Origin of the sequence: Pseudonocardia alaniniphila, assembly GCF_022524485.1 — a bacterium.
Lineage (GTDB): Bacteria > Actinomycetota > Actinomycetes > Mycobacteriales > Pseudonocardiaceae > Pseudonocardia > Pseudonocardia alaniniphila.
Genome location: NZ_JAKXMK010000019.1, coordinates 1 through 55,995, shown reverse-complemented (window position 1 = coordinate 55,995; position 55,995 = coordinate 1). Strand labels below are relative to the sequence as shown.

The window sequence follows — 55,995 nt, the reverse complement described above, 5'->3', positions numbered from 1 at the left end:
GCGCCCACCCGGTGCGTCCGGGCGGGGGTCCGGCCCTCAGTAGGGTGGCAGCGAACCATCTGCAACGGCAGCTGCGCGAACGTGGCCGGCGAGCGTCAGCGGGGTGGGTACGTGAGCGAGCTTGCGAGTGAACCGTCGGGCGCGGCAGCTCTGCGGACGTGGCCGGCGAGCGTCAGCGAGGAGGTTGGGTGAGCGAGCTTGCGAGTGAACCGTCGGGCGCAGCAGCTCTGCGAACGCGGCCGATGAGCCTCAGCGAGGAGGTTGCGTGATCGAGACCGTACGGATCGAGGTGGCCGGCGAGCGGCCGTATCCGGTGCTCGTGGGCAGGGGTGTGCGGGCCGAGCTGGCGGGCACCGTGGCGGGTCACGGCGCCACCGTCGCGGCGCTCGTCCACCAGCCGGCGCTCGCCGAGCTCGCCGAGCAGTTGCGCGGTGAGCTCGCCGCCGCCGGTGTCGACGCGCACCGCGTGGAGGTGCCCGACGCCGAGGACGGCAAGGCGCTCGCGGTGGCCGGGTTCTGTTGGGAGGTCTGTGCCCGCATCGGTCTCACGCGCGCCGACATGGTCGTGTCCCTCGGCGGTGGGGCGGCCACCGACCTCGCCGGCTTCGTGGCCGCCACCTGGATGCGCGGGGTGCGGGTGATCCACGTGCCCACCACCCTCCTCGCCATGGTCGACGCGGCGGTGGGCGGCAAGACCGGTATCAACACCCCGGCCGGGAAGAACCTCGTCGGCGCGTTCCACGAGCCGTCCGCGGTGCTCGTGGACCTGGCCGTGCTCGACACGCTGCCTCCCTCCGAGCTGGCCGCGGGGAGCGCGGAGATCGTGAAGACCGGGTTCATCGCCGACCCGGTGATCCTGGATCTGTTCGAGGAGGATCCCGTCGCCGCGCTGGACCCTTCCGGAGACGTGCTCCCGCAGCTCGTGCGTCGCTCGATCCAGGTGAAGGCCGACGTCGTGGCTGCGGACCTGCGCGAGTCGCACCTGCGGGAGATCCTCAACTACGGCCACACGCTGGCCCACGCGATCGAGCGGCGCGAGGACTACCGCTGGCGCCACGGGGCGGCGGTGAGCGTCGGGATGGTGTTCGCCGCGGAGCTCTCGCACGCGGCCGGCAGGCTCGACGACGCCACGGTGGCCCGCCACCGCGCGATCCTGGAGTCGATCGGCCTGCCGGTCGCCTACGTCCCCGGAGTGCTGCCCGAGCTGGTGCAGACGATGCGTGGGGACAAGAAGACGCGTGGGGGGAAGCTGCGTTTCGTCGTGCTGGACGGGGTCGCGGCACCCGGCCGCCTGGAGGGGCCGGCACCCGAGCTGCTGGAGAAGGCGTACGCGGCGGTGTCCCAGTGAGCGATGTCCCGGCGAGCGAGCTGCGGTCCGTGCTCGTGCTGAACGGGCCGAACATCGGCCGGCTCGGTACCCGGGAACCCGCCCTGTACGGCGCAACGACGTACGCCGACCTCGTGGCCCTGTGCAAGCGCACGGGCGGCGAGGTCGGCCTGGCCGTCGAGGTCCGGCAGACCGACCACGAGGGAGAGCTGCTCGGCTGGCTGCACGAGGCCGCCGACGCCGCCACCCCCGTGGTGCTCAACGCCGCGGCGTGGACCCACACCTCCGTGGCCGTGCGCGATGCGTGCGCCCAGCTCACGGCCCCGCTGGTGGAGGTGCACATCACCAACGTGCACGCCCGTGAGGAGTTCCGTCACCACTCCTACATCTCGGCGGTGGCGAGCGGAGTGATCGTCGGGCTCGGTGTCGACGGCTATGCACTTGCGCTGCGCTGGATCGCCGGGGCCGAGCAGGCCTGACGGCCCGGCTACCGCACGGGCGCGCCGGGCCCGAGCGGGATACCGATCCACCACCAGGCCAGGAACAGCAGGGTCCACACCACGGTCATCGCGACGGCCAGCGGGAGCGTGTAGGACGCGAGCGTCCCGATACCGGCGTTCTTGCGGTAGCGCTGCAGGAAACCGAGCGCCATGAGGAAGTAGGGGCTCATCGGCGTGATCGCGGTGGATCCCGAGTCGGCGATCCGGAACAGCGCCTGGGTGGTCTCCGGCGGGACGGCCACGAGCATCAACATCGGGACGATCACCGGAGCCGACACGGCCCACATGGCCGAGCCGCTGGTGACCATGATGTTGACCAGCGTCAGAAGGACGAGGATCAGCAGGAACACGACCACGATGGGCGCGCCGCTGGCCTGCAGTGCCTCGGCAGCCTCCACCGCGATGACGTCGCCGATGTGGCTCCAGTCGAAGTAGGCGAGGAACTGGGCGATCGCGAAGAAGAGGACCAGCACCGGGGCCATCTGCTTGATGCCCTGCAGCATCAGGTTCGGGACGTCGCTCGCTTTGGTGATCGAGCCGGATCGCCGGCCGTACACGATGCCGACCAGGCCGAACAGCAACGCCACCACGGCGGCGATCCCGTCGAGCAGCGGGGAGTCCACGATGCTGCCGCCGTCGCCGCGCAGTGGTGAGGAGACAGGCACCATCACGAGCGCCAGCACGATGAGCGCGGCCAGCAGGGCGGCCAGCGCCCGGCGCACGCCGGAACGTTCCGCGGCGCTGAGGCTGAGCGACCCGATGTCCTCCAGGTCGGCGTCGGGGTCGGCGTCGAGGTCCGGCCTGCGGCTGAGCACGAACTTCGTCACCAGCGTGATCACCACGGCGAGCACGAGTGAGGAGGCGATGTTGAAGAACCAGTTGCTGAGCGGGGAGACGTACGCGTCGGGATCGACGATCCGGGCCGCCGCGGTGGTGATGCCGGCGAAGATCGCGTCGTTCGGGGTCGGGACGGGGCTCGCGTCGTACCCGGAGGCGATGGCGGTGTAGGCGACGACGATGCCGAGGATCGGGGAGCGGCCCACGGCACGGAAGGCGAGGCCCCCGAGCGGCACCAGGATGATGTACGCGGCCGCGGAGGCGACGTGGGCCACCGTGCCGGCGAAGGCGACGGCGAAGACCACCCACGACGCCGACACCCGCGAGACGCTCACCCGCATCAGCGCCGCCAGGAAGCCGCTGCGCTCGGCCACCGCCACGCCCATGATCACCACGACGATGGTGGCCATCGGGGGGAACGACGCGAAGTTGTCGACCATCGTGGAGACGGCCATGGCCAGACCGTCACCGCTCAGAAGGTTCCGAACGGTGACGGTCTCCCCGTCGCTCGGCGACACCACCGACACGCCGATACCGGCGAGCACGGCGCTGGCGACCGCGAGGATCCCGGACAGGATCCAGAACAGCCAGAACGGGTGGGGCAGGGCGTTGCCGACCCGCTCGATCCCGCCCATCGCGCGGATGATCAGTGGTAACCGGGGCTCTGCAACCTTCACAAGCGTTGCGGGGGCGCCGGAGTCCTCGGGGACTCGGGTGGTCATGGCGTCTCCTCGATCGATCACCGTCGGCGATGGGCGGGGTCGTGCGAGCGGGGTCAGCTCGCGGGCAGCCGGAACCGGCTGAAGAACTGCCAGATCAGTTCGTGCGCCTCGATGGTCTGGGTCGTGACGCCACCGCCGCTGTGGACGTCAGCGCCCGGCCAGGTGTGCCCGCCACCCTTGACGGCGACGTGGCGGACCTCCGCCCCGCCCTTGCAGCCCGTCCAGCGCGACTCCGTGACATCCGCCCCGAGGGACTTCTCGACGGGCTTGGCGTTGCACCCGTCGCGCTTGGCCCAGGCCGCGACCCAGTCCGTGATCGCCGGAAGGTCCCGGTCGGCGTCGCCGCCGTACGGGATGGTCGCGTCGGCGGTGCCGTGGAACTCGATCACCGGCACCGGGCGGGACGGATGGCAGTAGTTGCCGGTCTGTCCGTAGAAGGCACCCGCGACCGGAGCGATCGCGGCGAACCGGTCGGCCATGCGGCAGGCGAGGATCCCGGTGAACCCGGAACCGTTGGACTTCCCGGTGGCGTAGACCCGCTGCTTGTCGACGCACAGCGTCTTCTCGAGCGAGTCCAGCAGGTCCCCGGTGAACGCCACGTCGTCCACTCCGGCCGCGGCGTAGGGCGCGCCTTCCCACGCCTGACGGTCTCCGCCCCCGGTGCCCACCACGCCGTTGGGGTAGGCGACAACGGCTGGGAGTGTCGAGAGCTTGGAGAACTCCTCGGTGCCCGCACCGGTGTTGCCGCGACCGTGGAACGCGATGATCAGCGGCCACGAACTCTTCGCGCTGTAGTCCTTCGGCAGATGCAGCTGGTAGGTCCGGTCGCGCCCGCCGCTGTGGATCGTGTGCAGGACGCTGGTGCCGGGCTTCTGGTCCGGCGACGACCGGCACCCGGCGGCGTCACTCATCGCTGGTCGGGGTGGCGGCGACGCCATTGCGGGCGGGGCGAGAAAGCTCCCCATGAGGGCGAGCCCCGCCAGGGTGGCCCCCAGCACTCCGACGATACGAGTTGTCCTGCTTCCCATCGTTGCCTCCTTCGATCTCGGTGATCAGCCACTCCTCGACGAAGGCGACGATCCGGCGCACGACGGCGTCGACGATCGCTGCCCCGTCATCGGAGGTGGCCCGCCGCGGATCGCCCAGCACGCCGTTCGCGCTGAGCAGGTCGTAGCGGGCGGTCAGGGTGGGAGCGCCGCCACGCAGCGCCAGGCGGGGGAGCGGACCGAGGCCGGCGCGGGAATGGGCGCCCGCGACGAGTCGGTCCGTGTGCACCAGGTGGGGAGCCAGGAAGAGCATCTGGGCTGTCTCTGCCTCGCCGCTGTGCCCGTGCACCTCGCTGATCTGCATCCCCGCGATGACGTCGGAGGCGAGCGCTGTGATGGGAGTCCAGGCGAACTGCAGGTCGGGATGGGTGGTGAGCAGGTCCTGGGCGACGGTGGTGAGGGTGGCGTTGTTGCCGCCGTGCCCGGTGACCACGAGCACCTTCCGCCAGCCGTGGCGGTACAGGCTGTCGGCGTACTCGCGTACCAGCGCGGCGAATGTCGTGGTGGTGAGGGTGACCGTGCCGGAGAAGCGGGCGTGGTGGGGGGAGACGCCGACGGGAAGCGGTGGCCCGATCACGGCCCGCCCGCCCAGCTCGGCGACCACGTTCTCGACCACCGCCTCGGCCCGGATCTGGTCGGTGGCGAGCGGCATCCCGGGCCCGTGCTGCTCGAAGGCCCCGGCGGGGATGATCACGACAGGGCTCGTGGTCACCGCATCGGCCGCTTCCGCGGTGGTCATGTCGCCCAGCCGCATCGGTCGGCTCACTCGCCCGACCGGGGGAGATCGGTGGCCGCGATGACGTCCCGGATCGCCATCAGGTGCTCGCGCGTGATGCGCTCCGCGGCCTCCTCGTCGCCGCTCCGGACGGCGTCGAGGATCTGGACGTGCTCGGCGTGGTCGCGCTCCCGGTCGTCGTACCGGTGGCGGATCTCGATCTGGTCCAGCGCCCGGACGTGCATCAGCGCTTCGAGCGTCTCGCGCAGCAGCGCGTTGCCGCTCGCGGTGGCGAGCGCGACGTGGAAGTGCACGGCGGGACGCACGTCGCGCACCGGGGGCTGCAGCGCGTTCGTGACAGCCGCCTCCAGCTGCCGCATGCCCTCCTCGGCACGCGTGCGTGCGGCGGCCGCGGCGATAGCGGGCTCCAGCACGAGGCGCGCTTCGACGAGCTCGAGCACGGTCTCCCGGTCGATGCGCGGTCCGTGCGGGTTGGCCAGCAGCCTGCGGTGGATGCCCGGGCCCACGTAGGTGCCCGAGCCGTGCCGGAACTGCACGACGTCGGTGGCTTCGAGCCGGCGCAGCGCCTCGCGGAGCGTCGGCGTGGTGACGTCGAGGCGGCGCGCGAGATCGCGCGAGGGAGCGAGCGCGTCGCCGGGGCCGAGGCGCTCTTCCCGGATGATCTCGACGATGTCGTCGGATAGTTGCTCGGACAGGGTCCGCTCGGCGCGAGGCATTAAGTGACTAAATCACTTAGCCGCTTCATGGTCAAGATGGCGAGCGGATCAGGCCGTGTGACGCCCGTCGGAGCGGGGCCGGTACTCCGACGATCAGTAGCGGTGGTCGTGGACGTGCGGCGGATGCACCTCGTCGCGCGTGATCACCGGGCGGCTCTGCCGGGCGATGAGCAGGCTGGCCACGAGTCCGACCACGCCGACGACGGCGAGGATCCAGCCGATGAGCTGGAGGTCGAGGCCCCCGAGATCGACCCGGACGGCGAGGGCCAGGATCAGTCCGATCGCGATCAGGCCGATGCTCGTTCCGATTCTCATGGTCACCTCGTACCCCGTGATCGCCGCACGGACACATCGGCGGACGAGCGCGGCGGTGGTCGTAAAGTGCGGGGATGTCCTCCTCGTCGCGTCGCGCCGCCCTGCGCGAGCTGCTCCCTGCTGCCGGCGTCGACGCACTGCTCCTGACCGACCTCGTGAACATCCGCTATCTCACCGGTTTCACCGGGTCCAATGCGGCGCTGCTCGTGCACGGGGACGGCGACTCCCACAGCCGCCTGTGCACCGACGGCCGTTACCGGGTGCAGGCCGCGGCGGAGGTACCCGACCTGGAGACCGTGATCGACCGGCCCTGTGCCCTCGCGCTCGTCGCATGGTGTCGTGAGTGGGGCGTGGACCGGCTGGGGTTCGAGTCCGACTCGGTCACCGTCGACGGCCACGCGGCGCTGGTCGAGGCGGGCGGCGGCCTGGAGCTGCACCGAGCGCCCGGGCTCGTGCAGCGTCTGCGCACGGTCAAGGACGACGGGGAGATCGCCACGCTGCGGGCGGCCTGCGCCGCAGCTGACGCAGCCCTGGCCGACCTGATGGCCGCGGGCGGACTGCGGCCGGGCCGCACCGAACGGGAGGTCGCGCTCGACCTGGAGAGTCGCATGCGCGACCACGGAGCCACCGGTCCGGCCTTCGAGACGATCGTGGCGGCGGGCGTCCACTCCGCGGTGCCCCACCACAGCCCCACGGACACGCAGCTGCGAGCCGGCGACCTGGTGACGCTGGACTTCGGGGCGCTCGTCGACGGCTATCACTCGGACATGACCCGCACCGTCGTGCTCGGCCCCGCCGCCGCCTGGCAGCGGGAGATGTACGAACTCGTCGCGGCGGCGCAGGCCGCCGGTCGCGCGGCGCTCGCCCCGGGCACCGCGACGTCCGATGTGGACGAGGCTGCGCGGAGCGTGGTGGACGCGGCGGGGCGGGGTGCCGAGTTCGTGCACGGCCTCGGCCACGGTGTGGGATTGCAGATCCACGAGGCGCCGGCACTGGCGAGGACCGGCACCGGCGCGCTGGCAGCCGGGATGGTGCTGACCGTCGAGCCCGGTGTGTACGTCGAGGGGCGAGGCGGGGTGCGGATCGAGGACACCCTCGTCGTCCGCGACGGAGAGCCGGACCTGCTCACCCGCACCAGCAAGGAACTGTTGGAGCTCTAGCGGTAGGCTTGTCGCGGACGACGGCGCGATCAGGCGCCGCTCACTCAGCACACCCGGCGCGTTTACGGCAGTCCCGCACTGCGGAACCCTCGAGCCGACCGACGCCCCCGTAGAGACGCAGGAGAATCCCGCACGTGGCCACCACGAACGACCTGAAGAACGGCTTGGTGCTCAACCTGGACGGCCAGCTGTGGTCGGTCACGGCGTTCCAGCACGTGAAGCCGGGCAAGGGCGGCGCCTTCGTGCGCACCACCCTGAAGAACGTGCTCACCGGGAAGGTCGTCGACAAGACCTTCAACGCCGGCACGAAGGTGGACACCGCCACCGTCGACCGGCGGGACATGACCTTCCTCTACCGCGACGGCGCCGACTTCGTCTTCATGGACGGCGACACCTTCGACCAGATCCCGATCCCCGAGGGCACCGTGGGCGACGCGGCGAACTACCTGCTGGAGAACCAGTCGGCGATGGTGGCGCTGCACGAGGGCGTCGCGCTGTACGTCGAGCTGCCTGCGTCGGTCGAGCTCGTGATCTCCCACACCGACCCTGGTCTGCAGGGTGACCGCTCCACGGGCGGCACCAAGCCCGCCACCGTGGAGACGGGCGCCGAGATCCAGGTGCCGCTGTTCGTCACCACCGGCGAGAAGGTCAAGGTGGACACCCGCGACGGGCGCTACCTCGGCCGCGTATCAAGCTGATGATCCGGGCGCGGACGAGGGCTCGTAAGCGGGCGCTCGACATCCTCTTCGAGTCGGAGGCGCGCGGCGACGACCCGCTCGCGGTGCTCACCCAGCGGCGGGAGACCGACGACGCGCCCCCCGTCTCCGACTACGCCGCGATGCTCGTGGAGGGCGTCGTGGAGCACCGGGATCGCATCGACCAGTTGCTGGCCGAGCACGCCGAGGGCTGGACGGTGGAGCGGATGCCCGCCGTCGACCGCACGCTGCTGCGCATCGGGGTGTTCGAGCTGCTGTGGGTGGACGAGATCGACGACCCGGTGGCGATCACGGAGGCCGTCGAGCTGGCTCGCACGCTGTCCACCGACGACAGCCCGCGATACCTGAACGGCGTGCTGGGGCGTATCGCCGACATCGCAGAGCACCTGCGCGCCACTCGCTGACCAGCGGCAGCGGACGAGCGCGCGGGGCCTTAACCGGCGCAGCACACAGTTGCGCCGGTGCGCATGCGCCCGGAGCCGCAACGACCGCAGCCCATCGGCGCCCGCGCGCCGATGGGCAGGGGGCGGGTTATGCGGTGGGACGGGCCTCGGGTGGGAGCACGCCCCACTCGATGAGCTGATCGGTGAGCTCGCCCGGCGTCATGTCGTAGATGATCGACAGCGACCGAAGGTCCTCGGCGCGGATCGAGAGCACCTTGCCGTTGTAGTCGCCGCGCTGGCTCTGGATGGCGGCGGCGTAGCGTGCCAGCGGCCCGACCTTGTCGGCAGGCAGCTGCTGCAACCGCTCCAGGTTGATGACGATCTTCGTGGCCGGCTCGGAACCGGAGGGAACACGACCCTCAGGAAGCAGCTCGGCGACGGGCACGCCGTAGAAGTCGGCCAGTTCGGCCAGCTTCTGCACGGTGACCGCGCGGTCACCGCGCTCGTAGGAGCCCACCACGACCGCCTTCCAGCGGCCACCGGACTTCTGCTCGACGCCGTGGAGCGACAACCCCTGCTGCTGCCGGATGGCCCGGAGCTTGCCGCCGAGCGCCTTGGCGTAGTCGCCCATCTGGCGACCTCCTCACTTGCTGGTTCATCGGCCGCGGGACCGAATTCGTACCGGTGGTGCGGGTGTCGTCCGACGCGTCGGTGGTGCGCCGGGTCCCGTCCCGGGGTGGTGCCCCCCGCAACCGCGGCCACCCTGGGAGCAATCAATCAATACGGAGAGTAATCATGCGCTCGCGTGGCCGATCGGTCAAGTTGGCTGCCCCCTCCCGGGGCCGTAGAGCGTGAGGACCACTCGAACGGCTGATCGAGGGTCCCCCGCCAGGCGTTACTCCGCGCTGGCTGCATCGCTGCCTTCTCCCATGGTGACAGTTCACTGCACCGGCGGCGGCCGGTTCAGGGTGATGTCGCCAGTGGCGGATCCCACGCGGTGTGACGCTCATGATGCCGGGATGCGTTGCGGGGGTTCCCGGCGGGGCTCGCTGGTAGCGTTTCGATCGACCGGATTTCCTTTAAGACCCGTCCGGTGAGGCGGGGAAGGAGCGACTCGTGGCGGACGACCGCCGCGGGGACCCGGCTGGCGCGAGCGCTCCCTCCAGGGAGCTGCTGAGCGCTGCCGATGTCACCCGCACGATCGCGCGTATCGCGCATCAGATCATCGAGAAGACCGCGGGTACCGAGGGCGTCGTGCTCATCGGCATCCCCACCCGCGGCACCGTGCTGGCCCGCCGGCTCGCCGACAAGATCGCCGAGTTCGAGGGCAGCGCCCCGCCCGTCGGCTCCGTCGACCCCACGCTCTATCGCGACGATCTGCGCAGGCGCCCGGCGCGTGCGCTGGAGGACACCGCCGTGCCCGACGGCGGCCTGGACGACGCCCTCGTGGTGCTCGTCGACGACGTGCTGATGTCCGGACGCACCGTGCGGGCGGCGCTCGACGCGCTGTCCGACCACGGCCGTCCGCGTGCGGTACAGCTCGCGGTGCTGGTCGACCGGGGTCACCGGGAACTACCGATCCGTGCCGACTATGTGGGGAAGAACGTGCCGACCGCTCGGGATGAGCAGATCCTTGTACTGCTGGACGAGGTCGACGGCAGCGACGGCGTCCGGCTGCGTCGCACGGAGCAGGACGTATGAAGCACCTGCTGTCCGTCACCGATCTGGACGCCGCCGCGGCCACCGGCCTGCTCGACACCGCCGACCGGCTCCGGCAGGCGTTGCTGGGCCGCGAGGTGCGCAAGCTGCCGACGCTGCGCGGGCGCACGGTGATCACGATGTTCTACGAGGACTCCACACGCACCCGCGTCTCGTTCGAGATCGCCGGGAAGTGGATGAGCGCCGACACCGTCAACGTGAGTGCCCGTGGCTCGTCGGTGTCGAAGGGGGAGTCGCTGCGCGACACCTCGCTCACCCTCTCGGCGATGGGCGCCGACTGCGTGATCGTCCGCCATCCCGCATCCGGTGCAGCCCACCGGCTCGCGAGCTGGATCGACCGCGACCGGGAGACCACGGGCACACACACCTCGGTGGTCAACGCCGGTGACGGCACGCACGAGCACCCCACGCAGGCGCTTCTGGACGCGGCCACGCTGCGGGACCGGCTCGGCGGGATCGCCGGGCGCCGGATCGGCATCGTCGGCGACGTGCTCCACAGCCGTGTCGCGCGGTCGAACGTGCAGTTGCTGGCCACGCTGGGCGCCGAGGTGGTGCTCGTGGCCCCGCCCATGCTGCTGCCCACCGGCGTCGGCGAATGGCCGTGCCGCGTCGGCACGGAGCTGGACGCGGAGCTCCCCGCGCTGGACGCGGTGATGATGCTGCGGGTGCAGGCCGAACGGATGCACGGCGCGTTCTTCCCGTCCGCCCGCGAGTACGCGATCGGCTACGGCCTCTCCGCGGAGCGCGCCGCGCTGCTGCCCGAGCACGCCGTGGTGCTGCACCCGGGCCCGATGGTGCGCGGGATGGAGATCGCGCCGAGCGTTGCCGACAGCCCCAGCGCGGCGATCCTCGCGCAGGTGGCCAACGGCGTGCACGTCCGGATGGCCGTGCTGTACCACCTCTTGGCCGGAGCCCCGGAATGACGGCCCGCGGACGGAAGGAACACGTGAGCGACCTGCTGATCACCGGAGCCCGGCCCTACGGCGAGGACGCCGTCGACCTGCTCGTGCGCGACGGTGTGGTCACGGAGATCGGCCGTGACCTCGACGCACCCGACGGCGTCGAGGTTCTCGACGCGGGCGGGAACGTCCTGCTCCCCGGGTTCGTCGACCTGCACACCCACCTGCGGGAACCCGGCGGTGAGGAGTCGGAGGACGTGGCCACCGGTTCGGCCGCCGCCGCACTCGGCGGCTACACCGCCGTCTTCGCGATGCCCAACACCGACCCGGTGGCCGACACGGCCGTGGTGGTCGAGCACGTGCGGCGCCGCGGCGAGGAGGTCGGTCTGGTCGACGTGCACCCGGTCGGCGCGGTCACGGTGGGGCTCGAGGGCGTCAAGATGGCCGAGCTCGGCACGATGGCCCGCTCGCGGGCCAGGGTGAGGATGTTCAGCGACGACGGCCGCTGCGTGCACGACCCGCTGATCATGCGCCGCGCGCTCGAGTACGCCTCCGCGCTCGACGTCGTCATCGCCCAGCATGCCGAGGACCACCGGCTCACGGGGGGCGCGCAAGCGCACGAGGGCGTGGTCGCATCCCGGCTCGGGCTGGCCGGCTGGCCCGCCACCGCCGAGGAGACGATCGTCGCGCGCGACTGTGCGCTGGCCCGCGAGGCGGGCGCCGCGCTGCACGTGTGCCACGTGTCGTCGGCGCGCACGATCGACGTGCTGCGGGCCGCGAAGGCGGCGGGTGTGCGGGTGAGCGCCGAGGTCACCCCGCACCATCTGCTGCTCACCGATGCCACGCTCAGCAGCTACGACCCCGTGAACAAGGTCAACCCGCCGCTGCGCACCGGCGCCGACACCAAGGCGATGCGCGAGGCGCTGGCCGATGGCGCCATCGACGTCGTCGCCACCGACCACGCCCCGCACGCGGCCCAGTACAAGGACACGGAGTGGGCGGCGGCCCGGCCGGGCATGCTCGGGCTGCAGACCGCGCTGTCGGTGGTGGTGCACACGATGCTCGAGCCCGGGTTGCTGGACTGGCGCGGTGTCGCCCGGGTCCTGTCGCAGCGACCCGCGGAGATCGCCGGGCTGCCCGACCAGGGCCGTCCGATCGCCGTGGGCGAGCCCGCGAACTTCGCGCTCGTCGATCCCGACGGAGTCTGGACGGTGCGCGGCGCGAAGCTCGCGAGCCGGGCGTCCAACACGCCGTACGAGGGCATGCGGTTACCGGCCACAGTGGCGGCCACCGTGCTGCGCGGCCGGATCACCACGAGGCAGGGGGAGGTGCAGGCATGACGGCGGTACTCGTGCTGGAGGACGGGCGGATCTTCCGCGGTGAGGCCTACGGGGCCAGCGGACAGGGGCTTGGCGAGGCCGTGTTCGCCACCGGGATGACCGGCTACCAGGAGACGCTGACCGACCCCTCTTACCACCGGCAGATCGTGGTGCAGACGGCTCCGCAGATCGGCAACACCGGCTGGAACGACGAGGACGACGAGTCGGCGCAGATCCAGGTGGCGGGCTATGTCGTGCGCGACCCGAGCCGCACGCCGTCGAGCTGGCGCTCCCGCCGGTCCCTCGGCGATGCGCTCGCGGAGCAGGGGATCGTCGGTGTGGCGGGCATCGACACCCGCGCGCTGGTCAGGCATCTGCGCGAGCGCGGGGCCATGCGCGCCGGGGTGTTCTCCGGCGATGCGCTGGCCCCTGCCGACGAGCTGGTCGGCCGCGTGCTCGCGAGCCCGCCGATGGTCGGCGCCGACCTCTACGGCGCCGTCACCACTCGGGAGCCCTATGTGGTGGCCCCGACCGGCCCGCCCCGCCTGCGGGTGGCCGCGCTCGACGTCGGGATCAAGTCCAACACGCCGCGGATGCTCACCGAGCGCGGCATCGAGGTGCACGTCCTGCCGGCGAACACGTCGATCGAAGCGATCGAGGCGCTGAACCCCGACGGGTTCTTCCTGTCCAACGGGCCGGGCGACCCCGCCACGGCGGACGGGCCGGTAGCACTCACCCAGCAGGTGCTGCAGCGCCGGATCCCGCTCTTCGGGATCTGCTTCGGCAACCAGATCCTCGCCCGCGCGCTCGGCCGCGGCACCTACAAGCTGCGCTACGGCCACCGCGGCATCAACATCCCGGTCGTCGAGCACGCCACCGGCCGCGTGGCGATCACCTCTCAGAACCACGGGTTCGCCGTGGAGGGCGAGGCGGGGGAGCGGTTCGACACCCCGTTCGGGCCTGCCGAGATCACCCACACCTGCCCGAACGACGGCTGCGTCGAGGGCCTGCGGGCTCTCGAGGTGCCCGCGTTCAGCGTGCAGTACCACCCGGAGGCCGCAGCCGGCCCGCACGACGCCGCCGACCTGTTCGACCGGTTCGTGGAGCTGATGGACGCGGGCGCGGCCTCCGGGCGCCACCGGCTGCGCACCGAGACGAGCCCTGCCGACCTTCCACAAGGGGACGACGCCTGATGCCCAAGCGCGACGACATCCGGCACGTGATGGTGATCGGCTCCGGGCCGATCGTCATCGGCCAGGCGTGCGAGTTCGACTACTCCGGCACACAGGCCTGCCGCGTGCTGCAGGCCGAGGGCGTCCGCGTCTCGCTCGTCAACTCCAACCCGGCCACGATCATGACCGACCCCGAGTTCGCCGACGCCACCTACATCGAGCCGATCACGCCGGAGTTCGTGGAGCAGGTCATCGCCGCCGAGCGCCCGGACGCGATCCTGGCCACGCTGGGCGGCCAGACCGCACTGAACACAGCGGTCGCACTCCACGAGCGCGGCGTGCTGGAGCGCTACGACGTCGAGCTGATCGGCGCCGACATCGACGCCATCCAGCGCGGCGAGGACCGGCTGAAGTTCAAGGAGATCGTGCAGTCGGTCGGGGGAGACGTCCCCCGCTCGTCGGTCTGCCACTCGATGGACGAGGTTCGGGCCGCGGCCGCGGAGCTGGGCCTCCCGGTCGTCATCCGGCCGTCGTTCACGATGGGCGGGCTCGGGTCCGGGATGGCGCACACCGCCGAGGACCTGGAGCGGCTCGCCGGCGCGGGGCTCGCGGCGTCTCCGGTGACGGAGGTGCTGATCGAGGAGTCGGTGCTCGGGTGGAAGGAGTACGAGCTCGAACTCATGCGCGACCACCACGACAACGTGGTCGTCGTCTGCTCGATCGAGAACATCGACCCGATGGGCGTGCACACCGGCGACTCGATCACCGTCGCGCCCGCCATGACCCTCACCGACCGTGAGTATCAGCACATGCGGGACGTGGGCATCGCCGTGCTGCGGGCGGTCGGAGTCGACACCGGTGGGTGCAACATCCAGTTCGCGGTCAACCCCGCCACCGGGCGCCTGGTCGTGATCGAGATGAATCCGCGTGTCTCGCGTTCGTCGGCGCTGGCGTCCAAGGCCACCGGTTTCCCGATCGCGAAGATCGCGGCGAAGCTCGCGATCGGCTACACCCTCGACGAGATCCGCAACGACATCACCGGCGAGACCCCCGCCGCGTTCGAGCCGACCCTCGACTACGTGGTGGTGAAGATCCCGCGGTTCGCGTTCGAGAAGTTCCCCGGCGCCGACCCCGAGCTCACCACCACCATGAAGAGCGTCGGCGAGGCGATGGCACTCGGTCGTTCGTTCCCCGAGGCGCTGGGCAAGGCGCTGCGCTCGATGGAGACGTCGGCCGCCGGGTTCTGGACCACGCCAGACCCGGACACCGAGCCTGACGTCCACACCGCGCTCGACGGGCGCATCTACGCCGTCGAGCGGGCCCTGCGCAGCGGGGCGAGCGTGGCCGAGGTGGCGGAGCACTCCGGCATTGATCCCTGGTTCGTCGACCAGATCGCCGCGCTCACCGAGCTACGCGGGGACATCATCGGCGCTCCCGTGCTCGACGAGCCGCTGCTGCGCCGGGCGAAGCGCGCCGGGATCTCGGACCGCCAGCTCGCCGCGCTGCGCCCCGAGTTCGCGGGGGAGGACGGGGTGCGCACGCTGCGCCACAGCCTCGGGATCCGTCCGGTCTACAAGACGGTGGACACCTGCGCGGCCGAGTTCGCCGCGCGCACCCCGTACCACTACAGCGCCTACGAGACCGACCCCGCCGCGGAGTCGGAGATCGCGCCTCAGACCGAGAAGCCGAAGGTGCTGATCCTCGGCTCCGGGCCGAACCGGATCGGCCAGGGCATCGAGTTCGACTACTCCTGCGTGCACGCGGTGATGGCCCTGCGGGAGGCCGGGTTCGAGACCGTGATGGTCAACTGCAACCCGGAGACCGTCTCCACCGACTACGACACGGCCGACCGGCTCTATTTCGAGCCGCTCACGTTCGAGGACGTGCTCGAGGTCGTCCACGCCGAGCAGAACAGCGGCACCGTGGCGGGCGTCCTGGTGCAGCTGGGCGGCCAGACGCCGCTCGGGCTCGCCCAGCGGCTCACGGCGGCGGGCGTGCCCGTCGTCGGCACGTCGGCCGCGGCCATCGACCTGGCGGAGGACCGCGGCGCGTTCGGCGAGGTCTTGCGCAACGCAGGCCTCCCGGCGCCCGCATTCGGCATGGCCACCTCCTTCGAGGAGGCGCGCGAGATCGCCGAGCGGATCGGCTACCCGGTGCTCGTCCGGCCCTCGTACGTGCTGGGCGGACGCGGGATGGAGATCGTCTACGACGACGAGACGCTCGCCGCGTACATCTCCCGGGCCACCGAGATCAGCCCCGAACGTCCGGTCCTCGTCGACCGTTTCCTCGACGACGCGGTCGAGATCGACGTCGACGCGCTGTGCGACGGCACCGAGGTCTTCCTCGGCGGCGTGATGGAGCACATCGAGGAGGCGGGCATCCATTCCGGCGACTCCTCCTGCGCCCTGCCGCCCATCACCCTGGGCCGCTCGGTGCTGGAGCAGGTGCGCCGCTCCACCGAGGCGATCGCGCACGGCGTGGGTGTACGCGGGCTGCTCAACGTCCAGTACGCGCTGCACGGCGAGACCTTGTACGTGCTGGAGGCCAACCCGCGCGCGTCGCGCACCGTGCCGTTCGTGTCCAAGGCGACGGCCGTGCCGCTGGCCAAGGCGGCGGCGCGGATCATGCTCGGCGCGTCGATCGCCCAGCTCCGCGAGGAGGGGCTGCTCCCCGCCGAGGGCGACGGCGGCGAGTTGCCGCCCGATGCCCCGATCGCCGTCAAGGAGGCGGTGCTCCCGTTCCACCGCTTCCGCACCCGCGACGGCGAGGGCGTCGACTCGCTGCTCGGCCCGGAGATGAAGTCGACCGGCGAGGTGATGGGCTTCGACGCCGCCTTCGGCCCGGCGTTCGCCAAGTCGCAGGCCGCGGCCTACGGTTCGTTGCCGACCTCCGGCCGGGTGTTCGTCTCGATCGCCGACCGGGACAAGCGCGCCATGGTGTTCCCGGCGTTGCGGCTCGCGGCCCTCGGGTTCGAGCTGCTGGCCACGGAAGGTACGGCCGACATCCTGCGCCGGAACGGGGTGGCCACCACCGTGGTGCGCAAGCACTTCGAGGGCGGGGAGACGATCATCGACATGGTCCTCGCCGGCGAGGTCGACATGATCATCAACACCCCGTACGGCAACTCCGGCCCGCGGGTGGACGGCTACGAGATCCGCGCGGCCGCCGTGTCGCGCGGCGTCCCGTGCATCACCACCGTGCAGGGTGCAGCGGCCGCGGTGCAGGGGATCGAGGCGATGATCGGCGGCACGATCGGCGTGCGGTCGCTGCAGGATGCACACGCGGCCCTGCGGAAGGCGCGCTCGTGACCGCCGACGTGCTCGTTCCCGCGGAGGCGGAGTCATGACCGTCCAGAACGGCGCCAGATTCGGCGAGCGGCTTGCCAAGGCCGTGTCCCGGTACGGCACGTTGTGCGTCGGGATCGACCCGCACCCGGGGCTCCTGGCCGAGTGGGGCCTCACCGACGACCCGGACGGGCTGGACCGGTTCGCGATGTCGTGCGTGGAGGCGCTCGCGGGGCACGTGGCCGTGGTCAAGCCCCAGTCGGCGTTCTTCGAGCGGCACGGTTCGGCCGGGATCGTGGTCCTGGAACGCGTGCTGATGGCGCTCGCGGAGAGTCCGACCCTCACGCTGCTCGATGCCAAACGCGGGGACATCGGCTCGACGATGGACGGGTACGCGGACGCTTACCTGGCCATCGGTGCCCCACTGGCCGCCGACGCCCTCACGCTCTCGCCCTACCTCGGTTTCGGCTCGCTCGCCCCGGCGCTCGACGCCGCTGTCAACGCTGGGCGGGGCGCGTTCGTGCTGGCCCGGACGTCCAACCCGGAGGGCGAGCAGGTGCAGCTCGCGGAACGGGCCGGTCGCAGCGTCGCGCAGGCCGTGGTGGACGCCGCAGGCGCCCGCAACGCCGAGGTCACGCCGCTCGGCGACGTCGGAGTGGTGATCGGCGCCACGAACGACCACGGCCTCGACCTGTCGCAGCTGAACGGCGCGGTGCTCGCACCCGGGCTCGGCGCGCAGGGGGCCGGTCCGGCGGACATCAGGGCCCGGTTCGCCGCCGTGAGCGGGATCGTGCTGCCCGCGGCGGCCCGATCGGTGTTGTCGGCAGGGCCGGACCCCCTCGACGTACGTGCGGCGGCTGAGCGGTTGCGCGACGATCTGACGTGAGCGAGTGGGTTCCGGACAAAACGGACGCGTTCCGTCGAGATCACTTCACAAGCCACGGGCGTTAGTTGCAGTTGACAGCATCTACGGTATTTCGACACCCGTCAGGGGGACGGTATCCACCGTGCGGTGAACGGGCGGGTCGTATACCCGTTCCCGCCCTTTCACGTGGTATCGGTGAGATGTGTGTCAGCCGAAAGAACCTCCAGGTGGCACCCCCCGTTTCCCCTTCCGTGGTAGGCGTGAGTACGTTCGGTGATAGCCGCGGCACGCCCGCGACGGTGGTGAGGATGCGCCCTGATTCCAGGCCGCACGAGGAAAGACGGAGGAGACCGTGGCCCTTCCCCAGCTGACCGAGGAACAGCGCGCAGCAGCCTTGGAGAAGGCGGCTGCGGCGCGCCGGGCCCGGGCCGAGCTGAAGGACCGGCTCAAGCGCGGGGGAACCACCCTTGGGGAGGTTCTCAAGCAGTCCGACACTGATGAGGTGCTGGGCAAGATGAAGGTCTCGGCGTTGCTCGAGGCCATGCCAGGCGTCGGCAAGGTCCGTGCCGCTCAGATCATGGAGCGGCTCGAGATTGCGCCGTCGCGTCGACTGCGGGGCCTCGGCGACCGGCAGCGTAAAGCGCTGCTGGCCGACTTCGAGTCCTGAGCGAGCTTGCGAGCTCAGGATCAGTAGCCGCACGGGCCCGCACGGGCGGAGGGGCCGGCTGGTAGTTCTGGCCGGTCCCTCCGGCGTCGGCAAGAGCAGCGTGGTCACGAGGCTGCGCGCGCAGCTACCCACGCTGTACTTCAGTGTTTCCGCCACCACCAGAGACCCACGCGCCGGTGAGATCGACGGCGTGCACTACCGCTTCGTCGGGCCGTCGGGCTTCGACGATCTGATCGAGCACGGAGAGCTGCTCGAATGGGCCGAGATCCACGGCGGCCTACAGCGCTCCGGTACCCCTCGCGAGCCCGTCGAGCAGGCGCTCGCCGCCGGACGCCCGGTGCTCGTCGAAGTCGACCTGCAAGGCGCACGGGCCATCAAGGCCGCCCTTCCGGAAGCCATCACGGTCTTCCTGGAGCCGCCCTCGTTCGAGGAATTGGCCCGGCGCCTGCGCGGGCGTGGCACCGAGTCGAAGCAGCAGTTCGAGCGTAGGCTCGAAACCGCGCGCGAGGAGATGGCCGCCCGCCGCGAGTTCGACGTGGTCGTGGTCAACGACGAGTTGAAGGACGTTGCGGCGCAGTTGGTAGAATTGTTGGTCGGCCCGTCTCATGTCGACCCGTCGCTCGCTCGACCCGTCCGTGACCCGGTCCCGACGCCCGACCACACCCAGGAGTCTTCTTCGTGAGCATGCCGCTGACCGCCGCAGTAGCCGGTGCCACCCCCGAGGGCATCACCAACCCGCCCATCGACGACCTGCTCGGCCAGGTCAGCTCGAAGTACGCGCTGGTGATCTACGCAGCCAAGCGCGCCCGTCAGATCAACGACTACTACTCGCAGCTGGGCGAGGGCCTGCTCGAGTACGTCGGTCCGCTCGTGGAGCCGGGCCCGCGCGAGAAGCCCCTCTCGATCGCCATGCGCGAGATCCAGGCCGGGCTGCTCGAGCACACCGAGGGCGAGCAGTAACCCTCGATCTCCTGTCGCGAGGTCGGACATGAACTCCCTGACTCCGCCCCGGGTACTGCTCGGGGTGGCCGGCGGTATCGCGGCCTACAAGAGCGCCGAACTGCTGCGCCGGCTCACCGAGACCGGCCATTCGGTGCGGGTGCTCCCCACCGCCTCGGCCCTGGAGTTCGTCGGCGCCGCCACGTTCGAGGCGCTCTCGGGGCAGCCGGTGCACACGGGCGTGTTCACCGACGTGCCATCGGTGCCGCACGTGAAGCTCGGCCAGGAGGCCGACCTCGTGGTGGTGGCTCCGGCCACGGCCGACCTCATGGCCCGTGCCGCCGCAGGCCGCGCTGACGACCTGCTCACGGCCTCGCTGCTCACTGCCCGGTGTCCGGTGTTGTTCGCCCCGGCCATGCACACCGAGATGTGGGAGCACCCGGCCACACGGGCCAACGTCGAGCTGCTGCGCTCCCGCGGCGTCGTTGTCCTGGAGCCCGCGTCGGGCCGCCTGACCGGGAAGGACTCCGGCGCGGGACGGCTGCCCGATCCTGCCGAGATCGCCGAGTTCGCCCGCCTGCTCCTCGAGCGTGGCGACGCGCTGCCCCGCGATCTGGTCGGGCGTCGCGTCGTCGTGTCCGCAGGGGGCACCCGCGAGGCGCTCGACCCCGTGCGCTTTCTCGGCAACCGATCCTCGGGCCGGCAGGGCTACGCGCTCGCCCGGGTGGCGGCGCAGCGCGGAGCGGCTGTCACGCTCGTCGCGGCACACACCGCGGATCTCGGCGATCCCGCAGGCGTCGATGTCGTCCGCGTCGGATCTGCGCTGGAGCTTCGCGACGCCATGCGCGCGGCGGCCAAGGGCGCCGACGCCGTGGTGATGAACGCGGCGGTGGCCGACTTCCGGCCAAGCGCCCTTGTGGGCCACAAGATCAAGAAGGACGGCAACGAGCCACCGCCCCTCGCGCTCACCCTCAACCCCGACATCCTCATCGAGCTCGTGGGCGCGCGCGAGCCCGGCCAGATCGTGGTCGGCTTCGCCGCCGAGACCGGGGACGCCACCGGGGACGCGTTGCACCACGGCCGGGCCAAGCTCGCCCGTAAGGGCTGTGACCTGCTCGTCGTCAACGCGGTGGGTGACGGCAAGGCCTTCGAGGTGGCCGAGAACTCCGGGTGGCTGCTGGGTGCCGACGGCAGCGAGAGCGAGCTGGCGACGGGCTCCAAGGCGCTGCTGGCCTCCCACCTCTGGGACGCAGTGGCTGCCCGTCTGTGACGACGGGCCGCGGCAGGCGTCAGCCGCGTATCTCGCTCCGCGGCTTCGGGGTCGGCGTGAGGGCGACGTTCTGGTCCGGGGTGTTCGGCACGGGACCGGAAACAGCGGTCTCGGCCGTGGAGACGTACTGCAGCGCGGCCCATCCCCCCAGGTCCGTCAGCTCGACGTACCCACCGCGCGTCGCGCCCAGCCGCGTCTCCGAGCGAGCCCGGCACAGCGCGACGACCGGCGCGGCGGCGTCCGGTTCGGCGCGCACGTTGAGGTTCTCGGCGCACCTGCCGGGCGGGGCCGCTGTGGCCGTTCCCGCGACCAGCCCCATGAGGCCGGCGGCCCCTATCGCCACCACGGCGCCGACCGCCGCCGTCCGGCGCCCAGGCCGGTACTCGAATGTGGCGGGGGCCTTGATCATCGCGTTCCTCCCCAAGGCGGGCATGCGCTGCGGCGGTCGTCCACCGCTCCCAACGACGAGTCGCGGAATCGATCCGGTCAGGGGATCGGATTCACCGGAAAGAGTGATCGCGACGAAATATCGGCGATGCGACCACCCGGTGTCGGAGGGCGAGTCGAGGGCCACACCTCGCAGGTCGCGCGCATCAGTCGACTAGGCTCGACGGTCGGAGATCACCTGAGCAGCGGTCGCGGAAGCGGCGATCGAGCGATAACGGACGGAGTACGGCGTGGCGAACGCAGGCCGGCGGTTGTTCACCAGCGAGTCGGTGACCGAGGGGCACCCGGACAAGATGTGCGACGCCATCAGTGACACGGTGCTCGACGCCCTCCTCGCTCAGGACCCCCGCAGCCGTGTGGCCGTGGAGACGCTCGTCACCACGGGCCAGGTGCACGTGGCCGGAGAGGTCACCACCAGCGCCTACGCCGACATCCCCACGCTGGTGCGGGAGAAGGTCCTCGAGATCGGCTACGACTCGTCGGCGAAGGGCTTCGACGGGGCGTCCTGCGGGGTGAACGTGGCGATCGGCGCGCAGTCGGCCGACATCGCCCAGGGCGTCGACACCGCCTACGAGAGCCGCGTCGAGGCGAGCGAGGACGAGATCGCCCGCCAGGGCGCAGGCGACCAGGGCCTCATGTTCGGCTACGCCAACACCGACACCCCCGAGCTGCTGCCGCTCCCGATCGCGCTCGCCCACCGGCTGGCCCGCCGGCTCACCGACGTCCGCAAGTCCGGCGTGCTGCCCTACCTGCGACCCGACGGCAAGACCCAGGTCACCATCGAGTACGACGGCGACAAGGCCGTCCGCCTCGACACGGTCGTGGTCTCGAGCCAGCACGCCGCCGACATCGACCTCGACGGCATGCTCGCCCCCGACATCCGCGAGTACGTCGTGGACCCGGAGATCCGGGAGCTCGGGCTCGACGTCGCCGACCTGCGCCTGCTGGTCAACCCGACCGGACGGTTCGTCGTCGGCGGCCCGATGGGTGACGCGGGCCTGACCGGCCGCAAGATCATCGTCGACACCTACGGCGGGTTCGCCCGCCACGGCGGCGGCGCGTTCTCCGGCAAGGACCCGTCGAAGGTCGACCGGTCCGCCGCGTACGCCATGCGCTGGGTCGCCAAGAACGCGGTGGCCGCGGGGCTCGCCGAGCGCATCGAGGTCCAGGTGGCCTATGCCATCGGCAAGGCCGCCCCCGTCGGTCTCTTCGTCGAGACCTTCGGCACCGAGCACGTCGACCCGCAGAAGATCCAGTCGGCGATCACCGAGGTGTTCGACCTGCGCCCGGCCGCGATCATCCGCGACCTCGACCTGCTGCGCCCGATCTACGCGCAGACGGCGGCGTACGGCCACTTCGGCCGCACCGACGTGGACCTGCCGTGGGAGAGCACCGCGCGCGCCGACGCGCTGAAGGCCGCGGCCGGCGCCTGACGCCGGGGCCGCAGCCGCTCATTTCGTACATCGCCGGTCCTGTGGACGGGCGGTCCGCCCGGGCCGCCCGTCCGCCGGGACTGTCGGACGCCGTCGTCACGATGGCGCCATGACCATGACACAGCGCCCCCGGGTGCGTGCTGCTCTTCACCCCGCCGGGCTCGTCGTCGCCGCGATGGCGGCCACGGGGGAGGAGGCGCCTGCCCGGCTTTCCGGGGGCGCGGGCACCGGCTCCGTTGCGCCCGGGGTTTCCGGTTCCGAACAGGTTGCCGGTGCGGGGAGAGGTCTGTCGCGGGCCGGCCCGATGGCGTCTGGTAGACCGGGCGGCCGGCAGCGAGGAGGTTCCGTGGCTCGACCCGCCCGCAACCGCGGTGAGTGGCGCCCGGCCGCTCACCTGCCGGTGGCGCGCGTCGCGGTCGACGTCGCGCTCGCCCACCTGGACCGCCCGTTCGACTATTGCGTTCCCGAGCATCTCGACGCGGTCGCCGTGCCGGGGGTGCGGCTGCGAGTGCGTTTCGCCGGGCGTCTGGTCGACGGCTTCCTGCTGGAGCGGGTGGCCGAGTCCGCCCACACCGGCAAGCTCGCCTGGGTGGAGAAGGTGGTCTCACCCGAGCCCGTGCTCAGCCCCGAGGTGGCCGCGCTCTGCCGCACGGTCGCCGACCGGTACGCGGGCGTGTTCGCCGACGTTCTGCGCCTCGCCGTGCCGCCCCGCCACGCCCGGGTGGAGAGCGAAGCGCCCCAGGAGCGAGCCGAGCCGACCACCGAGCCGGTAGACGAACCCTGTGGTGAGCCTGCGCCGCAGCCGGCGGATTCCGATGTCCCGGCTGTCGCGGAGCTCGCCCGGCGGCCCGGGGGCGATTCCGTAGCGGCCAATGCTCTTCCCGAACGCGATCCCGTCGGCGGGCCCACGGATTCCGCAGGCGCAACCTCGCATCGGCCGGCTGGCGAGTCCGACCGCCCCGGGGGTGGTGGTCCTGCGGCCGACTCCGGTGACAGGCCCGGGGAGCGGCCTGCAGATCCCGCCGATCTTCCGGTCCCCGAGCACCCGCAGCGGCCTGGAGCCGGGCCTGTGGGTCCGGCCGGTGGGGAGCGTGCTGACCGGCCCGGTGGCGAGCCTGCGGAGCGGGGTGGCGCGGGGTCCGTAGACCAGTCCGCGGGAGATCGTGCTGACCGGCCCGGTGGCGAGCCGGCGGCGCGGAGCGGAGCGGAGTCCGCAGACCAGTCCGGGAGTGGTTCCGCGCAGCTGCCCGGCGTCGTACCTGACGCGTGGCGGCGCTACCAGCGCGGGTCTGCCCTGCTCGACGCGCTCGCCGGTGGCCGGGCCGCCCACGCCGTCTGGCAGGCACTGCCGGGGGAGTGCTGGCCCGAGCGGCTCGCCGAGGCCGCCGCGGCCACGGTCGCCGCTGGGCGCGGGGCCGTGCTCGTAATGCCCGACCAGCGCGACGTCGCGGCGCTCCACGACGCCTGCGCCGCCCGGCTCGGTGCCGGTGAGGTGGTCGCGCTCACCGCCGAACTGGGCCCCGCGGAGCGGTATCGCCGGTGGCTCGCGGTGCGCCGCGGGCAGGTCCGGGTCGTCGTGGGCACGCGTTCGGCGGCGTTCGCGCCGGTGGAGCGGCTCGGCCTGCTCGCCGTCTGGGACGACGGCGACGATCTGCACGCCGAACCCCGGGCTCCCTACCCGCATGTCCGCGACGTGCTCGTGCTGCGGGCCCATAACGCGGGGGCGGCGCTGCTGGTGGGGGGCTTCGCCCGCACCGCGGAGGCCCACCTGCTCGTCGAGTCCGGGTGGGCCCGCGAGGTCGTCGCCGATCGCGCCACCGTCCGAGCCGCCATGCCGCGGATCACCGCGCTGGAGGAGACCGCGGGCCAGTTCGTCCGCGACCCCGACTCGCGTGCTGCCCGGCTGCCCCACATCGCGTTCGAGGCGGCCCGCTCGGCGCTCGGTTCCGGGCTGCCGGTGCTCGTGCAGGTCCCGCGGGCGGGGTATCTGCCCTGGCTTGCATGCGGTGCCTGCCGGGAGTCCGCCCGCTGCCGCCATTGCGCGGGCCCGCTCGGCCTCGCCCACCAGGGCGGACGTGCTGCGGCGGACGCGCGCTCCACCGATGTGGCACGCGCAGGCCCATCGGACGCCGCGTCGGCCGGGCTTCCGCACTGCCGCTGGTGCGGCCGGGCCGACAGCGCGTTCCGCTGCCCGGCCTGCGGGTCACGGCGGCTGCGAGCGGGGGTCGTCGGGTCCGGACGCACGGCCGAGGAGCTCGGGCGGGCGTTCCCCGGCATCACCGTTCGCTTGTCCGGCGGGGGTGCACCGGTGCACACCGAGGTGGCCGCCCGGCCGGAGCTCGTGGTCGCCACCCCCGGTGCCGAGCCGCGCGCCCCAGGTGGCTACGGCGCCGCGCTGCTGCTCGACGGGTGGGCGCTGCTGTCGCGGCCCGATCTCCGCGTGGCTGAGGAGACTCTCCGGCGCTGGATGGCTGCCGCGGCGCTGGTCGTCCCGCACACCCGTGGCGGTCGGGTGGTCGTCATGGCCGACGCCGCGATCCCGGTGGTGCAGGCCCTCGTGCGCTGGGACCCTGCGGGCCACGCGGCGGCCGAGTACGCGTCGCGTGCCGAGGTCGGGTTCCCGCCCGCGATGCGCATGGCGGCCGTCGAGGGCAGCGCGGCGGCCGTCGCGGACGTCCTGGCGGAGCTGCCGAAGGCGGTCGAGGTGCTCGGGCCGGTCGAGGTCGACCCGATCGGGCCGAGCGCGGGCGGCCCCGGCGACGAGCCGACCGAGATCCGCGAGCGTGCGCTGCTGCGCGTGCCACGCGCGGAGGGCCGGGCCATGGCCGCGGCCCTGCATGCCGCGCAGGCGGCGCGCACCGCTCGCAAGGTGCCCGATCCGGTGCGGGTGCGCCTCGATCCCGTCGAGATCGGCTGACCACCGCGGGTGGCGGTCGGTCCGGTCGGGGCACCGATGCCCGCGTGGCAGAATTGAGGGCCGCGCCTGCCCGCTCCGTTCGTTTGTCCGCCGTTCGTCTGCCCGCTGTAGTCGCAAGGAGATCTGTGTCCGTCCAGCCGATCAGGCTCTTCGGCGATCCCGTACTGCGCACCCCGGCCGTCGAGGTCACCACCTTCGACGCCGAGCTGCGCAAACTGGTCGCCGACCTCACCGACACGATGCACGACGAGGGTGGCGCGGGCCTGGCGGCACCGCAGCTGGGCGTCGGCCTCCGCGTGTTCACCTACGACTGCGACGACTTCGCAGGGCACCTGATCAACCCGACCTTCGACGTCGTGGGCGACGAGGAGCAGATGGGGCCGGAAGGGTGCTTGTCGATCCCCGGGCTGCGCTGGGACTGCCGCCGGCACCTGCACGTGGTGGCCCGCGGCTGGAACGAGCACGGTGAGCCGGTCACGGTCGAGGGGAGTGAGCGGCTCGCCCGCTGCATCCAGCACGAGACCGATCATCTCGACGGCGTGCTGTTCGTCGACCGGCTCGACGCGGAGACCCGCAAGCAGGCCATGGCCGAGATCCGGGCCGCCGAGTGGTTCGGTGCCCCGGCGCCGCGCGTCCAGGTCAGCCCGCATCCCCTCTTCGGCAAGGCCAGGTAGTTCCCGTGAAGCTCGTGTTCGCCGGCACCCCGGAACCCGCGGTGCCGTCCCTGCGGGCGCTGCTCGAGTCGACGCGGCACGAGGTGGCCGCGGTGGTCACCCGTCCGGATGCGCCCGCCGGCCGGGGCCGCAAGCTCGTGCGGTCGCCGGTGGGAGCCCTCGCCGACGAGGCCGGCATCCCCGTGCTCACCCCCCGCCGGCCCTCGGAGCCCGAGTTCCTCGCTCAGCTCGGCGAGCTCGCGCCGGACTGCTGCCCGGTCGTCGCCTACGGGGCTCTCGTGCCTCGTGCCGCGCTGGATATCCCGCGCCAGGGCTGGGTCAACCTCCACTTCTCGCTCCTCCCGGCCTGGCGCGGTGCCGCACCGGTGCAGGCGGCGGTGCGCCACGGCGACGAGGTCACCGGCGCCACCACGTTCCTGCTCGAGGAGGGCCTCGACACCGGGCCGACGTTCGGCGTGGTCACCGAGACCGTGCGCCCGGCCGACACCGCGGGTGACCTGCTCGGCCGGTTGGCCACCTCCGGGGCGGCGCTGCTGCTCGCCACCATGGACGGCATCGCCGACGGCACCCTGCGCCCGCAGCCCCAGCCCGCAGACGGCGTGTCACACGCGCCGAAGGTGACCACCGCGGACGCCCGCGTCGAGTGGGCGCTGCCGCCACTGGCGCTCGACCGCCTGATCAGGTCGGTCACCCCGGAACCCGGTGCGTGGAGCACGTTCCGCGGCGAGCGGCTCGGGCTCGGGCCGGTGGCACCCGTGACGGACGCCGAGCCACCCGTCCTCAAACCGGGAGAGCTGCACGTGGAGAAGCGCCGGGTTCTGGTCGGCACGGCCACGGCGGCGCTGCAGCTGGGTGAGGTGCTCCCGGTCGGCAAGCGCGCGATGCCGGCGCCGGACTGGGCACGCGGGGCACGGATCGAGCCGGGGGAGCTGCTGACATGACCCGGCGGCCCCGACTTTTCGATCTACCGGTCCGCGGTGACGCCCGCGCATCCGCCGCGGGGATCGCTGCGCGACAGGATGCCCGCGGTCGCGGGCGGTTCACCGCGGAGCGGTCGTCGTCCGTGCGTGTCGGCGTCGCTCCGTGCGGGTGGGCGGCATGAGCGCCCCCGGACGGCGGCCCCGCAGGCGGCCCGGGCCCGAGCCGGGTGGCACCCATCGTCAGGCCGGACCACCGCGGGGGCGCGTGGGGCCGCCGCGTCCGCCGGAACCGGACCCCTCGCGCCTGGCCGCGCTCGAGCTGCTCACCGCGGTGCGCGTGCGCAACGCCTACGCCAACCTGGCACTCCCGGCGATCCTGCGGCGCCACCGTCTGCGCGACCGGGAGGCCGCACTCGCCACCGAGCTCGGCTACGGCACGCTGCGGGCGCGCGGCCTGCTCGACGCGGTGATCGAGGCCTGCACGGACCGGCCGCTGATCCGTGTGGAGCCCGCGCTGCTCGACGCCCTCCGGCTCGGGTCCTACCAGCTCCTGCGTACCCGGATCCCGGCCCATGCGGCCGTGGACACCACCGTGGAGCTCGTGCGCGGCGACGCGGGGAGCCGGGCAGCGGGCTTCGTCAACGCGATCCTGCGCAAGGTGGGAGAGCGTGACGAGCAGGCCTGGGTGGAGCGACTGGCTCCACCGGCCGACGAGGACCCGGTGGGCCATGCGGCGATGGCGCACGCCCATCCCCGGTGGATCGCCCAGGCGTTCGCCGACGCGCTGCGTGCCCCCGAGGAGCTCGACGCCGCCCTCGCCGCCGACGACGCCCGGCCCGCGGTGCACCTGCTGGCACGGCCGGGTGAGATCACCGCGGAGGAGCTGGCCCTCGTGACGGGCGGTGAGGTGGCGCCGTACTCCCCGTACGGGGTACACCTCGAGCCGGGCACCGGCGACATCGGCGAGCTCGACGTGGTGAACGAGGGGCTCGCCCTGGTGCAGGACGAGGGCAGCCAGCTGGTGGCGCTCGCCCTCACACGGGCCGAGCTCACCTGCGACGACACGGCCCAGTGGCTGGACCTGTGTGCCGGCCCCGGCGGGAAGACCGCGCTTCTCGGCGGTATCGCCGCCCTGGAAGGCGCGACCGTGGACGCCGTGGAGGTGAGCACCCACCGGGCCGACCTCGTGCGCCGGGCCACCGACGGCCTCCCGGTCGCCGTGCACACCGCGGACGGACGCGAGGCACCGCTGCCCGATGCCGCCTACGACCGCGTGCTGGTGGACGCGCCGTGCACCGGGCTCGGAGCGCTGCGGCGGCGTCCCGAGGCGCGCTGGCGGCGCCAGCCGGAGGACGTGTCCGGGCTGACGAAGCTCCAGCGCGAGCTGCTGACGGCGGCGTTGCGCCACGTGCGGCCCGGCGGAGTGGTGGCCTACGTGACGTGCTCCCCGCACCTCGCCGAGACGCTGGGCGTGGTGACGGGCGTGCTGCGCAAGCATCCGAAGGTGGAACAGCTCGATGCCAGGCAGTACCTGCCCGGCGTGCCCGACCTCGGCGAAGGCCCCACCGTGCAGCTCTGGCCGCATCGGCACGGAACCGACGCCATGTTCCTCACAATGCTGCGTGCGTGAACCGGGCTCAGCGGGCCTTGCCGCCCTTGGCGGCGGCCCGGTCGAGTGCCCAGTCGACCGCCAGGTCCAGGTAGTCGACCACCACGTCCTCCTCGCTCGCTCCGGCGTCGACCTCCACGCGCACGTCCCGCGTACGGCGGCCTTCGCCGAGGAGCCTTCCGTGGGGATCCGGCAGGTCGCCCCCGTGCTCGAAGCCGACGTTGACCCCACCGTCGCGGGGGAAGAGCGCGCACACGTACCCGGCACGCGGATGGTGGAAGGCGAGCCCGTGCCATCCGGAATTGACGCGCTCGCGAAGGTCGGGATGGGCGGCGCGCACCACGGCGCGGAGCCGGTGGACGAGCGCCGCGACAGCGGGCAGCTCGCCGACGAGCAGCTCCTCGAGCTGCTCGTCGATCGACACGGGTGCTGGCATGGCGACATACAAGCGTGTGACACCGACAGTTCCGGCGGCGGCACCCGGAGCGCCGCGCAGCCCCGGAGCGGCTGCGAGACGCTGTCGCCGGCCGGTCAGGCGGCGGGCCGGGCCGCCCACCGCCCGACGCGTAACCTTCCGCGCGTGCATCCGTTCATCGCCCCGAGCATCCTCGCGGCAGACTTCGCGCGGCTCGCTGACGAGGCCGCAGCTGTGGCCGGCAAGCCCGATCGCGGTGCCGACTGGCTGCACGTCGACGTGATGGACGCTCACTTCGTGCCCAATCTCACAATCGGGCTGCCGGTCGTGGAAGCGCTGCTGCGCGCCACGGACATTCCGCTGGACTGCCACCTGATGATCGAGGATCCCGACCGTTGGGCGGTGGGCTACGCCGAGGCGGGCGCGCACAATGTGACTGTGCACGTCGAGGCGGCGCACGACCCGGTGGCCCTCGCTGCGGATCTGAGGGCGGCCGGGGCGCGGGCCGGTCTCTCGATCAAGCCGGGCACGCCGCTGGAGCCGTACGTGGAGACGTTGCGGCACTACGACACCCTCCTCGTGATGAGCGTGGAGCCCGGGTTCGGCGGGCAGAGCTTCATGCCGGAAGTGCTCGACAAGGTGCGGGCGGCGCGCCGGATGGTGGACACCGGCCACCTCACCCTGCTGGTGGAGATCGACGGCGGGATCAACGAGTCGACGATCGAGGCGGCGGCCGAAGCCGGTGTGGATTGTTTCGTGGCCGGCTCGGCCGTGTACGGCGCCGAGGACCCGGCGCGGGCGGTGGAGGCGTTGCGCGAGCAGGTGGTGCGGGCGTCGGCGCACCGGGGGTGGGCGTCCTGAACGGGCGTTGCTCCCGGCGAGGATGATCGCGCGGGTAAGGATCAGCGGCGGCTCGCGTTGTAGACGTTGCAGCTGCGGCGGCGGAAGGGGAGCTCCCAGATGTTCACCGGGATCGTCGAGGAGATCGGCGAGGTGGTCGGTGTGCGCGAGAGTGCCGAGGTGGTGGTGCTCACCGTGCGCGGCCGGACCGTCACCTCGGACGCCCGCCACGGTGACTCGATCGCCGTGAACGGCGTGTGTCTCACGGTGGTGGATCCGGACGGGAGCACCGACGGCACGTTCACCGTGGAGCTCGTGCCCGAGACGCTGAAACGCACGAGCCTCTCGGCCGTGGCGACTGGGGCACGGGTGAACCTGGAGCGCGCCATGCCCGTGACGGGCCGGCTCGGCGGCCACATCGTGCAGGGCCACGTCGACGGCGTGGCGACGCTGCTCTCCCGTACCCCCGGCGAGCGCAGCGACGAGCTGCGGTTCAGCCTTCCGCCGGAGCTGGCGCGGTACGTGGTGGAGAAGGGCTCCATCGCTGTGGACGGCGTGTCGCTGACCGTGGCAGGTGTGACGTCCGACAGCTTCGTGGTGGCGCTGATTCCGACGACCTTGTCACATACCACACTCGGTTTGCGGGAGGCGGGGGATACCGTGAACCTGGAGGCTGATGTCGTCGCGAAGTATGTGGAACGGCTCGCTGCCGGGTACGTCGGTGGTGACCGCCCCACTGACGCGGTGGCCGTCGGCGAGGAGGCCAGAGCCCGGTGAGCGGGGCAGAAATAGGTGGTCCGGTGAACGGTGGGTCGATGGACGGACAGGAATCCGCGGAGGAGGCGGCACCCGGCACCGCCGGTGACGCCGCGAACTCGGCCGGGGCGCCGCTGAGCGGCTTCGAGGCGATCGAGCGGGCAGTGGCCGACCTGCGTGCGGGCAAGCCCGTGGTCGTGGTCGACGACGAGGACCGCGAGAACGAGGGCGACCTGATCTTCGCGGCCGAGATGGCCACGCCGGAGCTCGTGTCGTTCATGGTGCGCTACACCTCCGGCTACATCTGTGTGGCGCTCACCGAGCAGGAGTGCGACCGTCTCGACCTGCCTCCGATGCACCACTCCAACGGCGACAACTTCCGCACCGCGTTCACGGTGACGGTGGACGCGAAGGCGGGGATCACCACCGGGATCTCGGCCACCGACCGGGCTCACACCATCCGGCTGCTGGCCGACCCGGCCGCGGGCCCCGCCGACCTCGTGCGCCCTGGCCACGTTCTGCCGCTGCGAGCCCGTGAGGGCGGCGTGCTGCGCCGGGCCGGGCACACCGAGGCGGCCGTGGACCTCGCTCGGCTCGCCGGGCTCTCCCCGGCGGGCGCACTGTGCGAGATCGTGTCGCAGAAGAACGAGGGTGACATGGCGCGTGGCGACGAGCTGCGCGTGTTCGCCGAGGACCACGACCTCACGCTGATCACGATCTGTGACCTGATCGCCTACCGCCGTCGCTTCGAGAAGCATGTGGTGCGCGTGGCGCAGGCCCGCATCCCCACCGCGCACGGCGACTTCATCGCCTACGGCTACGACTCGCTGCTCGACGGGATCGAGCACATCGCGATGGTGCGCGGCGACGTGGGCACGCCGGAGAGCAGTGGCGAGGACGTGCTGGTGCGGGTGCACTCCGAGTGCCTCACCGGCGACGTGCTGGGCTCGATGCGCTGCGACTGCGGCCCGCAGCTCGACGCGGCGCTGGCCGCCGTGGCCGAGGAGGGCCGGGGCGTGGTGCTCTACATGCGTGGGCACGAGGGCCGGGGGATCGGCCTGCTCCACAAGCTGCAGGCCTACCAGCTGCAGGAGGCCGGAGCCGACACCGTGGACGCCAACCTGGCGCTCGGTCTGCCGGCCGACGCCCGGGACTACGGCATCGGCGCGCAGATCCTGGCCGACCTCGGCATCACGTCGATGCGACTGCTCACCAACAACCCCGACAAGCGCGCCGGGCTCGAGGGCTACGGCCTCACCATCATCGGCCGCGTGCCGTTGCCGGTGCGGGCGAGCCGCGAGAACCTGCGCTATCTGCGCACGAAGCGCGACCGGATGGGCCACGACCTGCCCGGTCTCGACGAGGTGTCCCCGCCCGTGACGGCGGACGGGACCGGCACGTGAACGAGGTGGACACGAGATGAGCGGCGAGGGACGACCGGCCCACCAGGAGATCCCGGACGCCTCGCGGCTGCGGTTGGCCGTGGTCGCCACCACCTGGCACGCCGACATCGTGGACACGCTCCTGGAGCGCGCGCTGGAGATCGCGCAGAAGGCCGGCGTGGAGAGCCCGACGGTGGTGCGGGTGCCGGGCACCGTGGAGCTGCCCGTGGTCTGCCAGGAGCTCGCCACCAACCACGACGCGGTGGTGGCGCTCGGAGCGGTGATCCGCGGTGGCACCCCGCACTTCGAGTACGTCTGTGACGCCGTGACCGCCGGGCTCACGCGTGTGGCGCTGGACGAGCGCACCCCCGTGGGCAACGGCGTGCTCACCTGCGACACCAGGGCCCAGGCGGTGGATCGCTCCGGCGCTCCCGGGTCGGTCGAGGACAAGGGCGCGGAGGCGTGCCTCGCCGCGTTGCACACCGCGGTGACGCTGGGTGAGCTACGAGGCCGGCGATGACCGATCCCGGCCGCACCCCGGCGCCCGCAGCCCCATCGGCTGCAGCTTCCGGCGCTGCGGCCCGCCGCGAGGCCGAAGAGGCCGCGGCGACCACCGCCCCCGACACGACTGCGGCGGCCGCGGAGCGGGACGCCGACGGGCCGGCCCGCGACTCTCGTGCAGAAGCGGCGGCCCGTGCACCGCGGGCGGCCGGGCCCGGTGAGACCGTGGTGGTGCGACCCCGCAAGGTGATGATCGCCGCATGGGTGGGTGCCGTGGCGGTGTTGGTGCTCTTCACCGTGGTGGCCGTGCTGCTGCGAGGTAGCGAGACCGGCGTGTACTTCCGGTTGGCCGACCAGGTGGCCCTCGTGGTGCTGGGGCTTCTGATCGCGGGCGGCGTGCTCCTGCTCGCCCGGCCGCGCGTGCGCGCCGACGCCGAGGGCATCGAGGTGCGCAACATCCTGACGACCCAGCGGCTGTCCTGGCAGGTCGTGCGCCGGGTGGCGTTCCCCGACGGGGCGTCGTGGGCGCGGCTGGACCTGCCCGATGACGAGTACCTGCCGGTGCTGGCCATCCAGGCCGTGGACGGGTATCGGGCCGTGGAGGGAATCGCGCGCCTGCGGGCCTTGCACTCTGCCGCTCGCACATCCTGACCGGGTTCGCGGCTGGTCGTCGGGCCTTTCGTGCGGGACCGTGCGGTATGGGTGCCGTTCGCCGGAGAGCGTGGATGGACGCACGTACCATCGGGGCCGTGCTTCGTGCTCGTGATCATGTCGACCGGGAGCCGTTCGGCGAGGAAAGTGTGCGCCTCGGCGACATCGTGCTCCGCAACCGGCTGGTGACCTCGTCGAGCCTGCTCGGCTACGGGGTGTCCAACAGCCGGCTCGTGCCGTACGGCATGAGCCCGGTGTCGCTGTTCGTGCCGCTGGCGGAGTTCGGGGCGGTGACCACGAGGACGTTGACCGTGGAGCCCCGCGAAGGCCACTTCACGACGCGCGACGAGTACGCGCTGAGTGAGCTGCCCGACCTCCTGAAGCGGTACGGGAAGGTGCTGCGCGGCACCGACGCCGGCTGGATGAACGCGTTCGGCTGGTGCAACGTCGGGATCGACGCCTACCTGCGCGACTACTACCCGCGCACCCGCGACCAGCGGGTGATCATCTCCCTGGGCGGATTCTCCGCCGAGGAGTTCGTGACACTCGTGGACCGGGTGAACGCCGCTGTGCCGGCTGGGGACATCGCCGCGGTGGAGTTCAACGTGTCCTGCCACAACGTCAACTTCGACTTCTCCACGATCCTGCAGGACGTGCTGGACGAGGCGGTGCCCCGCAGCAACCACCCCGTGATCCTCAAGCTCTCGCCCGACTACGACTACCTGCGCAACGCGGAGCAGGCCGTGAAGGCCGGGGTGTCGGCACTGACAGCGATCAACACCGTGAAGGCGCTTCGGCTCGACCCCCGAACGGGCGAGCCCTGGCTGTCGAACCGTTACGGCGGCCTCTCCGGGCGGGCGATCAAGCCGATCGGGCTGCGCGTGGTGAGCGAGCTGCGCGAGGCCGGGGTGACGCTGCCGATCATCGCGACCGGTGGGATACGCACGGTGGACGACTGCCGCGAGTACTTCTGGGCCGGTGCCGATGCCGTGAGCCTCGGCAGCGCGACCTGGCTCGCGAGCTACCCCGGTTACGCGCTCGCTCCGTTGCGCGCCCTGCACGTTCGGCGCGTGCTGAAAGCCGTTCGGCGCTACGGAGCGCTGCCGCCCCGCTCCGCTCCGTCGCCCTGAGCGACGATCTTCATCCGAACGGGACGGGCGGTACGCCGCGTGGCGGAACTGCTCACGGATGAGTGGAAGCGCGACACGGCACGATGAACGCGGCACGATGAGATCCGGCACGACGAACCGCCCACAGCACTCCCAGCAGGGCACGACGGACAGGGCACGATGACGGTGGAGGGCGGGAACCAGCTGGATCGCGTGCGGGCGGCGGATCGTCGGCCGCGCGTGGTGCTCCTCGACGTCTACGAGACGATGCTGCAGGTGGAGGCGCTGCGCTCGCGCTTCGTGGACGTGGGTCGCCCCGATCACGAGTGGGAGCTGTTCTTCACTCGCACCGTGCGCGACGGGATGGCCCTCACGCTGGCCGGCGGCGTGCGCCCGTTCGCCGAGGTGGCCAGGGCGGCGTTGCGCACCACCACGGAGCACACCCTTTCGGATGAAGCGCTCGACCACGTGCTGGCCGGCTTCGGCGAGCTGCCTCCTCACCCGGACGTGGAGCCCGCGCTGCGGGCGTTGGCACGGGCGCGGATCCCGGCCTACGCCTTCACACAGGGAGGGGCGGCGGTGGCGTCGGACGCCCTGGATCGTGCGGGGCTGCGCACCTACCTGCGGGGAGTGCTCTCCGCCGAGGAGATCCGCTCCTTCAAGCCGCCTGCCCGCGTGTACAACTGGGCGTGCCAGCAGGTGGACGCTCCGGGCGACCGGGTGGCGTTGGTGGCCGTGCACTCCTGGGACGTGCACGGGGCCGTGCGGGCCGGGCTCGTGGGCGGCTTCGCGAGCAGGCTCGAGGGCGCGGTGCCCGACGTGGTGGCTCGCCCGCACGTGGTGGGCAAGGATCTCGAGCAGGTGGCCGACCGGCTCATCGCCCTGCCTGCCTGACCTGCCGGCGGGCATCTCAGGCGCCTAGGAGGGTGCTGAACAGCTCCGCCCGTAGCGAGCGGTGATCCAGGTGCAGTGTCGTTGCGGGACACCCGCGCCCGGGCGACCGCAAGGCGGAGGAGGGGCCGATACCGCTGTTGTATCGGGCCCGACGACAACGCCGCGAGGGCGCTGCCTGGGCGCCGCGCAGTAGGGCCGAGCTGTTCAGCGCGCTCCTAGGGCGCGGTGCCGGTCGTTGCCGGCGCCGAGCCCGCCGAGGCCGAGATCGGCCCGCTCGCCCGCCCTGGCCCCGGCCGCGAATCCGGAGCCGGACAGCACGCTGCGCCGCGCTGAGGCCAGCCGCGGGAAGGCGGCGGAGTAGGCGCGGTCGACCTGCTCACGTCTGTCGGCCAGCACCAGCGCGACGGACGGGCCACTCGTCCCGGTCTCGGACCGGGCCGCGCCGGCGGCACGCTCCTCGGCGCCGGTCAGCCGTCGATGCACCTCGACCGCGAACCCGTGGAGCCACGAGCGCCGGTAGGCGGCCACGGACTCACCGAGCGCCGGCGGCCGCACCCGGACCAGCTGTGTGCTGGCCTGCAACTGCAGTGACGTGTAGAGCAGCTCGACGCGCTGCCGATCCGATTCGTGACCGAAGACGGTGACCGCGGCAACCTTGCCGCCGCGGGCCCCGTGGAGCACCCAGCGGCAACCGAGCGCGGTGGCCGTCCAGCCGAGCAGCCTGGCCTTGCCTGCGCTGTAGGGATCGTCCATCGCGATCCGCTGCGGGCCGATGCGGTCGCTGCCGGGGCGCGCGGCGGCGAGCAACGCGGCGTCGACGCCGTGGCGGGCCATCAGCTCCATCGCCTTGGCCGTGTAGGTCTCGGCCTCGGCCGCCGTGGCTGCACGCTCCGCCTTCGCGAGCAGCTTGCGGATCGTGTCGAGCTTGTCGAGCCCCATCGGATCCCCCCGATTGTTCGAACGCGCGTTCGCATCGAGGGCAAGTCCTATCACGGGCGGCCGACAGATCCGCCTACACCACACGCGGGACGCGCCGAGCGGGCGGTCCGATCACGGCGTGTCGGGGTGCGGTCCTACCCTGGTGAGGCCATGGCCGATCCCGCCACTTACCGTCCGGCCCCCGGTTCCATCCCGGAGGCCCCTGGGGTGTACCGCTTCTCCGACCAGCACGGCCGGGTGATCTACGTCGGCAAGGCGAAGAGCCTGCGCCAGCGGCTCAACTCCTACTTCGCCGATCTCGCGGGCCTGCACCCGCGCACCCGGCAGATGGTCACCACCGCGGCACGCGTGGAGTGGACCGTCGTCGCCACCGAGGTCGAGGCGCTCCAGCTCGAGTACAACTGGATCAAGGAGTTCGACCCCCGGTTCAACGTCCGCTATCGCGACGACAAGACCTACCCGGTGCTCGCGGTCACGATGAACGAGGAGTTCCCGCGGCTGCACGTCTACCGCGGCCCGCGGCGCAAGGGCGTGCGCTACTTCGGCCCGTTCGCCCACGCGTGGGCCATCCGGGAGACGCTCGATCTGCTCCTGCGGGTGTTCCCGGCCCGTACGTGCAGCGCAGGGGTGTTCAAGCGCCACGGCCAGATCCAGCGGCCCTGCCTGCTGGGCTACATCGACAAGTGCTCCGCGCCGTGTGTCGGCCGGGTCGACGCCGACGAGCACCGCGACATCGTCGAGGACTTCTGCGACTTCCTCTCCGGCCGCACCGACCACCTCGTCCGCCAGCTCGAGCGCAAGATGGCCGAGGCGTCGGAGGACCTGGAATTCGAGCGGGCGGCGCGGCTGCGCGACGACATCGGCGCGCTGCGGCGTGCCATGGAACGCCAGGCCGTGGTGCTGGGCGACGGCACCGACGCCGACGTCGTGGCATTCGCCGAGGACGAGCTCGAGGCCGCCGTCCAGGTCTTCCACGTGCGCGGCGGCCGGGTCCGCGGCCAGCGCGGATGGGTGATCGACAAGGTGGAGCCCACCGACACGGCCGAGCTGGTGGAGCGCTTCCTCACCCAGTTCTACGGCGAGCAGGCGGCGCTGGCGGGGTCCGCCGACGACGCCCAGCAGCCCGTTCCGAAGGAGATCCTCGTCCCGGAGCTCCCGGCCGAGCTCACCACGATCGTCGACTGGCTCTCGCGCCTGCGGGGTTCACGGGTGCAGGTGCGCGTGCCGCATCGTGGCGACAAGCGCGCGCTCGCCGAGACCGTGGCCCGCAACGCGGCCGAGGCGTTCACCCAGCACAAGCTGCGCCGGGCCGGTGATCTCACGGCGCGGTCGGCGGCGCTGCAGGAGATCCAGGACGCACTCGGGCTCGACAGCGCTCCGCTGCGCATCGAGTGCGTCGATGTCAGCCACGTGCAGGGGAGCAACGTCGTCGCGTCGCTCGTCGTGTTCGAGGACGGCCTCGCCCGCAAGTCCGACTACCGCCGGTTCGAGGTCCGCGGGGGCGCGGAGGGCGGGGACGTCGCCGCCATCGCCGAAGTGGTACGACGGCGCTTCCGGCGTCACCTGTCCGAGAACGAAACCGGCACCGAAAGTGGTACCGACCAAACCGAGGGTAACGCCGAGCCTGCTCCGGGCGAGGCCACCGGTATCGCTTCCCCGGATGCCACCCTGACACGCCCCGGTATCGACCCGACCACGGGCCGGCCGCGCCGTTTCGCGTACCCGCCGAACCTGCTCGTGGTCGACGGCGGTCAGCCGCAGGTCGAGGCCGCGGCCGACGTGCTCGCCGACCTCGGGGTCACCGACGTGGCCGTGTGCGGCCTGGCCAAGCGCCTCGAGGAGGTGTGGCTGCCTGCCGAACCCGACCCGGTGATCATGTCGCGCACCAGCGAGGGCCTCTACCTCCTGCAGCGGCTGCGCGACGAGGCTCACCGATTCGCCATCACCTACCACCGCCAGCGTCGTTCGAAGAGCATGGTCAGCTCCGAGCTGGACGCGGTTCCCGGATTGGGTCCCGCCCGCCGTGCCGCGCTCCTCAAGCACTTCGGGTCGCTGCGCAAACTCAAGGCCGCCGACGCCGATGCCATCGCGGCACTGCCCGGTTTCGGCCCGCGCATCGCCGCGGCCGTTCTGGCCGCGTTGCACGGGCCCGACCGGCCGGACTCGCCGGACCAGGCGGAACAGCCCGGCGCTGCACCCGCCGACCAGACCGATGCGGGGGTGCCTGCGTCATGACGTCACCATCGCCTGCGCCTGGCGGCATCGAGGTCGCGCTGGTCAGCGGGCTCTCCGGAGCGGGGCGCAGCACCGCGGCCAAGGTGCTCGAGGATCTCGGCTGGTTCGTGGTCGACAACCTGCCGCCCGAGCTGATCGCCACGATGGTCGACCTCGGCGCGCGGGCGCGCGGCGAGATCACGCGGATCGCGGTGGTCATGGACGTCCGCAGCCGTGCGTTCACCGCCGACCTCGGCGCCGTGATCAAGGATCTCGATGCTCGCGGATACAAGCCGCGACTGCTGTTCCTCGAAGCGTCCGATGCGGTGCTCGTGCGCCGGTTCGAGCAGGTGCGCCGCAGCCATCCGTTGCAGGGCGACGGCAGGCTCGTCGACGGGATCACCGCCGAGCGCGAGCTGTTGCGACCGCTGCGGGAGAACGCCGACCTCGTCGTCGACACCTCCACCGTGGCCGTACCGCAGTTGCGCGCGACACTCGAAAGAGCGTTCGGTTCGGAGTCTGCGCAGGTCACACGTGTCACTTTGGTGTCGTTCGGCTACAAGTACGGTCTGCCGATGGACTCCGACCTGGTGGTTGACGTCCGGTTCCTGCCCAACCCGTTCTGGATCCCGGAACTGCGCGACCAGACGGGCCGGGACGAGCCGGTCCGCGATTACGTACTGAGCCAGGACGGCGCCGACGAGTTCATCACCCGCTACCTCGAGCTGCTTCGCCTCGTCGGGGCCGGGTACCGCCGTGAGGGCAAGCGCTACCTGACGGTCTCGGTCGGCTGCACGGGCGGCAAGCACCGCAGCGTGGCGATCAGCGAGGAGCTCGCCCGCAGGCTGGAGGGCGCCGAGGGCGTCACGGTGAACGTCGCCCATCGCGACCTGGGGCGCGAGTGAGCGCCGGACCGGCGGCTGTGGCACTCGGTGGGGGTCACGGGCTGCACGCCACCTTGTCCGCGCTGCGGCGCCTCGCCGACATGGGCGGCGTGGCGGACAACGTCACCGCGGTCGTCACCGTGGCCGACGACGGCGGGTCCTCGGGGCGGCTGCGCCGCGAGCTCGGCCTCCTGCCGCCCGGCGATCTGCGGATGGCACTCACCGCCCTCGCGGCGGAGGACGGTGCCCCGAACCGCTGGGCGGATCTCGTCCAGCACCGTTTCGGTGGCACCGGCGCGCTCGCCGGGCACGCGGTGGGCAACCTCCTGCTGGCCGGTCTCATGGACGTCCTCGGCGACCCGGTGGCCGCCCTCGACGAGGTGGGCGCGCTGCTCGGGCTGCGGGGCAGGGTGCTGCCGATGAGCTGTGAGCCGCTCGACATCGAGGCCGAGGTCACGGGCCTCGGCGTGCAGCCCGCTCAGCCGCACCGCATCCGCGGCCAGGTGGCCGTGGCGTCCACGCCGGGGCGGGTCCGGCGGGTGTGGTTGCGCCCGGAACGACCACGTGCGTGCCCCGAGGCGGTCGAGGCCGTACGCACCGCTGACGTGCTGCTTCTGGGGCCGGGATCGTGGTTCACCAGCGTGCTTCCGCACCTGCTGGTGCCCGAGCTGCGCGACGCCGTCATCACGAGCAGGGCGCGCCGTGTCATCGTGCTCAACCTGGCTCCCGAGCCCGGAGAGACCGCCGGGTTCTCGCCCGAACAGCACCTGGCCGTACTCTCCCAGCACGCCCCGGCGCTGCGGGTCGACGCGGTGATCGCCGACGTCGCCGCGGTGCCGGTTCCTGAACGGTTGTACCGGGCGGCGGCGGTGATGCTCTCCCCGGGCGGTCGGGTCCACCTGGCCCCGGTCGCCGCCGCCGACCCGACGGTGCCGCGCCACGACCCCGTGTCGCTCGCATCCGCGCTCGGTGCCGTGCTGGCCGAGCTCGAGTCGTTACCGGCCTCGCCCGATGCGGTGCGCGTGCCGTCGGCAGCGGACGCCGCCGAGAGGAGGAGAACGTGAACGTGGTTTGCGCTCCCGTGCCCCATCCCGCCAGGAGGTCCACATGGCGATGACCGCGTCGGTCAAGGACGAGCTGAGCAGGCTCGTCGTCACGAAGCCGTGCTGCCGCCGGGCGGAGGTGGCGGCTCTGCTGCGGTTCGCCGGTGGCCTGCACATCGTCGGTGGCCGGGTCGTCGTCGAGGCCGAGGTCGACACCGGCTCGGTGGCGCGCAGGCTGCGCCGTGAGATCCACGAGCTCTACGGGCACACCTGCGAGGCGCACGTGATCACTGCGGGCGGCCTGCGCCGCGGCGCGCGGTACGTGCTGCGCGTGGTGCGCGACGGCGAGGGGCTGGCCCGCCAGACCGGTCTGCTGGACGCTCGCGGCCGCCCCGTGCGTGGGTTGCCGCCCCCCGTCGTCTCCGGTGGCCTGTGCGATGCGGAAGCGGCGTGGCGCGGGGCGTTCCTCGCGCACGGTTCGCTCACCGAGCCCGGACGCAGCTCCGCCCTCGAGGTCACCTGCCCCGGGCAGGAGGCGGCCATGGCCCTGGTCGGTGCCGCGCGCCGGCTCGGGGTCACCGCGAAGTGGCGGGAGGTCCGCGGTGCCGACCGCGTCGTGGTCCGCGACGGCGACGCGATCGGTGCCCTGCTCACGCGCATGGGCGCCCACGAGAGCGTGATGGCCTGGGAGGAGCGGCGGATGCGCCGCGAGGTCCGCGCCACTGCCAACCGCCTCGCCAACTTCGACGACGCCAACCTGCGCCGTTCGGCCAGGGCAGCGGTCGCGGCCGCGGCCAGGGTGGCGCGCGCGTTGGAGATCCTCGGCGACGACGTGCCGCAGCACCTCCTCGCCGCGGGCAGGCTGCGGGCGGAGCACACGCAGGCGTCGCTGGAGGAGCTGGGCCAGCTGGCCGACCCGCCGATGACCAAGGACGCCGTGGCCGGGCGCATCCGCAGGCTCCTGCACATGGCCGACAAGCGCGCGGCCGACCTGGGCATCCCCGACACCGAGTCGGCTGTCACGGCCGACATGTTGGAAGAGGCCTGAGCCCACCGGGCAGAGCCGGCCGATGGCGCCCGGGTGACGAGGTCGTCACCCGGGGTGCGAAGTGTGATCGACAGCCCGGTAAGTGAATCGATAAAGCCCCTAGGCCCGCCCGGCAGCGATCCGGACGATAGGGTTGACCTGGTCGAGCAGGCATTACTGGAGGAGGCGCGCACATGACCGTGCGGGTAGGCGTGAACGGATTCGGTCGTATCGGCCGCAACTTCTGGCGGGCCGTCGATGCACAGCGCGCCGCGGGCACCAGCGACATCGAGATCGTGGCGGTCAACGACATCACCGACAACGCCACTCTCGCCGGGCTGCTCAAGTTCGACTCGATCCTGGGCCGGCTGCCCTACGAGGTCACCTCGACCGACGACGAGATCATCGTCGACGGGAAGGGCTTCAAGGGCCTCGCCGTCCGCGACCCCGCGGAGCTGCCCTGGAAGGACCTCGGTGTCGACGTCGTCATCGAGTCGACCGGCCTGTTCACCAAGCGCGAGGCGGCCGCCAAGCACGTCGACGCGGGCGCCAAGAAGGTCATCATCTCCGCGCCGGCCACCGGTGAGGACCTCACCGTGGTGATGGGCGTGAACGACGCCGAGTACGACGGCTCGCAGACCATCATCTCCAACGCCTCCTGCACCACGAACTGCCTCGCGCCGCTGGCGAAGGTGATCGACGACGCGTTCGGGATCGAGAAGGGTCTGATGACCACGATCCACGCGTACACGCAGGACCAGAACCTGCAGGACGGCCCGCACAAGGACAAGCGTCGCGCCCGCGCCGCCGCCCTCAACGTCGTGCCCACCTCCACCGGCGCCGCCAAGGCGATCGGCCTCGTCCTGCCGCACCTGAACGGCAGGCTGGACGGCTACTCGCTGCGCGTCCCGGTCCCCACCGGCTCGATCACCGACCTCACGGTCGAGCTGCGCGAGGAGGCCACGCTCGACCAGATCAACGCCGCCTACCGCGCCGCGTCGGAGAGCGGCCCGCTGAAGGGCTACCTGCGCTACAGCGACGACCCGATCGTCTCCTCCGACATCGTGACCGATCCGGCGTCCTGCATCTACGACGCGCCGCTGACCAAGGTCATCGGCAACCAGGTCAAGGTCTTCGGCTGGTACGACAACGAGTGGGGCTACTCCAACCGCCTCGTCGACATCACGGAACTCGTGGCGTCGAAGCTGTGAAGACCCTGGACGACCTCGTCGCTGAGCTGGACGAGGATCTGTTCGGCCGCCGGGTGCTCGTCCGCGCCGACCTGAACGTGCCCCTCGACGGTTCGAAGATCACCGACGACGGCCGCATCCGGGCGTCGGTCCCCACCTTGGCGCGCCTGCGTGACACCGGCACCCGCGTGGTGGTGGTCGCGCACCTCGGACGTCCGAAGGGGGCGTTCGACCAGGCGCTCTCCCTGGGACCGGTCGCCGAGCGGCTCGGCGAGCTCCTCGGCGTGCAGGTGCCGCTGGCCGACCTCGGCGACGAGGCCCGGTTCACCGTCGACGCACTCCCCGAAGGGGGCGTCGCGCTTCTGGAGAACATCCGGTTCGACCCGCGGGAGACGTCGAAGAACGACGACGAGCGTGCCGCGCTGGCCCGCGAGCTCGCCGCGCTGGCGGGGCCCGAGGGCGTCTTCGTGTCCGACGGGTTCGGCGTGGTGCACCGCAAGCAGGCCTCGGTGTACGACGTGGCGCTCGACCTCCCGTCGTTCGCCGGCGACCTCGTGCTCGCGGAGGTCGAGGTACTGCGCAGGCTCACCGAGACGCCGAAGCGTCCGTACGTGGTGGTGCTCGGCGGTTCCAAGGTCTCCGACAAGCTCGCGGTGATCGAGGCGCTGCTGCCGAAGGTCGACGCACTGCTGGTCGGCGGCGGGATGTGCTACACGTTCCTGGCCGCTCACGGCTACGGCGTGGGCGACTCGCTGCTGGAGCGCGACCAGATCGGCACCTGCCGCAAGCTCCTCGAGTCCGGCAAGATCGTCCTGCCCACGGACGTCGTGGTGGCCGACGACTTCTCGGCCGAGGCGAACACGCGCACCGTCGCCGCCGAGGCGATCCCCGACGACTGGAAGGGCCTCGACATCGGCCCTGACTCGGTCTCGGCGTTCCGCGAGGTCCTCGACGGAGCGGCCACCGTGTTCTGGAACGGGCCCATGGGCGTGTTCGAGCTCGCGCCGTTCGCCGAGGGCACGCGGGGGGTCGCGCAGGCGATCCTCGACGCCTCGTCGTCCGACGGGGCGTTCAGCGTGGTCGGTGGTGGCGACTCCGCCGCCGCCGTGCGGGCGCTCGGTCTGCCCGAGGACGGGTTCTCCCACATCTCGACCGGCGGCGGGGCGTCGCTGGAGTACCTGGAGGGCAAGTCCCTCCCCGGGCTCGCAGTACTGGAGCAGTAGATGGCACGAAGCATCGACGATCGCTCCGCCGGTGCCGGGCGCAAGCCGCTCATCGCCGGCAACTGGAAGATGCACTGCAACCACCTCGAGGCGATCGCGCTGGTGCAGAAGCTGGCGTTCGCGCTTCCGGAGAAGTACTACGACAAGGTCGAGGTGGCGGTGCTGCCGCCCTTCACCGACATCCGAAGTGTCCAGACGCTGATCGACGGCGACAAGCTGCTGATGGTGCACGGCGCGCAGGACCTCTCCCCGCACGAGTCGGGGGCCTACACCGGCGACGTGTCCGGGCAGATGCTCGCGAAGCTGGGCTGCCGGTACGCCGTCGTCGGGCACTCGGAGCGGCGGCAGATCCACGGCGAGGACGATGCGCTCGTCAACGCCAAGGTGCGTGCCGCGGTGCGTAACGGCATCGTCCCGATCCTGTGCGTGGGGGAGGGGCTCGAGGTGCGCGAACAGGGCGACCACGTCGCCCACTGCACCCGCCAGGTCACGGCGGCCCTGGAGAAGGTGGAGAGCCAGCACGCCCAGACGCTCGTGATCGCCTACGAGCCGGTGTGGGCGATCGGCACCGGCCGGGTCGCGAGTGCGGCCGACGCCCAGGAGGTCTGCGCGTCCATCCGGGAGACGGTGGCGGCGAAGTACGGCCAGGCGATCGCCACGAGCGTGCGGGTGCTCTACGGCGGCTCGGTGAAGTCGAAGAACGTCGGTGAGCTCGTGGCCGCGCCCGATGTGGACGGCGCGCTCGTGGGTGGCGCGAGTCTCGATGCCGAAGAGTTCGCGCAGCTGTGCGCTATCGCGGCCGGCGGCCCGCTGCCGTGAGATCATCGGCGCCCGCCGGTTTCCGGTGAGCGTTGAGCGGTGGGGCCCGGCCACAGCCGACAGACGGTGTGACCCGCGACGACCTGCGGATCAGGGCCGGGTACCCTCGGTTCCCGAGCGGTGGGATGCGCCGTACCCGGCGTTCCGCCCGACAAGAATGAGGATGGGATGCAACTCGCCCTTCAGATCGTGCTGATCCTCTCCAGCGTGGTGCTGGTGTTGCTGATCCTGCTGCACCGCGGCCGCGGAGGCGGCCTGTCGAGCCTGTTCGGCGGTGGCGTGCAGTCCAGCCTCTCCGGGTCGAGCGTGGTGGAGAAGAACCTCGACCGGCTCACCTTGTTCGTGGGCGCGATCTGGGTGATCGCCATCATCGGCACCGGTCTACTCGTGAAGCTCGGGGTCTGAGGAGGTATGGCCATGGCTGGCGGCAACGCGATCCGGGGCACCCGCGTGGGTGCCGGTCCGATGGGTGAGTCGGAGCGGGGAGAGACCGCACCGCGGTCGCGCATCTCGTACTTCTGCTCGAACGGGCACATCACCACCCCGTCCTTCGCTTCCGAGGCCGACATTCCCGAGTCCTGGGATTGCCCGCGCTGCGGGCTCCCCGCGGGTCGCGACGGTGAGAACCCGCCCGCGCCGCCGCGCACGGAGCCGTACAAGACGCACCTCGCGTACGTCAAGGAGCGGCGCAGCGACGCCGACGGTGCCGCGATCCTCGAGGAAGCACTCGGCAGGCTGCGGGCGTCGCGCGAGCTGTAGCCGGCCGGCGCTGCAGGGGTCCGGGGTCACCGGAGGGCCCCGAGCTGTTCACCGAACGCCGTCACGAGGCGCGCCGCGGTGGTGCCGAGCGGCACCGCAGATGCCGCGAGGGTGACGAGCCGGTCGCCGCGCAGGGTGGCACCGAACACGCTGCCACCCTGGAACCGGCAGACGAAGCCGCCTCCGCCGGCCGTCACGTCCGCCCGCGAGTTGTCCTCGCACAGCCCGGCCACCGAGTCGAGGGTGTCGCTCGGGTCCGCTGCACCGGCCGGCGCGACGTCGACGGCGACGAACGCAGGCCCGTCACCGGCGCTGCCGGCCGCCGCGGCTCCGGACGGGTCGTACACGCACCGGGTGTCGCTGGCCGTGGTGGCGTCGGGAGTCCAGGTCAGGCCGGTGGTGGCGGCGAACCTCGCGGTGTCCAGCACACACGCGGCGGGCGAAGCGGGCGGCGGTGCCGGTGGCAGCGCATCGGGCGGTGCCGGCGTTGAGGTGCCGGTGCAGCCGGCGAGCAGCGCTGCAGCGGCCAGTACAGGCAGGGTGTGGGTGAGCACCGCCCATAGGCTTCGTCGTTCGTCCGCCATCCCCGAACCTTCCCATGCCGCATCCGGCGTGGCGGCAGCGCCGTCCCCTGGCGGTCGTCGCTAGCCTCGGACGGCATGACGCGGTGGACGTTGCCCCCCGACCGGATCCCTGACGCGTGGTTCAACGTCGTCCCACACCTCCCGGCGCCGCCGCAACCGCCGTTGCATCCCGTGACGCGGGAGCCGGTCGGTCCGGACGATCTCGCGCCGCTCTTCCCGATGGCGCTGATCGGCCAGGAGGTGTCGGCGGAGCCGTGGATCGACGTGCCCGGCGAGGTGCTCGACATCCTCCGGTTGTGGCGGCCCACGCCCCTGCAACGCGCGGTGCGCTTGGAGGAGGCCTTGGGCACGCCGGCCCGGATCTACTTCAAGGACGAGTCGGTGTCGCCCGCGGGGAGCCACAAGCCGAACACCGCCGTCCCGCAGGCGTTCTACAACGCGAAGGAGGGCATCGCGCGGCTGACCACCGAGACCGGTGCCGGGCAGTGGGGCACCGCGCTCGCGTTCGCCTGCGCCCAGTTCGACCTGGACCTGCAGGTCTACATGGTGCGCGCGTCCTATGAGCAGAAGCCCTACCGGCGCGTTGCCATGGAGACGTGGGGTGGTGCTGTCGTCGCGTCCCCGGTGGGCGAGCCCGGCCATCCGGGCTCGCTGGGCGCGGCGATCTCCGACGCCGTGCGTGACTGCGTCGGCCGCGACGACACCCACTACGCGCTGGGTTCGGTGCTCAACCACGTGCTGCTGCACCAGACCGTGATCGGCCTGGAGGCCAGGGAGCAGCTGGAGCTCGCGGGGGAGCGGCTGCCCGACGTGGTGATCGCCTCCTGCGGGGGCGGGTCGAACCTGGGCGGAATCGCGTTTCCGTTCGTGCCCGACGCCGGCGTGCGGCTGCTCGCCGTCGAACCGGCCTCGTGCCCGACGCTCACCAAGGGACGATTCGACTACGACTTCGGCGATACGGCGGGCCTCACCCCGCTGATGCCGATGTACACCCTCGGCCACGACTTCGTGCCACCGTCCATCCACGCCGGTGGGCTGCGCTACCACGGCGACTCGCCGTTGGTCTCCGCGCTCGTCCGCGACGGACGCATGGCGGCGGTCGCCTATCCGCAGGGCCCGGTGTTCGACGCGGCCGTGCAGTTCGCCCGGCTGGAGGGGCGTATCCCGGCTCCGGAGTGTGCCCACGCCATCCGGGCCACGATCGATGAGGCGCTGGCCGCGAAGGAGGCGGGTGAGGAGCGGGTGATCCTCTTCAACTACAGCGGCCACGGGTTCCTCGACCTCGCCGCCTACGACGACCACCTGAACGGCAGGCTGCCCGCCGAGCCGGAGTGAGGCTCCTCCCGTCAGCAGCCGCAGGGCGCGGTGAGCGGGTCGGGCGCCGCGGTCGACGTGCCCATGTCCGTCTCGATCGGAAAGCCCTCCCGGATCCAGTACTCGACACCGCCGAGCATCTCCCGGACGCGGTACCCGAGCTGCGCGAAGGCGAGCGCTGCCTTCGTCGCGCCGTTGCAGCCCGGGCCCCAGCAGTAGGTCACCAGCGGTACGGCCGGGTCGAACAGAAGGCCCGCACGCGCGGGGATCTCCGCGGTGGGCAGATGTACCGCGCCCGGGATGCGGCCTTGTTGCCAGGCGGGAATGCCGCGCGAGTCGACGAGCACGAAACCCGGATCGGCCTCGTCCAGCGCGATGTGCACGTCGGCCACGTCGGTCTGGAAGGTCAGCCGGGCGGTGAAGAACGCGACGGCGGCGGAATCGATGGTCATGACCCGGACGCTAAGTGGCATCTCGGACCTCCGGAACGGGAATTCCACGGTGATCGATCGCAATGACCGTGGATTCCGTGGAGATCAACAAGGACCCGGGGGAGTCTCCGGACGAATCGGACGGTAGATTCCCCGCGTGGCCGTGGAATCCCTCGACGAGGTCGACTGGCGCCTGCTGGAAGCCCTGCAGCGGGACGGCCGGGCGAGCTATGCCGACCTGGGTCGGCTCGTCGGGCTCTCGGCCAGCGCCGTCACCGAACGAGTGCGCAGGCTGGAGGAATCCGGCGTGATCACCGGCTACACGGCGGAGGTCAACCCGGAGAAGCTCGGCCTGCCCATCACGGCCCTCGTGCGGCTGCGCTACCCGCACGGCAACTACAAGCCCTTCCGCGACATGCTCGCCAACACGCCCGAGATCACCGAGGCCCACCACGTCACCGGCGAGGACTGTTTCGTGCTGACGGTGCGCACGCGGTCGATGCGCCACCTGGAGGAGGTCACCGGGCGCATCTCGGTGCTCGGCGGCGTCACCACGAGTGTGGTCTACTCCAGCCCGCTGCCCCGCCGCTCCGTGGTGGGCACCACGAGTGGCAGCCCGTCGCGGTCGGCGCGCCGCAAGGCCTGAGCCGGCCGCACGGTGCCCGTGGTCAGCCGGGCAGGACGCGCAACAGTGTCTCCGGTCCGACCGTCCGCGCGCCGCTGACACGCACTCTCTCCCGCAACCCGCGGTCGGCGGTGACCACGACCACGGGCTCGGCGGCGAGATCGGCGGCCAGGGCGGCGATCGCCGAGTCGCCGTCGGCCGGCGCGTGCACGACATCCAGCCCGGGGTGAGTGGGAAGGTCCTCGACACGGGCAGCGGCGCCCTCCAGGACGAGGTGCACCCACACGTCCTCGTCCGTGGCCTCCTCACCCAGCCCGCGAGCGAGCAGGGCCGGACCGGCGGTGAGCGCGGCCGACAGCTTGCCGGCGAGCTTGCGCGCAGCGCCGGCCCGGTCGCGCCACCACCCGTCCGGGCGCGAGCCCACGACGTTCGCGCCGTCGACGATCACGTGGAGCACGGGCACCTCCGAACGCTCACGGGACGACGACGGCCGAGCATCAGGCGATCGGTGGCACCAGGTCCCGGGGGAGCTTCGATGCTGCTGCGCGGTCGAGCAGCCAGAGGGTGCGACGCCGCCCCCGCGCCCCGGCCACCGGGATCGCCACCTCGCCCGCGCCGCCGAGCGCCATGGCCACCGCGGCGGCCTTCGACTGGCCCGTTGTCATGATCCAGACCTCGGCGGCCCGGCGGATCGTCGGGAGCGTGAGCGAGACTCGGGTGGGCGGGGGCTTGGGGCAGCCGTGCACGGCCACCACCGAGCGTTCCGTCTCGTACACCGCCGGGGAGTGCGGGAAGACCGACGCGGTGTGGCCCTCCTCACCCATGCCGAGCATCAGCACGTCGAACGAGGGGACCGGCCCGTGGTCCTCCGGCCGGGCGGCGCGAGCCAGCACCGCGGCGTACTGCTCCGCAGCGGCCTCGGCGCCGGACGGGCCGGTGCCGGTGTCGGCCCCCATCGGGAAGACCTTCGCCGGATCGACCGGCAGGTGGTCGAGCAGCGCCTCCCGTGCCTGCTTCTCGTTGCGGTCGGGGTCGTCGGGTGGCACGAACCGCTCGTCGCCCCAGTAGAACTCGACGCGGCTCCAGTCCACGGCGTCGCGCGCCACGGTGGACCGGATCTGTGCCAGAACCGCGATGCCGGTGGTGCCGCCGGTGAGCACGATCTTCGGGGTGTTGCCTGCGGCCTGCAGGTCGACGAGCCGCGTGATCAGCCGGGCCGCTGCCGCGGCGGCGAGCACGTTGGGGTGTGAGTGGACAGCGATGTCCGGTGTGTTCATCAGGAACCAGCCGTGACAGCGGGGACACGGACCGGTGCACGTCCACGAGCGATCCGTCCGACGCCCGCCAGCGCGGCGCCGTAGATCTCGTCGGGGTCGAGTCTGCGCAGTTCCTCGGCGAGGCAGTCGCGCACCTCCCGCCGCGCGAGGGCGACCAGCCGGTCGGGCTGACCGGGCTGGCGCAGGCTGCCCACCTTGCCGTCCGGACGGATCAGCTCGATCGGGCCCGACGGGCGGTCCAGCCGCACCGAGACCAGACCGGGCCCGGCTTCCGCGGGGGACCGCTTCACCCGCGCGTCGAGCCGGACCGCGAGCCAACCGGCGATGAGGTCGGTGGACGGCGAGATCGCCTCTCCCGCGACCGTGGCGCCGGTGACGTCCTCGTGCGGCGGTGTGTCGAGGGCCGTGGCGAGCAGGGCCCGCCACGAGGTGAGGCGCGTCCATGTCAGGTCGGTGTCGCCTGCCACGTGGTGGGCGCGGCGCTGCTCGAACGCCTTGATCGGGTTCTTCGACGACAGCGCGTCGGTGATGCGGCGCTGGGCGAGCTGCCCGACCGCGTCCTCGGACGGCACGGCAGGCGCCTCACCCGGCCACCAGGCCACGACCGGTGCGTCCGGCAGCAGGAGCGGCATGACCATGCCGGCCCCCGCCTCGTCGGACGCCAGCGGACCGTAGCCGCGCAGCACGATCACCTCGCTTGCCCCGGCATCGCCGCCGACGCGGATCTGCGCGTCGAGGCGCGGAGCGGCCTTGCGCTGGCCGCGGGCCAGCACGATCACCCGGCACGGGTGCTCGCGGCTCGCCGCGTTGGCGGCCTCGATGGCACCCTCGATGGCGCTGCCGTCGTCGGTGACGATCACGAGCGTGAGCACCCGGCCCAGCGCCAGCACACCGCCGCGTTCGCGCAGCTCGACGAGTTTCTTGTTGACCGCCGAGGTGTTGCTCGACGGCAGGTCGACGATCATGTCCAGCTCCCGGATGCGGATCGGGCGGGGGTCACGGCCTGCGCCAGGTGCGGCCGGTGCGGGCCAGCATCAGGTCGGCCGACTTCGGACCCCAGCTCCCGGCGGAGTAGGGGTCGGGGCCTGCTTCCTGCGCGGCCCAGTGCTCCATCACGGGGTCGAGGATCTCCCAGGAGCGCTCGACCTCCTCGTTCACCGGGAACAGCGACGGCTCGCCGAGCAGCACGTCGAGGATCAGCCGCTCGTAGGCCTCGGGGGAGACCTCGGTGAAGGCGGTGCCGTAGCCGAAGTCCATGGTGACGTCCCGGACCTCCATCTGGCTGCCGGGAACCTTCGACCCGAACCGCATCGTGACGCCCTCGTCGGGCTGTACCCGGATGACGAATGCGTTCTGCCCGAGCTCCTCGGTCATCGTGGAGTCGAAGGGCAGGTGCGGTGCCCGCTTGAAGATCACCGCGATCTCGGTGACGCGGCGCCCGAGGCGCTTGCCCGTGCGCAGGTAGAACGGCACCCCGGCCCAGCGCCGGGTATCGATCTCGCAGGTGATGGCGGCGAAGGTCTCGGTCTTGGAGTTGGGGTCGAAGCCCTCCTCCTCCTTGAGTCCCCTGACGAGCTCGCCACCCTGCCAGCCGCCCGTGTACTGCCCGCGCGCCGTGGTCTCGTCGAGCGGGCCGACGAGCTTCGTGGCGTTGAGGACCTTGATCTTCTCGACTCGCAGCTCCGAGGACGAGAACGACGTGGGCTCCTCCAGCGCGGTGAACGCCAGGAGCTGCAGCAGGTGGTTCTGGATGACGTCCCGCGCGGCTCCTATTCCGTCGTAGTACCCCGCACGGCCGCCGAGGCCGATGTCCTCGGCCATCGTGATCTGCACGTGGTCGACGTAGTGGGAGTTCCAGATGGGCTCGAAGAGCTGGTTGGCGAAGCGCAGAGCGAGGATGTTCTGCACCGTCTCCTTGCCGAGGTAGTGGTCGATGCGGAACACCGAGTCCTCGGGGAAGACGTCGTTGACGATCTCGTTGAGCTCGATGGCCGACTTGAGGTCGTGGCCGAAGGGCTTCTCGATCACCACGCGACGCCACTGGTCGCCGTCCTGGGCGGAGAGCCCGGAGCGGGCGAGCTGCTTGAGTACCACCGGGAACGCGCCCGGCGGGATGGAGAGGTAGAAGGCGTGGTTGCCCCCGGTACCCCGCACGCGGTCCAGGTCCTGGACCGTCCGCTCGAGCTGGTCGAACGCGTCGTCGTCGTCGAAGCTGCCGGACACGAACCGGAAGCCCTCGGCGAGACGGTCCCAGACCGACTGACGGAAGGGCGTGCGGGCGTGCTGCTTCACCGCCTCGAGCACGATCTGGCCGAAGTCCTGGGTGTCCCAGTCGCGGCGGGCGAAGCCGGTGAGGGCGAATCCCGGGGGAAGCAGTCCGCGGTTGGCCAGGTCGTAGATGGCGGGCATGAGCTTCTTGCGCGAGAGGTCGCCGGTGACTCCGAAGATCACCAGACTGCACGGTCCCGCGATCCGCGGGAGCCGCTTGTCACGCGGGTCGCGAAGTGGGTTGGTCCATCGGCCGCCCCCGATCGTGCGGGTTGCCATCGGTTTCTCCCAGTAGTCGATGTTGGCGGTTCGGTCTGTGATGGACGGTGGCAACTGTCCTTGCGCTACAGCTGTTGTACCGCCCGCGCCAGGGTGACGAGGCCCGCCACCCGGTCGGTGAAGTGAAGTCGGAGTACCGGCCGGCCCCGGCCGGCCAGCGCCTCGGCGTCGGCGCGTGCCTGAGCCTGCTGCAGCTCGGCGAGATCCGCCGGCAGGTCGGGCTCGGCGTCGCCGGTGATCTGGCAGATCACGGTGTCGGCCGGGCCGCCTTTGTCGCGCTGCCCGCTGCCGGGCAGGCAGCGTGGCGCCCAGCCGAACGTCGTGGGGAGCCCGGTGCGGCGGGTCAGCTCGGGCCGCAGTACCGCGGCGGAGGCGTCGTCGAGCCGGTCGAGGTAGGCGTGCACGGCCAGGTGCGCGTCCGCATCGGCGGCGTCGATGAGCGCCCGGAGTGCCTCGGCCACCGTGCTGGTACCGCTCGGCAGCCAGGCCCCCGCGTGCACGTCGATGTCCCCATCGGTGAACTGGACGCCGGGAGCGTGGACGGCGCCGTTGCCGGCGACACGGGCGGCGTCGGGGCGGTCGGTGGGGTCGACGCCTGCGAGATGCGCTGCCACCGCGGTGGAGTACTGCCACAGCATGAACTGCGCGGCGGGAGAACCCAGCGTGGTGACCGCGGCACCGTCGAGGGCCCCGATGCCGGACGCGCTGAGGGACACGGTGAGGGTGCCGGGCCGCAGCGCCTCGGGGTCGGCCCACTCCGGGGCGTCCGAGCCCTCGACCACCACAGGCAGCGGCCCGCGACCGTCCTTGCCGAGTCCACCTGCGACCAGCTGCGCGGCCCACTCGGCGAGGCCGGTGGCGCCGTCCTCGGCCAGCGCGACGACCGGGGCCGCGGCGAGCAGCGCGCCGAGAGCCAGGCACGGGTTCGCCGGGTCGTCGGAGTCCAGCTCGGCACGGGCCTCGGCGGCCTCTGCGATGACCGCGCCGACGTCGACACCGCCGAGCCCCGCCGGTACCAGGGCGAACGCGGTGAGCGCCGCCCACGGGCCGTCCACGTCGGAGGGCCCGAGCACGACCGTGGCGCCGGCGGCCTGCTCCATGAGCGGGCCGCCGGGCGCCGTGACGACGACGGTCTGCGCGGCGGGGTCGAGCCCTTCGGCCCGGAACGCCCGGTGCACGGTGTCGCGCACCAGCTCGACCGCCCTCGTGTCCTCGCCGGGAGGGGCCGACACCACCAGCACGGTGGCAGCGAGGTCGCCTGCGAGGGCGTCGGCGACCTGAGCCGGATCGGTGGTGTCCAGGACGACCAGCCGCGGATCGTGCTCGGCGAGCACCTCGGCGGCCACACCCACGCCGCCTGCCGCTGCCAGCACGACCCGCACCTGCCCGGGCACCCGCAACTGCTCCCGCAACGCCTCGATCTCCCCGACCAGCGGACGGGACGCCCGGGCTGCAGTGACCCATCCCGGCCGCGCAGCTCGTGGCCAGAGACTGGCGTCGCACTGCGCGATCCGGCTGGCGACGGAGTCGTCCACCAGCCGCTCGACCACATCGGCCTGCGGCGGAACGGACGACACGAGTCGTGCGGTCACGTGGTCAGTGTGCCCCGTCGAGCTGCTGGCGGACGGACTCGGTGAGCTCGGCCCAGGACTTCTCGAACTTGTCGACGCCCTCGTCCTCCAGCACGAGGAACACGTCGGTCAGGTCGATCCCCACGCGCTCGAGCTCGTCGAACACGTGCTGGGCTTCGGCGGCCCTTCCCGTGACACGGTCGCCGTCGATCTCGGCGTGGTCGGCGACGGCGTCGAGCGTCTTCTCCGGCATCGTGTTGACGACGTCGGCGACCACGAGCTCGGTGACGTACATGGTGTCGGGGTACTCCGGGTTCTTGACGCCCGTGGACGCCCAGAGCGGCCGCTGCTTCCGTGCGCCCTGCTTGGCCAACGCCTCCCAGCGCGGGCCTGCGAAGACCTCCTGGAAGGCCGCGTAGGCCAGCCGGGAGTTGGCGATGCCCGCCTTGCCACGCAGCGCGAGGGCCTCGTCGGTGCCGATCTTCTCCAGCCGCTTGTCGATCTCGGTGTCGACGCGGGAGACGAAGAAGCTCGCCACCGACGCGATGCCGGCGAGCTGCTGGCCGTTGGCGGCAGCCTGCTCCAGGCCGTCGAGGTACGCCGCCATCACCAAGCGGTAGCGCTCGACGGAGAAGATCAGCGTCACGTTGACGCTGATGCCCTCGGCGATAGCGCGGGTGATCGCGGGCAGGCCCTGCTCGGTGGCCGGGATCTTGACCAGGAGGTTGGGCCGGTCCACCGCCTTCCACAGGTCGCTCGCCTGGGCGACCGTGCGGTCGGTGTCGCGGGCCAGGTTGGGGTCGACCTCCAGTGAGACCCGCCCGTCCACTGCGCCGGTGGTCTCCCACGTGCCGCTGAACACGTCGCAGGCCTCTTGGACGTCGGCCACGGTGATCTCGCGGATCGCGTCCGCGACCGACGCCCCGCGCGACGCGAGCTCACGGACCTGCTGGTCGTAGGCCTCGCCGTGCGAGAGGGCGTTGGCGAAGATCGTGGGGTTGGTGGTGACACCGACCACGTGCTTCTCGGTGATCAGCTCCTGCAGGTTGCCCGTGCGCAGGCGCTCCCGGGACAGGTCGTCGAGCCAGATGGAGATGCCCGCGGCTGCCAGAGCAGCGAGCCTGTCATTGCTCATGATCTTCCTCCTCAGGAGACGTTCGCCAGGCTGCGCCGGGCGGCCGCGACGACGTTCTCGGTGGTGAAGCCGAATTCGCGGAAGAGCGTCTTGTAGTCGGCACTCGCGCCGTAGTGCTCGATGGAGATGATTTCCCCCGCATCCCCCGTGAACTGGTACCAGGGCTGGGCAATTCCCGCCTCGACGCTGACGCGCGCCTTGACCGCGGACGGCAGCACCGACTCGCGGTAGGCCTCGTCCTGCTCGACGAACCAGTCGACGCAGGGCATCGAGACCACTCGGGTGGGCACGCCCTCGTCCTCGAGCACGCGGCGGGCGTCGACGGCGATCTGCAGCTCCGATCCGGTGGCCATGATGATGAGCTGCGGCTCGCCGGAGGACGCCTCGGCCAGCACGTATCCGCCGCGGACGACGCCGTCGTAGGACGTGCCCTCCAGCACGGGCAGGTTCTGCCGGGTCAGGGCGAGGCCCTTCGGGCCCTCGGGACGTTCGAGCGCGGCGCGCCAGGCGTGGGCGGTCTCGTTGGCGTCGCCGGGGCGCAGGAGCGAGAGGCCGGGGATGGCGCGCAGGGCGGCGTAGTGCTCGATGGGTTGGTGGGTGGGGCCGTCTTCGCCGAGGCCGATGGAGTCGTGGGTCCAGACGTAGATGACCGAGGCTTGCATGAGTGCGGCGAGGCGGACCGATGGGCGCATGTAGTCGGAGAAGGTGAGGAAGGTGCCGCCGTAGGGGCGGGTGGGGCCGTGCAGGGCGATGCCGTTGAGGATGGCGCCCATTGCGTGTTCGCGGATGCCGAAGTGCAGGGTGCGGCCGTACCAGTGGGCGTTCCACATCGTGGTGGCGGTGGAGGGCGGGCCGAAGGAGTCGGCGCCTTCCATCGTGGTGTTGTTGCTCTCGGCGAGGTCGGCCGAGCCGCCCCACAGCTCGGGCAGCACATCCGCCAGGGACTTGAGCACCTCGCCGGAGGCCTTACGGGTGGCCAGGCCGCTGGGGTCGGGCTCCCAGACCGGCAGCGCCTTCTCCCAGCCGACGGGCAGCGTGCGCCCGATCATCCGGTCGAGCAGCTCCTTGCGCTCCGGCTCGCGCGCCGCCCAGTCCTCGAACTGCTTGGTCCAGGCCTGGCGAGCCTCGTGGCCGCGGTCGATCACCTCGCGGGTGTGGGCCAGGACGTCGTCCTCGATCTGGAAGTTCTTGTCGGGGTCGAACCCGAGGATCTTCTTGACCTGGGCGACCTCGTCGGTGCCGAGTGCGGCGCCGTGGGCTTTGCCGGTGTTCA

The 55,995-nt window shown here is 71.9% G+C and carries 56 protein-coding genes; 38 read left to right on the top strand and 18 right to left on the bottom strand.

Annotated elements, in window-relative coordinates:
- Positions 1 to 265: 265 nt before the first annotated feature.
- Complete coding sequence (gene aroB / locus MMF94_RS21700) at positions 266 to 1,348, top strand: 3-dehydroquinate synthase (protein WP_241038963.1); 1,083 nt, start codon at positions 266 to 268, stop codon at positions 1,346 to 1,348.
- Positions 1,345 to 1,806 carry a type II 3-dehydroquinate dehydratase gene (gene aroQ / locus MMF94_RS21695; protein WP_241038962.1) on the top strand — a complete coding sequence of 154 codons (462 nt, stop codon included), beginning with the start codon at positions 1,345 to 1,347 and terminating at the stop codon, positions 1,804 to 1,806. Before aroB ends, aroQ begins: the two co-directional genes overlap by 4 nt.
- An 8-nt stretch (positions 1,807 to 1,814) precedes the next feature.
- Here the strand turns inward: aroQ and MMF94_RS21690 are convergent, their stop codons facing one another.
- The 5 genes from MMF94_RS21690 to MMF94_RS21670 all read right to left on the bottom strand — a co-directional run bounded on the left by MMF94_RS21690 (position 1,815) and on the right by MMF94_RS21670 (position 6,199).
- The gene (locus tag MMF94_RS21690; RefSeq protein ID WP_379660598.1) at positions 1,815 to 3,299 is read right to left on the bottom strand and encodes an AbgT family transporter; all 1,485 of its coding nucleotides are present in this window, start codon (positions 3,297 to 3,299) and stop codon (positions 1,815 to 1,817) included.
- A gap of 140 nt (positions 3,300 to 3,439) precedes the next feature.
- Positions 3,440 to 4,297, bottom strand: a complete 858-nt coding sequence (locus tag MMF94_RS21685) for a CE1 family esterase (RefSeq protein ID WP_241038960.1) — start codon at positions 4,295 to 4,297, stop codon at positions 3,440 to 3,442.
- Positions 4,290 to 5,198 (bottom strand): creatininase family protein, encoded by a 909-nt coding sequence (locus MMF94_RS21680; protein WP_241038959.1) that lies wholly within the window; start codon positions 5,196 to 5,198, stop codon positions 4,290 to 4,292. Before MMF94_RS21680 ends, MMF94_RS21685 begins: the two co-directional genes overlap by 8 nt.
- Positions 5,195 to 5,884, bottom strand: coding sequence for a FadR/GntR family transcriptional regulator (locus MMF94_RS21675; RefSeq protein ID WP_241038958.1), 690 nt, complete (start codon positions 5,882 to 5,884; stop codon positions 5,195 to 5,197). The genes MMF94_RS21680 and MMF94_RS21675 overlap by 4 nt, the downstream gene beginning before the upstream one ends.
- A gap of 93 nt (positions 5,885 to 5,977) precedes the next feature.
- Positions 5,978 to 6,199 (bottom strand): DUF6458 family protein, encoded by a 222-nt coding sequence (locus MMF94_RS21670; protein ID WP_241038957.1) that lies wholly within the window; start codon positions 6,197 to 6,199, stop codon positions 5,978 to 5,980.
- 74 nt (positions 6,200 to 6,273) lie between these two features.
- Between MMF94_RS21670 and MMF94_RS21665 the strand changes: the two genes are divergently transcribed.
- From MMF94_RS21665 to nusB, 3 genes are all read left to right on the top strand, one after another.
- Positions 6,274 to 7,359, top strand: coding sequence for a M24 family metallopeptidase (locus tag MMF94_RS21665; RefSeq protein WP_241038956.1), 1,086 nt, complete (start codon positions 6,274 to 6,276; stop codon positions 7,357 to 7,359).
- 134 nt (positions 7,360 to 7,493) lie between these two features.
- On the top strand, positions 7,494 to 8,057 hold the full coding sequence (gene efp, locus MMF94_RS21660) for an elongation factor P (RefSeq protein WP_241038955.1): 564 nt from the start codon (positions 7,494 to 7,496) through the stop codon (positions 8,055 to 8,057).
- Between the two features lie 2 nt (positions 8,058 to 8,059).
- Positions 8,060 to 8,479 (top strand): transcription antitermination factor NusB, encoded by a 420-nt coding sequence (gene nusB, locus MMF94_RS21655; protein ID WP_241039138.1) that lies wholly within the window; start codon positions 8,060 to 8,062, stop codon positions 8,477 to 8,479.
- 127 nt (positions 8,480 to 8,606) lie between these two features.
- Here the strand turns inward: nusB and bldD are convergent, their stop codons facing one another.
- Positions 8,607 to 9,089, bottom strand: a complete 483-nt coding sequence (gene bldD / locus MMF94_RS21650; RefSeq protein ID WP_169397551.1) for a transcriptional regulator BldD — start codon at positions 9,087 to 9,089, stop codon at positions 8,607 to 8,609.
- A 485-nt stretch (positions 9,090 to 9,574) separates the two neighbouring features.
- Between bldD and pyrR the strand changes: the two genes are divergently transcribed.
- From pyrR to coaBC, 10 genes are all read left to right on the top strand, one after another.
- A complete protein-coding gene (pyrR, locus tag MMF94_RS21645) occupies positions 9,575 to 10,159 on the top strand; it encodes a bifunctional pyr operon transcriptional regulator/uracil phosphoribosyltransferase PyrR (protein ID WP_277398792.1) in 585 nt (194 codons plus the stop codon).
- The gene (locus MMF94_RS21640; protein WP_241038954.1) at positions 10,156 to 11,100 is read left to right on the top strand and encodes an aspartate carbamoyltransferase catalytic subunit; all 945 of its coding nucleotides are present in this window, start codon (positions 10,156 to 10,158) and stop codon (positions 11,098 to 11,100) included. The genes pyrR and MMF94_RS21640 overlap by 4 nt, the downstream gene beginning before the upstream one ends.
- Positions 11,101 to 11,123: 23 nt before the next feature.
- Complete coding sequence (locus MMF94_RS21635; protein ID WP_241038953.1) at positions 11,124 to 12,416, top strand: dihydroorotase; 1,293 nt, start codon at positions 11,124 to 11,126, stop codon at positions 12,414 to 12,416.
- Positions 12,413 to 13,588, top strand: coding sequence for a glutamine-hydrolyzing carbamoyl-phosphate synthase small subunit (carA, locus tag MMF94_RS21630; RefSeq protein ID WP_241038952.1), 1,176 nt, complete (start codon positions 12,413 to 12,415; stop codon positions 13,586 to 13,588). The genes MMF94_RS21635 and carA overlap by 4 nt, the downstream gene beginning before the upstream one ends.
- Complete coding sequence (carB, locus tag MMF94_RS21625) at positions 13,588 to 16,875, top strand: carbamoyl-phosphate synthase large subunit (RefSeq protein ID WP_241038951.1); 3,288 nt, start codon at positions 13,588 to 13,590, stop codon at positions 16,873 to 16,875. Before carA ends, carB begins: the two co-directional genes overlap by 1 nt.
- 34 nt (positions 16,876 to 16,909) lie before the next feature.
- Positions 16,910 to 17,737, top strand: a complete 828-nt coding sequence (gene pyrF, locus MMF94_RS21620; RefSeq protein WP_241038950.1) for an orotidine-5'-phosphate decarboxylase — start codon at positions 16,910 to 16,912, stop codon at positions 17,735 to 17,737.
- 331 nt (positions 17,738 to 18,068) lie between these two features.
- A complete protein-coding gene (gene mihF, locus MMF94_RS21615) occupies positions 18,069 to 18,383 on the top strand; it encodes an integration host factor, actinobacterial type (RefSeq protein ID WP_094928871.1) in 315 nt (104 codons plus the stop codon).
- A 19-nt stretch (positions 18,384 to 18,402) separates the two neighbouring features.
- A complete protein-coding gene (gmk, locus tag MMF94_RS21610) occupies positions 18,403 to 19,065 on the top strand; it encodes a guanylate kinase (protein ID WP_277398794.1) in 663 nt (220 codons plus the stop codon).
- 2 nt (positions 19,066 to 19,067) lie between these two features.
- On the top strand, positions 19,068 to 19,343 hold the full coding sequence (gene rpoZ / locus MMF94_RS21605) for a DNA-directed RNA polymerase subunit omega (RefSeq protein ID WP_241039136.1): 276 nt from the start codon (positions 19,068 to 19,070) through the stop codon (positions 19,341 to 19,343).
- A gap of 28 nt (positions 19,344 to 19,371) precedes the next feature.
- Positions 19,372 to 20,592, top strand: coding sequence for a bifunctional phosphopantothenoylcysteine decarboxylase/phosphopantothenate--cysteine ligase CoaBC (coaBC, locus tag MMF94_RS21600; RefSeq protein WP_241038948.1), 1,221 nt, complete (start codon positions 19,372 to 19,374; stop codon positions 20,590 to 20,592).
- Positions 20,593 to 20,611: 19 nt separating this feature from the next.
- Here the strand turns inward: coaBC and MMF94_RS21595 are convergent, their stop codons facing one another.
- A complete protein-coding gene (locus MMF94_RS21595) occupies positions 20,612 to 21,001 on the bottom strand; it encodes an SH3 domain-containing protein (protein WP_241038947.1) in 390 nt (129 codons plus the stop codon).
- Between the two features lie 268 nt (positions 21,002 to 21,269).
- Between MMF94_RS21595 and metK the strand changes: the two genes are divergently transcribed.
- The 5 genes from metK (at position 21,270) to MMF94_RS21570 (ending at position 28,613) form a co-directional block, all read left to right on the top strand.
- Positions 21,270 to 22,472, top strand: a complete 1,203-nt coding sequence (gene metK, locus MMF94_RS21590) for a methionine adenosyltransferase (RefSeq protein WP_277398789.1) — start codon at positions 21,270 to 21,272, stop codon at positions 22,470 to 22,472.
- A 346-nt stretch (positions 22,473 to 22,818) separates the two neighbouring features.
- A complete protein-coding gene (locus MMF94_RS21585) occupies positions 22,819 to 25,389 on the top strand; it encodes a primosomal protein N' family DNA-binding protein (RefSeq protein ID WP_338104292.1) in 2,571 nt (856 codons plus the stop codon).
- A 125-nt stretch (positions 25,390 to 25,514) separates the two neighbouring features.
- Entirely contained in the window at positions 25,515 to 26,063 is a 549-nt protein-coding gene (gene def, locus MMF94_RS21580) for a peptide deformylase (protein ID WP_241038945.1), read from the top strand.
- Positions 26,064 to 26,068: 5 nt separating this feature from the next.
- Positions 26,069 to 27,004 carry a methionyl-tRNA formyltransferase gene (gene fmt, locus MMF94_RS21575; protein WP_241038944.1) on the top strand — a complete coding sequence of 312 codons (936 nt, stop codon included), beginning with the start codon at positions 26,069 to 26,071 and terminating at the stop codon, positions 27,002 to 27,004.
- 157 nt (positions 27,005 to 27,161) lie between these two features.
- Positions 27,162 to 28,613, top strand: coding sequence for an RsmB/NOP family class I SAM-dependent RNA methyltransferase (locus MMF94_RS21570; RefSeq protein WP_241038943.1), 1,452 nt, complete (start codon positions 27,162 to 27,164; stop codon positions 28,611 to 28,613).
- A 7-nt stretch (positions 28,614 to 28,620) separates the two neighbouring features.
- Here MMF94_RS21570 and MMF94_RS21565 read toward each other — a convergent pair whose 3' ends face one another.
- Positions 28,621 to 29,028, bottom strand: coding sequence for a DUF1801 domain-containing protein (locus MMF94_RS21565; RefSeq protein ID WP_241038942.1), 408 nt, complete (start codon positions 29,026 to 29,028; stop codon positions 28,621 to 28,623).
- Between the two features lie 144 nt (positions 29,029 to 29,172).
- On the opposite strand from MMF94_RS21565, the gene rpe reads away from it, so the two are divergent.
- The 7 genes from rpe to MMF94_RS21530 all read left to right on the top strand — a co-directional run bounded on the left by rpe (position 29,173) and on the right by MMF94_RS21530 (position 35,140).
- Complete coding sequence (rpe, locus tag MMF94_RS21560) at positions 29,173 to 29,868, top strand: ribulose-phosphate 3-epimerase (RefSeq protein ID WP_241038941.1); 696 nt, start codon at positions 29,173 to 29,175, stop codon at positions 29,866 to 29,868.
- Between the two features lie 99 nt (positions 29,869 to 29,967).
- Positions 29,968 to 30,624 carry a riboflavin synthase gene (locus tag MMF94_RS21555; protein ID WP_241038940.1) on the top strand — a complete coding sequence of 219 codons (657 nt, stop codon included), beginning with the start codon at positions 29,968 to 29,970 and terminating at the stop codon, positions 30,622 to 30,624.
- 38 nt (positions 30,625 to 30,662) lie between these two features.
- Entirely contained in the window at positions 30,663 to 32,006 is a 1,344-nt protein-coding gene (locus tag MMF94_RS21550) for a bifunctional 3,4-dihydroxy-2-butanone-4-phosphate synthase/GTP cyclohydrolase II (RefSeq protein WP_241038939.1), read from the top strand.
- A 16-nt stretch (positions 32,007 to 32,022) separates the two neighbouring features.
- A complete protein-coding gene (ribH, locus tag MMF94_RS21545; RefSeq protein WP_241038938.1) occupies positions 32,023 to 32,505 on the top strand; it encodes a 6,7-dimethyl-8-ribityllumazine synthase in 483 nt (160 codons plus the stop codon).
- Between the two features lie 230 nt (positions 32,506 to 32,735).
- Positions 32,736 to 33,137 (top strand): PH domain-containing protein, encoded by a 402-nt coding sequence (locus tag MMF94_RS21540; protein ID WP_241039134.1) that lies wholly within the window; start codon positions 32,736 to 32,738, stop codon positions 33,135 to 33,137.
- Positions 33,138 to 33,211: 74 nt separating this feature from the next.
- Positions 33,212 to 34,267: a beta/alpha barrel domain-containing protein gene (locus MMF94_RS21535; RefSeq protein WP_241038937.1), complete on the top strand. Its 1,056-nt coding sequence runs from the start codon at positions 33,212 to 33,214 to the stop codon at positions 34,265 to 34,267.
- A gap of 159 nt (positions 34,268 to 34,426) precedes the next feature.
- On the top strand, positions 34,427 to 35,140 hold the full coding sequence (locus tag MMF94_RS21530; protein WP_241038936.1) for an HAD-IA family hydrolase: 714 nt from the start codon (positions 34,427 to 34,429) through the stop codon (positions 35,138 to 35,140).
- A gap of 204 nt (positions 35,141 to 35,344) precedes the next feature.
- Here the strand turns inward: MMF94_RS21530 and MMF94_RS21525 are convergent, their stop codons facing one another.
- Complete coding sequence (locus tag MMF94_RS21525; protein WP_241038935.1) at positions 35,345 to 36,079, bottom strand: DUF2786 domain-containing protein; 735 nt, start codon at positions 36,077 to 36,079, stop codon at positions 35,345 to 35,347.
- 150 nt (positions 36,080 to 36,229) lie between these two features.
- Between MMF94_RS21525 and uvrC the strand changes: the two genes are divergently transcribed.
- From uvrC to MMF94_RS21480, 9 genes are all read left to right on the top strand, one after another.
- A complete protein-coding gene (gene uvrC / locus MMF94_RS21520; RefSeq protein ID WP_241038934.1) occupies positions 36,230 to 38,314 on the top strand; it encodes an excinuclease ABC subunit UvrC in 2,085 nt (694 codons plus the stop codon).
- Positions 38,311 to 39,198 (top strand): RNase adapter RapZ, encoded by an 888-nt coding sequence (gene rapZ / locus MMF94_RS21515; RefSeq protein WP_241038933.1) that lies wholly within the window; start codon positions 38,311 to 38,313, stop codon positions 39,196 to 39,198. The genes uvrC and rapZ overlap by 4 nt, the downstream gene beginning before the upstream one ends.
- A complete protein-coding gene (locus MMF94_RS21510; protein WP_241038932.1) occupies positions 39,195 to 40,241 on the top strand; it encodes a gluconeogenesis factor YvcK family protein in 1,047 nt (348 codons plus the stop codon). The genes rapZ and MMF94_RS21510 overlap by 4 nt, the downstream gene beginning before the upstream one ends.
- 43 nt (positions 40,242 to 40,284) lie before the next feature.
- The gene (gene whiA / locus MMF94_RS21505; RefSeq protein ID WP_241038931.1) at positions 40,285 to 41,268 is read left to right on the top strand and encodes a DNA-binding protein WhiA; all 984 of its coding nucleotides are present in this window, start codon (positions 40,285 to 40,287) and stop codon (positions 41,266 to 41,268) included.
- Between the two features lie 173 nt (positions 41,269 to 41,441).
- Positions 41,442 to 42,458: a type I glyceraldehyde-3-phosphate dehydrogenase gene (gene gap, locus MMF94_RS21500; RefSeq protein ID WP_241038930.1), complete on the top strand. Its 1,017-nt coding sequence runs from the start codon at positions 41,442 to 41,444 to the stop codon at positions 42,456 to 42,458.
- A complete protein-coding gene (locus MMF94_RS21495) occupies positions 42,455 to 43,660 on the top strand; it encodes a phosphoglycerate kinase (protein ID WP_241038929.1) in 1,206 nt (401 codons plus the stop codon). Before gap ends, MMF94_RS21495 begins: the two co-directional genes overlap by 4 nt.
- Positions 43,661 to 44,479: a triose-phosphate isomerase gene (gene tpiA, locus MMF94_RS21490; RefSeq protein WP_241038928.1), complete on the top strand. Its 819-nt coding sequence runs from the start codon at positions 43,661 to 43,663 to the stop codon at positions 44,477 to 44,479. It abuts the gene before it with no gap.
- A gap of 168 nt (positions 44,480 to 44,647) precedes the next feature.
- Positions 44,648 to 44,884, top strand: a complete 237-nt coding sequence (secG, locus tag MMF94_RS21485; protein ID WP_241038927.1) for a preprotein translocase subunit SecG — start codon at positions 44,648 to 44,650, stop codon at positions 44,882 to 44,884.
- Between the two features lie 12 nt (positions 44,885 to 44,896).
- A complete protein-coding gene (locus tag MMF94_RS21480; RefSeq protein WP_241038926.1) occupies positions 44,897 to 45,238 on the top strand; it encodes an RNA polymerase-binding protein RbpA in 342 nt (113 codons plus the stop codon).
- A 26-nt stretch (positions 45,239 to 45,264) separates the two neighbouring features.
- Here the strand turns inward: MMF94_RS21480 and MMF94_RS21475 are convergent, their stop codons facing one another.
- Positions 45,265 to 45,822: a hypothetical protein gene (locus MMF94_RS21475; protein WP_241038925.1), complete on the bottom strand. Its 558-nt coding sequence runs from the start codon at positions 45,820 to 45,822 to the stop codon at positions 45,265 to 45,267.
- Positions 45,823 to 45,897: 75 nt separating this feature from the next.
- On the opposite strand from MMF94_RS21475, the gene MMF94_RS21470 reads away from it, so the two are divergent.
- On the top strand, positions 45,898 to 47,157 hold the full coding sequence (locus MMF94_RS21470; protein ID WP_241038924.1) for a TrpB-like pyridoxal phosphate-dependent enzyme: 1,260 nt from the start codon (positions 45,898 to 45,900) through the stop codon (positions 47,155 to 47,157).
- An 11-nt stretch (positions 47,158 to 47,168) separates the two neighbouring features.
- Here the strand turns inward: MMF94_RS21470 and MMF94_RS21465 are convergent, their stop codons facing one another.
- Complete coding sequence (locus MMF94_RS21465) at positions 47,169 to 47,588, bottom strand: rhodanese-like domain-containing protein (protein WP_241038923.1); 420 nt, start codon at positions 47,586 to 47,588, stop codon at positions 47,169 to 47,171.
- A gap of 136 nt (positions 47,589 to 47,724) precedes the next feature.
- On the opposite strand from MMF94_RS21465, the gene MMF94_RS21460 reads away from it, so the two are divergent.
- Positions 47,725 to 48,213, top strand: a complete 489-nt coding sequence (locus MMF94_RS21460; protein ID WP_241038922.1) for an Lrp/AsnC family transcriptional regulator — start codon at positions 47,725 to 47,727, stop codon at positions 48,211 to 48,213.
- Between the two features lie 22 nt (positions 48,214 to 48,235).
- Here the strand turns inward: MMF94_RS21460 and MMF94_RS21455 are convergent, their stop codons facing one another.
- From MMF94_RS21455 to MMF94_RS21425, 7 genes are all read right to left on the bottom strand, one after another.
- Positions 48,236 to 48,655: a hypothetical protein gene (locus MMF94_RS21455; RefSeq protein WP_241038921.1), complete on the bottom strand. Its 420-nt coding sequence runs from the start codon at positions 48,653 to 48,655 to the stop codon at positions 48,236 to 48,238.
- A gap of 34 nt (positions 48,656 to 48,689) precedes the next feature.
- A complete protein-coding gene (gene pgl / locus MMF94_RS21450; protein WP_241038920.1) occupies positions 48,690 to 49,469 on the bottom strand; it encodes a 6-phosphogluconolactonase in 780 nt (259 codons plus the stop codon).
- Positions 49,469 to 50,434 (bottom strand): glucose-6-phosphate dehydrogenase assembly protein OpcA, encoded by a 966-nt coding sequence (opcA, locus tag MMF94_RS21445; protein WP_241038919.1) that lies wholly within the window; start codon positions 50,432 to 50,434, stop codon positions 49,469 to 49,471. Before opcA ends, pgl begins: the two co-directional genes overlap by 1 nt.
- A gap of 31 nt (positions 50,435 to 50,465) precedes the next feature.
- On the bottom strand, positions 50,466 to 52,016 hold the full coding sequence (gene zwf / locus MMF94_RS21440) for a glucose-6-phosphate dehydrogenase (protein ID WP_241038918.1): 1,551 nt from the start codon (positions 52,014 to 52,016) through the stop codon (positions 50,466 to 50,468).
- Positions 52,017 to 52,081: 65 nt separating this feature from the next.
- Entirely contained in the window at positions 52,082 to 53,608 is a 1,527-nt protein-coding gene (locus tag MMF94_RS21435; protein WP_241038917.1) for a glucose-6-phosphate isomerase, read from the bottom strand.
- Positions 53,609 to 53,612: 4 nt separating this feature from the next.
- Positions 53,613 to 54,722, bottom strand: coding sequence for a transaldolase (gene tal / locus MMF94_RS21430; RefSeq protein ID WP_241038916.1), 1,110 nt, complete (start codon positions 54,720 to 54,722; stop codon positions 53,613 to 53,615).
- Between the two features lie 11 nt (positions 54,723 to 54,733).
- Positions 54,734 to 55,995 (bottom strand): transketolase-like TK C-terminal-containing protein (locus MMF94_RS21425; RefSeq protein WP_277398788.1); only part of this gene is annotated, 1,262 nt, incomplete at its 5' end.

Excerpts from the sequence above, each read along its gene's own strand:
- MMF94_RS21690 (WP_379660598.1), bottom strand. The coding sequence starts at position 3,299 with ATGGGCGGGATCGAGCGGGTCGGCAACGCCCTGCCCCACCCGTTCTGG.
- MMF94_RS21685 (WP_241038960.1), bottom strand. The coding sequence starts at position 4,297 with ATGAGTGACGCCGCCGGGTGCCGGTCGTCGCCGGACCAGAAGCCCGGC.
- MMF94_RS21675 (WP_241038958.1), bottom strand. The coding sequence starts at position 5,884 with ATGCCTCGCGCCGAGCGGACCCTGTCCGAGCAACTATCCGACGACATC.
- MMF94_RS21670 (WP_241038957.1), bottom strand. The coding sequence starts at position 6,199 with ATGAGAATCGGAACGAGCATCGGCCTGATCGCGATCGGACTGATCCTG.
- MMF94_RS21665 (WP_241038956.1), top strand. The coding sequence starts at position 6,274 with ATGTCCTCCTCGTCGCGTCGCGCCGCCCTGCGCGAGCTGCTCCCTGCT.
- bldD (WP_169397551.1), bottom strand. The coding sequence starts at position 9,089 with ATGGGCGACTACGCCAAGGCGCTCGGCGGCAAGCTCCGGGCCATCCGG.
- MMF94_RS21640 (WP_241038954.1), top strand. The coding sequence starts at position 10,156 with ATGAAGCACCTGCTGTCCGTCACCGATCTGGACGCCGCCGCGGCCACC.
- carA (WP_241038952.1), top strand. The coding sequence starts at position 12,413 with ATGACGGCGGTACTCGTGCTGGAGGACGGGCGGATCTTCCGCGGTGAG.
- carB (WP_241038951.1), top strand. The coding sequence starts at position 13,588 with ATGCCCAAGCGCGACGACATCCGGCACGTGATGGTGATCGGCTCCGGG.
- pyrF (WP_241038950.1), top strand. The coding sequence starts at position 16,910 with ATGACCGTCCAGAACGGCGCCAGATTCGGCGAGCGGCTTGCCAAGGCC.
- rpoZ (WP_241039136.1), top strand. The coding sequence starts at position 19,068 with ATGCCGCTGACCGCCGCAGTAGCCGGTGCCACCCCCGAGGGCATCACC.
- coaBC (WP_241038948.1), top strand. The coding sequence starts at position 19,372 with ATGAACTCCCTGACTCCGCCCCGGGTACTGCTCGGGGTGGCCGGCGGT.
- MMF94_RS21595 (WP_241038947.1), bottom strand. The coding sequence starts at position 21,001 with ATGATCAAGGCCCCCGCCACATTCGAGTACCGGCCTGGGCGCCGGACG.
- MMF94_RS21570 (WP_241038943.1), top strand. The coding sequence starts at position 27,162 with ATGAGCGCCCCCGGACGGCGGCCCCGCAGGCGGCCCGGGCCCGAGCCG.
- MMF94_RS21565 (WP_241038942.1), bottom strand. The coding sequence starts at position 29,028 with ATGCCAGCACCCGTGTCGATCGACGAGCAGCTCGAGGAGCTGCTCGTC.
- MMF94_RS21555 (WP_241038940.1), top strand. The coding sequence starts at position 29,968 with ATGTTCACCGGGATCGTCGAGGAGATCGGCGAGGTGGTCGGTGTGCGC.
- MMF94_RS21550 (WP_241038939.1), top strand. The coding sequence starts at position 30,663 with ATGGACGGACAGGAATCCGCGGAGGAGGCGGCACCCGGCACCGCCGGT.
- ribH (WP_241038938.1), top strand. The coding sequence starts at position 32,023 with ATGAGCGGCGAGGGACGACCGGCCCACCAGGAGATCCCGGACGCCTCG.
- MMF94_RS21540 (WP_241039134.1), top strand. The coding sequence starts at position 32,736 with ATGATCGCCGCATGGGTGGGTGCCGTGGCGGTGTTGGTGCTCTTCACC.
- MMF94_RS21535 (WP_241038937.1), top strand. The coding sequence starts at position 33,212 with ATGGACGCACGTACCATCGGGGCCGTGCTTCGTGCTCGTGATCATGTC.
- MMF94_RS21530 (WP_241038936.1), top strand. The coding sequence starts at position 34,427 with ATGACGGTGGAGGGCGGGAACCAGCTGGATCGCGTGCGGGCGGCGGAT.
- MMF94_RS21525 (WP_241038935.1), bottom strand. The coding sequence starts at position 36,079 with ATGGGGCTCGACAAGCTCGACACGATCCGCAAGCTGCTCGCGAAGGCG.
- uvrC (WP_241038934.1), top strand. The coding sequence starts at position 36,230 with ATGGCCGATCCCGCCACTTACCGTCCGGCCCCCGGTTCCATCCCGGAG.
- rapZ (WP_241038933.1), top strand. The coding sequence starts at position 38,311 with ATGACGTCACCATCGCCTGCGCCTGGCGGCATCGAGGTCGCGCTGGTC.
- whiA (WP_241038931.1), top strand. The coding sequence starts at position 40,285 with ATGGCGATGACCGCGTCGGTCAAGGACGAGCTGAGCAGGCTCGTCGTC.
- gap (WP_241038930.1), top strand. The coding sequence starts at position 41,442 with ATGACCGTGCGGGTAGGCGTGAACGGATTCGGTCGTATCGGCCGCAAC.
- tpiA (WP_241038928.1), top strand. The coding sequence starts at position 43,661 with ATGGCACGAAGCATCGACGATCGCTCCGCCGGTGCCGGGCGCAAGCCG.
- secG (WP_241038927.1), top strand. The coding sequence starts at position 44,648 with ATGCAACTCGCCCTTCAGATCGTGCTGATCCTCTCCAGCGTGGTGCTG.
- MMF94_RS21480 (WP_241038926.1), top strand. The coding sequence starts at position 44,897 with ATGGCTGGCGGCAACGCGATCCGGGGCACCCGCGTGGGTGCCGGTCCG.
- MMF94_RS21475 (WP_241038925.1), bottom strand. The coding sequence starts at position 45,822 with ATGGCGGACGAACGACGAAGCCTATGGGCGGTGCTCACCCACACCCTG.
- MMF94_RS21470 (WP_241038924.1), top strand. The coding sequence starts at position 45,898 with ATGACGCGGTGGACGTTGCCCCCCGACCGGATCCCTGACGCGTGGTTC.
- MMF94_RS21465 (WP_241038923.1), bottom strand. The coding sequence starts at position 47,588 with ATGACCATCGATTCCGCCGCCGTCGCGTTCTTCACCGCCCGGCTGACC.
- pgl (WP_241038920.1), bottom strand. The coding sequence starts at position 49,469 with ATGAACACACCGGACATCGCTGTCCACTCACACCCCAACGTGCTCGCC.
- opcA (WP_241038919.1), bottom strand. The coding sequence starts at position 50,434 with ATGATCGTCGACCTGCCGTCGAGCAACACCTCGGCGGTCAACAAGAAA.
- zwf (WP_241038918.1), bottom strand. The coding sequence starts at position 52,016 with ATGGCAACCCGCACGATCGGGGGCGGCCGATGGACCAACCCACTTCGC.
- tal (WP_241038916.1), bottom strand. The coding sequence starts at position 54,722 with ATGAGCAATGACAGGCTCGCTGCTCTGGCAGCCGCGGGCATCTCCATC.